Annotated in this window: 50 protein-coding genes (2 of these 50 running past the window's edge); 32 read left to right on the forward strand and 18 right to left on the reverse strand. The window is 65.0% G+C overall.

Annotated features, from left to right (window positions below):
- The 7 genes from HAP47_RS06700 to HAP47_RS06730 form a co-directional block, all read left to right on the forward strand.
- Window positions 1–2239, forward strand: partial view of a putative bifunctional diguanylate cyclase/phosphodiesterase gene (locus HAP47_RS06700; protein ID WP_173638921.1) — the 3' portion only. The gene continues 86 nt to the left of window position 1, outside the view; the window shows 2239 of its 2325 coding nt (coding positions 87–2325); its start codon lies beyond the left edge, outside the window; its stop codon occupies window positions 2237–2239.
- A gap of 173 nt (window positions 2240–2412) precedes the next feature.
- Window positions 2413–3147, forward strand: coding sequence for an N-acyl amino acid synthase FeeM domain-containing protein (locus HAP47_RS06705; RefSeq protein ID WP_173638920.1), 735 nt, complete (start codon window positions 2413–2415; stop codon window positions 3145–3147).
- A gap of 269 nt (window positions 3148–3416) precedes the next feature.
- Window positions 3417–3911, forward strand: coding sequence for a peptidoglycan-associated lipoprotein Pal (pal, locus tag HAP47_RS06710; protein WP_173638919.1), 495 nt, complete (start codon window positions 3417–3419; stop codon window positions 3909–3911).
- 248 nt (window positions 3912–4159) lie between these two features.
- Window positions 4160–5179 (forward strand): tol-pal system protein YbgF, encoded by a 1020-nt coding sequence (ybgF, locus tag HAP47_RS06715; RefSeq protein ID WP_173638918.1) that lies wholly within the window; start codon window positions 4160–4162, stop codon window positions 5177–5179.
- Between the two features lie 51 nt (window positions 5180–5230).
- Window positions 5231–6265: a tRNA lysidine(34) synthetase TilS gene (gene tilS / locus HAP47_RS06720; RefSeq protein ID WP_173638917.1), complete on the forward strand. Its 1035-nt coding sequence runs from the start codon at window positions 5231–5233 to the stop codon at window positions 6263–6265.
- Window positions 6266–6521: 256 nt separating this feature from the next.
- Window positions 6522–8444: an ATP-dependent zinc metalloprotease FtsH gene (gene ftsH / locus HAP47_RS06725; protein ID WP_173638916.1), complete on the forward strand. Its 1923-nt coding sequence runs from the start codon at window positions 6522–6524 to the stop codon at window positions 8442–8444.
- A 21-nt stretch (window positions 8445–8465) separates the two neighbouring features.
- Window positions 8466–8870 carry a DUF3052 domain-containing protein gene (locus HAP47_RS06730; protein WP_173638915.1) on the forward strand — a complete coding sequence of 135 codons (405 nt, stop codon included), beginning with the start codon at window positions 8466–8468 and terminating at the stop codon, window positions 8868–8870.
- 477 nt (window positions 8871–9347) lie between these two features.
- Here HAP47_RS06730 and HAP47_RS06735 read toward each other — a convergent pair whose 3' ends face one another.
- Window positions 9348–10847, reverse strand: a complete 1500-nt coding sequence (locus HAP47_RS06735) for a hypothetical protein (protein ID WP_173638914.1) — start codon at window positions 10845–10847, stop codon at window positions 9348–9350.
- 413 nt (window positions 10848–11260) lie between these two features.
- Between HAP47_RS06735 and HAP47_RS06740 the strand changes: the two genes are divergently transcribed.
- Window positions 11261–11935 (forward strand): TetR/AcrR family transcriptional regulator, encoded by a 675-nt coding sequence (locus tag HAP47_RS06740; RefSeq protein WP_173638913.1) that lies wholly within the window; start codon window positions 11261–11263, stop codon window positions 11933–11935.
- Window positions 11936–12017: 82 nt separating this feature from the next.
- Window positions 12018–12446 carry an OsmC family protein gene (locus HAP47_RS06745; protein WP_173638912.1) on the forward strand — a complete coding sequence of 143 codons (429 nt, stop codon included), beginning with the start codon at window positions 12018–12020 and terminating at the stop codon, window positions 12444–12446.
- Between the two features lie 116 nt (window positions 12447–12562).
- On the opposite strand, the gene pyk is transcribed toward HAP47_RS06745, so the two are convergent.
- Window positions 12563–13999, reverse strand: coding sequence for a pyruvate kinase (gene pyk, locus HAP47_RS06750; RefSeq protein WP_173638911.1), 1437 nt, complete (start codon window positions 13997–13999; stop codon window positions 12563–12565).
- On the reverse strand, window positions 13996–14565 hold the full coding sequence (locus HAP47_RS06755; RefSeq protein ID WP_173638910.1) for a DUF1036 domain-containing protein: 570 nt from the start codon (window positions 14563–14565) through the stop codon (window positions 13996–13998). The genes pyk and HAP47_RS06755 overlap by 4 nt, the downstream gene beginning before the upstream one ends.
- Window positions 14566–14799: 234 nt before the next feature.
- Here HAP47_RS06755 and HAP47_RS06760 point away from each other — a divergent pair, with 234 nt between their 5' ends.
- From HAP47_RS06760 to HAP47_RS06770, 3 genes are all read left to right on the forward strand, one after another.
- On the forward strand, window positions 14800–15102 hold the full coding sequence (locus tag HAP47_RS06760; protein WP_173638909.1) for a DUF1244 domain-containing protein: 303 nt from the start codon (window positions 14800–14802) through the stop codon (window positions 15100–15102).
- A gap of 174 nt (window positions 15103–15276) precedes the next feature.
- Window positions 15277–15549: a DUF2312 domain-containing protein gene (locus HAP47_RS06765; protein WP_029085502.1), complete on the forward strand. Its 273-nt coding sequence runs from the start codon at window positions 15277–15279 to the stop codon at window positions 15547–15549.
- Window positions 15550–15682: 133 nt separating this feature from the next.
- Complete coding sequence (locus HAP47_RS06770) at window positions 15683–17446, forward strand: adenylate/guanylate cyclase domain-containing protein (RefSeq protein WP_173638908.1); 1764 nt, start codon at window positions 15683–15685, stop codon at window positions 17444–17446.
- Between the two features lie 34 nt (window positions 17447–17480).
- Here the strand turns inward: HAP47_RS06770 and HAP47_RS06775 are convergent, their stop codons facing one another.
- From HAP47_RS06775 to HAP47_RS06785, 3 genes are all read right to left on the reverse strand, one after another.
- Window positions 17481–19079 (reverse strand): DUF882 domain-containing protein, encoded by a 1599-nt coding sequence (locus HAP47_RS06775; protein WP_173638907.1) that lies wholly within the window; start codon window positions 19077–19079, stop codon window positions 17481–17483.
- A 264-nt stretch (window positions 19080–19343) separates the two neighbouring features.
- Entirely contained in the window at window positions 19344–21659 is a 2316-nt protein-coding gene (locus tag HAP47_RS06780) for a L,D-transpeptidase family protein (RefSeq protein ID WP_173638906.1), read from the reverse strand.
- A 305-nt stretch (window positions 21660–21964) separates the two neighbouring features.
- Entirely contained in the window at window positions 21965–23455 is a 1491-nt protein-coding gene (locus HAP47_RS06785; RefSeq protein WP_173638905.1) for a sigma-54-dependent transcriptional regulator, read from the reverse strand.
- Between the two features lie 142 nt (window positions 23456–23597).
- Here HAP47_RS06785 and HAP47_RS06790 point away from each other — a divergent pair, with 142 nt between their 5' ends.
- The 10 genes from HAP47_RS06790 to HAP47_RS06835 all read left to right on the forward strand — a co-directional run bounded on the left by HAP47_RS06790 (window position 23598) and on the right by HAP47_RS06835 (window position 32559).
- Window positions 23598–25529 (forward strand): M3 family oligoendopeptidase, encoded by a 1932-nt coding sequence (locus HAP47_RS06790; RefSeq protein ID WP_173638904.1) that lies wholly within the window; start codon window positions 23598–23600, stop codon window positions 25527–25529.
- A 246-nt stretch (window positions 25530–25775) separates the two neighbouring features.
- Entirely contained in the window at window positions 25776–25928 is a 153-nt protein-coding gene (locus HAP47_RS06795) for an aa3-type cytochrome c oxidase subunit IV (RefSeq protein ID WP_097676083.1), read from the forward strand.
- Between the two features lie 142 nt (window positions 25929–26070).
- Window positions 26071–27195, forward strand: a complete 1125-nt coding sequence (locus HAP47_RS06800) for a Re/Si-specific NAD(P)(+) transhydrogenase subunit alpha (protein WP_173638903.1) — start codon at window positions 26071–26073, stop codon at window positions 27193–27195.
- 11 nt (window positions 27196–27206) lie between these two features.
- A complete protein-coding gene (locus HAP47_RS06805; protein WP_016841609.1) occupies window positions 27207–27524 on the forward strand; it encodes a proton-translocating transhydrogenase family protein in 318 nt (105 codons plus the stop codon).
- 43 nt (window positions 27525–27567) lie between these two features.
- A complete protein-coding gene (locus tag HAP47_RS06810; RefSeq protein ID WP_173638198.1) occupies window positions 27568–28965 on the forward strand; it encodes an NAD(P)(+) transhydrogenase (Re/Si-specific) subunit beta in 1398 nt (465 codons plus the stop codon).
- Window positions 28966–28977: 12 nt separating this feature from the next.
- Window positions 28978–29142 (forward strand): hypothetical protein, encoded by a 165-nt coding sequence (locus HAP47_RS06815; RefSeq protein WP_173638902.1) that lies wholly within the window; start codon window positions 28978–28980, stop codon window positions 29140–29142.
- Between the two features lie 14 nt (window positions 29143–29156).
- Entirely contained in the window at window positions 29157–29975 is an 819-nt protein-coding gene (locus HAP47_RS06820) for an alpha/beta hydrolase (RefSeq protein ID WP_173638901.1), read from the forward strand.
- 54 nt (window positions 29976–30029) lie between these two features.
- A complete protein-coding gene (locus HAP47_RS06825; protein WP_173638900.1) occupies window positions 30030–31127 on the forward strand; it encodes a calcium:proton antiporter in 1098 nt (365 codons plus the stop codon).
- 14 nt (window positions 31128–31141) lie between these two features.
- Complete coding sequence (locus tag HAP47_RS06830; protein WP_028340624.1) at window positions 31142–31426, forward strand: cupin domain-containing protein; 285 nt, start codon at window positions 31142–31144, stop codon at window positions 31424–31426.
- 263 nt (window positions 31427–31689) lie between these two features.
- Complete coding sequence (locus tag HAP47_RS06835; RefSeq protein ID WP_173638899.1) at window positions 31690–32559, forward strand: hypothetical protein; 870 nt, start codon at window positions 31690–31692, stop codon at window positions 32557–32559.
- A gap of 173 nt (window positions 32560–32732) precedes the next feature.
- Here the strand turns inward: HAP47_RS06835 and HAP47_RS06840 are convergent, their stop codons facing one another.
- Together HAP47_RS06840 and rpsU are read right to left on the reverse strand one after the other, a co-directional pair.
- Complete coding sequence (locus HAP47_RS06840; RefSeq protein WP_173638898.1) at window positions 32733–33392, reverse strand: tetratricopeptide repeat protein; 660 nt, start codon at window positions 33390–33392, stop codon at window positions 32733–32735.
- 113 nt (window positions 33393–33505) lie between these two features.
- Window positions 33506–33802, reverse strand: coding sequence for a 30S ribosomal protein S21 (gene rpsU, locus HAP47_RS06845; RefSeq protein WP_021078544.1), 297 nt, complete (start codon window positions 33800–33802; stop codon window positions 33506–33508).
- 264 nt (window positions 33803–34066) lie between these two features.
- Between rpsU and aqpZ the strand changes: the two genes are divergently transcribed.
- On the forward strand, window positions 34067–34789 hold the full coding sequence (gene aqpZ / locus HAP47_RS06850; RefSeq protein WP_097677066.1) for an aquaporin Z: 723 nt from the start codon (window positions 34067–34069) through the stop codon (window positions 34787–34789).
- A 268-nt stretch (window positions 34790–35057) separates the two neighbouring features.
- Here aqpZ and HAP47_RS06855 read toward each other — a convergent pair whose 3' ends face one another.
- Window positions 35058–36161 carry a 5-(carboxyamino)imidazole ribonucleotide synthase gene (locus tag HAP47_RS06855; RefSeq protein ID WP_173638897.1) on the reverse strand — a complete coding sequence of 368 codons (1104 nt, stop codon included), beginning with the start codon at window positions 36159–36161 and terminating at the stop codon, window positions 35058–35060.
- A complete protein-coding gene (gene purE / locus HAP47_RS06860; RefSeq protein WP_176396231.1) occupies window positions 36158–36646 on the reverse strand; it encodes a 5-(carboxyamino)imidazole ribonucleotide mutase in 489 nt (162 codons plus the stop codon). The genes HAP47_RS06855 and purE overlap by 4 nt, the downstream gene beginning before the upstream one ends.
- Before the next feature lie 151 nt (window positions 36647–36797).
- On the opposite strand from purE, the gene HAP47_RS06865 reads away from it, so the two are divergent.
- The gene (locus HAP47_RS06865; protein WP_371821744.1) at window positions 36798–37508 is read left to right on the forward strand and encodes a GGDEF domain-containing protein; all 711 of its coding nucleotides are present in this window, start codon (window positions 36798–36800) and stop codon (window positions 37506–37508) included.
- Between the two features lie 3 nt (window positions 37509–37511).
- Here the strand turns inward: HAP47_RS06865 and HAP47_RS06870 are convergent, their stop codons facing one another.
- The 3 genes from HAP47_RS06870 to HAP47_RS06880 form a co-directional block, all read right to left on the reverse strand.
- Entirely contained in the window at window positions 37512–37763 is a 252-nt protein-coding gene (locus HAP47_RS06870; protein ID WP_050422668.1) for a hypothetical protein, read from the reverse strand.
- Between the two features lie 18 nt (window positions 37764–37781).
- Window positions 37782–37991 carry a hypothetical protein gene (locus tag HAP47_RS06875; RefSeq protein WP_092123514.1) on the reverse strand — a complete coding sequence of 70 codons (210 nt, stop codon included), beginning with the start codon at window positions 37989–37991 and terminating at the stop codon, window positions 37782–37784.
- A gap of 186 nt (window positions 37992–38177) precedes the next feature.
- Window positions 38178–38384, reverse strand: coding sequence for a YdcH family protein (locus HAP47_RS06880; protein ID WP_024583705.1), 207 nt, complete (start codon window positions 38382–38384; stop codon window positions 38178–38180).
- 241 nt (window positions 38385–38625) lie between these two features.
- On the opposite strand from HAP47_RS06880, the gene HAP47_RS06885 reads away from it, so the two are divergent.
- Entirely contained in the window at window positions 38626–38811 is a 186-nt protein-coding gene (locus HAP47_RS06885) for a YdcH family protein (protein ID WP_173638895.1), read from the forward strand.
- Between the two features lie 94 nt (window positions 38812–38905).
- On the opposite strand, the gene HAP47_RS06890 is transcribed toward HAP47_RS06885, so the two are convergent.
- A complete protein-coding gene (locus tag HAP47_RS06890; protein ID WP_173638894.1) occupies window positions 38906–40009 on the reverse strand; it encodes an NAD(P)/FAD-dependent oxidoreductase in 1104 nt (367 codons plus the stop codon).
- Window positions 40010–40276: 267 nt separating this feature from the next.
- Here HAP47_RS06890 and HAP47_RS06895 point away from each other — a divergent pair, with 267 nt between their 5' ends.
- From HAP47_RS06895 to HAP47_RS06905, 3 genes are all read left to right on the forward strand, one after another.
- On the forward strand, window positions 40277–42964 hold the full coding sequence (locus tag HAP47_RS06895) for a sensor domain-containing protein (RefSeq protein WP_173638893.1): 2688 nt from the start codon (window positions 40277–40279) through the stop codon (window positions 42962–42964).
- Between the two features lie 298 nt (window positions 42965–43262).
- Window positions 43263–44837 carry an ABC-F family ATP-binding cassette domain-containing protein gene (locus HAP47_RS06900; RefSeq protein ID WP_210285257.1) on the forward strand — a complete coding sequence of 525 codons (1575 nt, stop codon included), beginning with the start codon at window positions 43263–43265 and terminating at the stop codon, window positions 44835–44837.
- Window positions 44838–45172: 335 nt separating this feature from the next.
- Window positions 45173–46639 (forward strand): glycerol-3-phosphate dehydrogenase, encoded by a 1467-nt coding sequence (locus HAP47_RS06905; protein WP_173638892.1) that lies wholly within the window; start codon window positions 45173–45175, stop codon window positions 46637–46639.
- A gap of 158 nt (window positions 46640–46797) precedes the next feature.
- Here the strand turns inward: HAP47_RS06905 and HAP47_RS06910 are convergent, their stop codons facing one another.
- Window positions 46798–48027: a tetratricopeptide repeat protein gene (locus HAP47_RS06910; RefSeq protein WP_173640618.1), complete on the reverse strand. Its 1230-nt coding sequence runs from the start codon at window positions 48025–48027 to the stop codon at window positions 46798–46800.
- Window positions 48028–48389: 362 nt separating this feature from the next.
- Between HAP47_RS06910 and HAP47_RS06915 the strand changes: the two genes are divergently transcribed.
- From HAP47_RS06915 to HAP47_RS06930, 4 genes are all read left to right on the forward strand, one after another.
- Entirely contained in the window at window positions 48390–49781 is a 1392-nt protein-coding gene (locus tag HAP47_RS06915) for a serine hydrolase domain-containing protein (protein WP_173638891.1), read from the forward strand.
- Between the two features lie 306 nt (window positions 49782–50087).
- Complete coding sequence (locus HAP47_RS06920; RefSeq protein ID WP_231168952.1) at window positions 50088–51188, forward strand: ABC transporter ATP-binding protein; 1101 nt, start codon at window positions 50088–50090, stop codon at window positions 51186–51188.
- Complete coding sequence (locus HAP47_RS06925; protein WP_173638890.1) at window positions 51185–52099, forward strand: ABC transporter permease; 915 nt, start codon at window positions 51185–51187, stop codon at window positions 52097–52099. The genes HAP47_RS06920 and HAP47_RS06925 overlap by 4 nt, the downstream gene beginning before the upstream one ends.
- On the forward strand, window positions 52099–52914 hold the full coding sequence (locus tag HAP47_RS06930) for an ABC transporter permease (protein ID WP_173638889.1): 816 nt from the start codon (window positions 52099–52101) through the stop codon (window positions 52912–52914). Before HAP47_RS06925 ends, HAP47_RS06930 begins: the two co-directional genes overlap by 1 nt.
- A 64-nt stretch (window positions 52915–52978) precedes the next feature.
- Here HAP47_RS06930 and HAP47_RS06935 read toward each other — a convergent pair whose 3' ends face one another.
- From HAP47_RS06935 to HAP47_RS06945, 3 genes are all read right to left on the reverse strand, one after another.
- A complete protein-coding gene (locus tag HAP47_RS06935; protein ID WP_092123530.1) occupies window positions 52979–53830 on the reverse strand; it encodes a carbohydrate ABC transporter permease in 852 nt (283 codons plus the stop codon).
- Window positions 53827–54696: a carbohydrate ABC transporter permease gene (locus HAP47_RS06940; protein ID WP_173638888.1), complete on the reverse strand. Its 870-nt coding sequence runs from the start codon at window positions 54694–54696 to the stop codon at window positions 53827–53829. Before HAP47_RS06940 ends, HAP47_RS06935 begins: the two co-directional genes overlap by 4 nt.
- A 179-nt stretch (window positions 54697–54875) precedes the next feature.
- Window positions 54876–56121 carry the 3' portion of an ABC transporter substrate-binding protein gene (locus HAP47_RS06945; RefSeq protein ID WP_173638887.1) on the reverse strand. It continues 140 nt past the right edge of the window, so the window shows 1246 of its 1386 coding nt (coding positions 141–1386); its start codon lies beyond the right edge, outside the window; the stop codon is at window positions 54876–54878.

The raw sequence follows: 56121 nt of genomic DNA on the forward strand, positions 1-56121 counted from the left end.
CCCCGCGCCCATGATCTTCGGCGCCTTCGGCCCCGCCATCGCGGGCGCCGTGATTGCGTTCGTCACCGGCAATCTGCTGTCCTGGCTGTGCGTGCCGCTGTTCATCGTGGTGGGTCTGGCGCGCGCGCTGCAGATGTACCGCTATCAGCAGCGCAGTTCCCGTCTAACCGTCGAAGAATCCGTGACGTGGGAGAAGCGCTACCGGATCGGCAGCCTCGCCTACGGCATCGCGCTTGGTCTGTGGGGTGCAGCCGTGCTGCTCACGACCAGCGATGCCGCCGCCCATATGCTCTGCGTGACCACGGTGGTCGCCTACACCTCAGCGGGGGTAGGGCGGACCTTCGGCCGGCCGCAGATCTTCCACCAGCATCTGCTGATGTCGATCGGTCCCCTGATCGCGGCGTTGATGTATGTCGGCGGTCCCTATCACATCGCCCTTGCGCTGCTGAGCCTGGTGTTCTTCAGCGCTATCCGGCACCTCACCTCCAGCCTGCAGCGCATCTACGTCAACGCATGGATCGCCAAGGAGCGCGAGGCGGCGCTGGCGGGCCAGTTCGATACCGCGCTGAACAACATGCCGCACGGCCTGTGCATGTTCAGCGCCGACGGCCGCCTTGCGGTGATGAACCACCGCTTCATCGAGATGATGCAGCTGTCGGACGATTTCGTGCAGCGCGGCGCCAGCGCGACCGACATCTGCAATGCCTGCGTGCTGTCCGGCGCGATCTCGGCCGCGGCCGCACAACAGATTCTCTACGAGATCGAGAGCTCGCAGCGCGGCGACATCGTCACCAGCGACCCCGATCCGGCCCAGAACCGTTCGCTGGACTGGACGTTCCAGCCGATGGCAGGCGGCGGCACGGTCTTGCTGGTCGAGGACATCACCGAGCGCAAGGACGCCGAGGCCAGGATCAGCCATCTCGCGCGCTACGACGAGCTGACCGCGCTGCCCAATCGCGTCAATTTTCGCGACGAGATCGGCCGGCTGCTCGCCATGCAGCACGGCGACCATCGCTCCGCATTGCTGTTCGTCGACCTCGACCAGTTCAAGCAGGTCAACGATACGCTCGGCCATCCCTGCGGCGACCAGCTGCTCTGCGCGGTCGCCGAACGGTTGCGCGAGATGCTGCGTCCGGAGGATTTCGTGGCCCGGTTCGGCGGCGACGAGTTCGTCGTGTTCCAGCAGAACATCCATTCGCATGAGGACGCCGCCGCGCTAGCGCGGCGGATCGTCGACCGCCTCAGCGAGCGCTACAAGATCGACAACCATCTGGTCGAGATCGGCGCCAGCGTCGGCATCGCGATGACCGCGCCCGGCGTCGGTGCCGATACGCTGTTGAAGAACGCCGACATGGCGCTCTACCGCGCCAAGGCCGACGGCCGCGGCACCTTCTGCTTCTTCCGCGACGAGATGGCGCAAACCGTCGAGGCCCGCCGCATCCTCGAGCTCGATCTGCGCAAGGCGCTCGCCAACGAGGAATTCGAACTGTTCTACCAGCCGCTCATCAACCTGAAGTCCGGCAAGGTCTCGACCTGCGAGGCGCTGCTGCGCTGGAACCATCCGGTGCGCGGCACGGTCTCACCGGTCGACATCATTCCGGTCGCCGAGGACATGGGCCTGATCGTCGACCTCGGCCGCTGGATCCTGCGCAAGGCCTGCATGGAATGCATGAAGTGGCCCGAAGCGGTCAGCGTCGCCGTCAACTTCTCGCCGCAGCAGTTCCATCAGCGCGACGTGCTGAGCGAGGTCCGCTACGCGCTCGAGGTCTCCGGCCTGCCGGCGCAACGCCTCGAGATCGAGATCACCGAATCCTCGCTGCTGCACAACACCGAGCTGACCCACGACGTGCTGTCGCAACTGCGTTCGCTCGGCGTGCGGATATCGCTGGATGATTTCGGCACCGGCTACTCGTCGCTCAGCTACCTGCACAATTTCCCGCTGCAGAAGGTCAAGATCGACCGCTCCTTCCTGGAAGGCATCGACAGCGATCGCCCGTTGACCCTGCTGCGCGGGGTGGCACGGCTGTCGGCGGATCTCGGGATGTCGGTGGTGGTCGAGGGCATCGAGACCAATGAGCAGCTCGAACTGATCAGCGCCGACGGCGCGGTGACCGAAGCACAGGGATACCTGTTCAGCCGGCCGGTTCCCGCGGTGCGCATCCGCCAGCTGCTCAATGCCTCGCACGGCCGCCGCGCCGACGACCCGCTGCACGTGGTTCCCTCGCGCTCGATCGCTTGATCCAGCGCAATATCCTCAATCGATAGTTGTGAAACCTTTCAACTGCACGATTCGAATTGCACCCTTGCGGTCAGAAGTTAACTGTATTGCCGCGATTGCTTTGACGAAAATTAAGAAGCTGTTAATCTTTTGGCACGCGCGTTGAAGTTGTTGGGTTTTGAGGGGATTACCACATGAGGTCCGCGGCCGAAGCCATCAAGCCCGCGACAGGAAGGCTTGCGGACCCTCTCGATCAAGTCGACTATCGCCTCGCTCAGACCCCGGAACAGAAAGACGAGATCTACCGGCTTCGCTACCGCGCCTATCTGCGCGAGGGCGCGATCCGGCCCTCGGCGGACGAGCGCGTCGTCGATCAGTTCGATGATGCGCCGAATGCCTGGGTGTTCGGCGTCTATCTGCACGGCGAACTCTGCAGCTCGATACGCATCACCGTGGCGACGCCGGAGTGGCGCTCCTCGCCGACGATCGACGTATTCGGCGACGTGCTGCTGCCGAAACTCGATCAGGGTCTGGTCTTCATCGATTCGACGCGCTTCGTCGCGGACCCCGAGAAGGCGCGGAACAATCCGGAACTGCCCTATGTCACGGTGCGGCTCGGCTCGACCGCGGGCGTGCATTTCAATGCCGATTATGGCCTGGCGCCGGTCCGGCCGGAGCACATGGCGTTCTACCGGCGCGTGTTCCTGCACGAGACCTGGTCGGAACCGCGCCTCTACCCGGGGCTTGTGAAGCCGGTCGGGTTGATGGCGTCGCATCTGCCGACCGTGCGGGAACGCGTGCTCGCCCGCTATCCGTTCCTGCGCTCGAGTGCCTTCGAGCGGCGGATGCTGTTCGATCGGGAAGGCCAATTGCAGCCCGACGGTATCGTCCGGCCGTTCGAGCGCGCTTCGATCGTGCCGAATCCCTGAGCAAACCGGGGTTCTGATCAATCTGACATCGATCGACTGTTGCACGCAGGCCAAATTGTCCTGCAAAAGCGGCCGGTTCCCGCGAACCTTGCCTTCCCTTCACCATCGCGCCACATTTGCCACCCATTAACCATCGGGGGCGCTTTTCGCCATTGCCTGGCATTTGAACGGGTCCAGCAAGGTCTCGTCAAGGTTGACGGAACGTTCGCTTAACCATCGCCCTGTAGACCCAATGACAGTACGAAGAGCGTGAGCGTGGAGGCTCCGGAATGAAACATCAGATGCGTATCCTCCAGGGTATGAAGCTTGCTGCGGTTCTGGCGGTGGCGTTGTCGATGGGTGCCTGCGCCAACAAGAACGGTCTGGGCGCCGATGGCGCGATGGCGAGCGCCGCGACCCCGGGCAGCCAGCAGGATTTCGTGGTCAATGTCGGCGACCGCGTGTTCTTTGAGAGCGATCAGACCGATCTCAGCCCGCAGGCGACAGCGACCCTCGACAAGCAGGCGCAGTGGCTGCAGACCTACAACCGTTATTCCTTCACCATCGAAGGTCATGCCGACGAGCGCGGCACGCGCGAATACAACATCGCGCTCGGTGCGCGCCGTGCCCAGTCGGTTCGCGCCTATCTCGCTTCGCGCGGCATCGATCCGAGCCGCATGCGCACCATCTCCTACGGCAAGGAGCGCCCGGTCGCGGTCTGTAACGACATCTCCTGCTGGTCGCAGAACCGCCGCGCCGTCACCGTGCTGAACGCCAGCTCCTGACGCGATCCTGGACGCGTTTTTCAAGCCGGCGTCTTCGGGCGCCGGTTTTGTTTTGGCCCCATGAAAGCCTGACCCGGCTTCATCAAGATGAACGAAGCTGCGTGCAATTGGCCGCTTGCTTGTTCCACCGTCCGTACTAAACCGGTATCCGCGACGCTGTCCCGGATTTGAACTGCAAGTCACAATTCTGGCGTACTCCGTCCCTCAAAGTCGCGCGCTTTTCACGTCGATCTCGTCGTCAGGGCAAAATGTCATCCAGGCTACATTTTCTTTCTTCCGCCGCGGCGATCGCGGCGCTGTTCGCCGTTTCCGCACCAGTGTTTGCCCAATCCGACGATTCCGATGCCGAGATGCGGATCGAGCGGCTGGAGAACCAGCTGCGGCAGCTGACCGGGCAGAACGAGGAGCTGCAGTACCGCAACCGCCAGCTCGAGGAGCGCCTGCGCCAGCTCGGCGGTCAGCCGCCCGGCCCGAACGGACAGCCTCCGGCGGCCCAGCCCGGCGTCGCGGCGGTGCCGCAGGCGCAGCCTGGCTACGCGCAGCCGCAGCAGGGGTATGGCCAGCCGCAGCCAGGATACGGCCGGCAGCCGCAGGGCGGCTATGACCAGCAGCAGATCGCGGCGCCCGCGCCGATCGTGCAGGAGCCGGCGCCGGCGGCAGCTCCCGGCCGCCGCGGCCGCGGCGATGCCTTCGATCCGACCCAAAATCCGAATGCCCCCGGCGCTCCGCGCGTGCTCGGTGGCGGCGGCCAGATGCCGATGCAGAACGATGCGGCGGTCGGCGCGCCCGGCGGCCGCGGAGCGGGCGAGCCGCTCGATCTCGGCAGCACGAGCCCGCAGCGGGCGCCCGGCGCGAGCGCGGCCCTGACCACGTTGCCGCCGTCGGCGACGCCGAAGGACGAGTTCGACCTCGGTATCGGCTACATGCAGCGCAAGGACTATGCGCTCGCCGAAGAGACGATGAAGAACTTCGCCACCAAGTATCCGAGCGATCCTTTGGTGGCGGATTCGCAATACTGGCTCGGCGAAAGCTATTTCCAGCGCCAGCAATATCGCGATGCTGCGGAAACCTTCCTCGGTGTGACCACCAAGTTCGACAAGTCCGCGAAAGCGCCCGACGCGCTGCTGCGGCTCGGCCAGTCGCTGGCGGCGCTGAAGGAAAAGGAAGCCGCCTGCGCCGCATTCGGCGAGATCGCGCGGAAGTACCCGCGCGCGTCCGGCGGGGTCAAAGCTGCGGTTGACCGCGAGCAGAAGCGCGTGAAGTGCTAAACCAGCCGGGGTAGGCCGCTTCCGGCCTTTCCGCGACCTGCTGGTTCTGTGATGCCCGACGACCAATCCGCCATCCCGGCAAGCGACGCCAAGCGCCTGTTCGCGGGCCTGGCGCGTGCACCAGCGATCGTGCTCGCGGTGTCGGGCGGTCCCGATTCCGTCGCGCTGATGTGGTTGGCCGCGCGCTGGCGCCGCGCGCTCGCGCAGGGACCGCGGCTGGTGGCGGTCACCGTCGATCACGGCCTGCGTCCTGAAGCGGCCCGCGAGGCGCGCGACGTCAAGCGGCTGGCGCGAAGCCTCGACCTGCCGCATCACACATTGCGCTGGAGCGGGCCCAAGCCCAGCACCGGCCTGCCGGCAGCCGCGCGTGAGGCGCGCTATGGCCTGCTCGCGCAAGTCGCGCGCAAGCACGGCGCGACGCATATCCTGACCGCGCACACCCGTGACGACCAGGCCGAGACGCTGTTGATGCGGATGCTGCGTGGCAGTGGCGTCGCGGGCCTCTCGGCGATGGCGCGCGAGACCGAGCGCGACGGCGTCATGCTGACGCGACCGTTGCTCGATATCTCGAAGGCGCAGTTGGTCGCGACGCTGAAGAAGGCGCGCATCGGTTTTGCCGACGATCCGACCAACCGCGATCCGTCCTTCACGCGACCGCGGCTGCGCGCGCTGATGCCGCTGCTGGCCGAGGAAGGCGGCGACGCACGGAACCTGGCACGGCTCGCCGCGCGGATCGCGCGCGCCAACGCCGCGCTGGAGGTGCTGGTCGACGGCGCCGAGCGCTATCTTGCATTGAAAAGCGAGGGCAACTTCGAGGCTGGCTTCGACGCGGCACTGTTCGCGGTGATGCCGGACGAAATCCGCGTCCGGCTGCTCAAGCGCGCCATCGACCGCGCCGGACATGAGGGGCCGGCCGAACTCGGCAAGGTCGAAACCCTGCTCGCCGCGGTCGATGAGGCCGTCAGCCAGCCCTTGGGACAACGCGAATCCAAGCTGAAACAGACGCTTGCAGGAGCGGTCGTCAGCGTCGTCTCCGACCGCATCAGGATCACCCCGGCGCCGCCTCGCCGGGCCCGTTCCTGCTGAGCCGGGTTCGATTGTTTCAACCGCTGTCATAATCCGGCAAGGAGGCTTAACCACCCCGGAAAAACACCGGATTCCGCGTCATTTTTTGACCGGAAATCGGGCTAGGATGCGGTAAATAGTCGTGCGTGGTTCCCTTGGCATCGACCCCAGCGGCACCTAGATTGTAGCCATCGACGGGATGGATTCCCTGGGGATTCCCACAGAGCCTGCCCAAGGATTAGAGAGGCCGCGATCCGCGCGACCACGAAGGAAGACCATGAACGCCAATCTGCGGAATTTCGCCCTCTGGGTCATTATTGTCCTGCTGTTGCTGGCGTTGTTCACGCTTTTCCAGAATCCTGGTCAGCGGTCGTCGTCCTCGGACATCTCGTTCTCGCAGCTTCTCACTGAGGTCGATCAGGGCCATGTCCGCGACGTCGTGATTCAGGGGCCCGAGATTCACGGCACCTTCAACAACGGCACCAGCTTCCAGACCTACGCACCGAGCGATCCGTCGCTCGTGAAGCGCCTCTATGACGCCAAGGTGCAGATCACCGCGAAGGCGCCCGGCGACAACGTGCCGTGGTTCGTCTCGCTGCTCGTCTCCTGGTTGCCGTTCATCGCGCTGATCGGCGTCTGGATCTTCCTGTCGCGGCAGATGCAGGGCGGCGCCGGCAAGGCGATGGGCTTTGGCAAGTCGCGCGCCAAGATGCTGACCGAGGCGCATGGCCGCGTCACCTTCGAGGACGTCGCGGGTGTCGACGAGGCCAAGCAGGATCTGCAGGAGATCGTCGAGTTCCTCCGCGACCCCGGCAAGTTCCAGCGGCTCGGCGGACGCATTCCGCGCGGCGTGCTGCTGGTCGGCCCTCCCGGCACCGGCAAGACCCTGATCGCGCGCGCGGTGGCGGGTGAAGCCAACGTGCCGTTCTTCACGATCTCCGGTTCTGACTTCGTCGAAATGTTCGTCGGCGTCGGCGCGAGCCGTGTCCGCGACATGTTCGAGCAGGCCAAGAAGAATGCGCCCTGCATCATCTTCATCGACGAGATCGACGCGGTCGGCCGTCATCGCGGCGCCGGCCTCGGCGGCGGCAATGACGAGCGCGAGCAGACCCTGAACCAGCTGCTGGTCGAGATGGACGGCTTCGAGGCCAATGAAGGCGTGATCCTGATCGCGGCGACCAACCGTCCCGACGTGCTCGATCCCGCGCTGCTGCGTCCGGGCCGCTTCGACCGTCAGGTCGTGGTGCCGAATCCGGATGTCGTCGGCCGCGAGCAGATCCTCAAGGTTCACGTCCGCAAGGTGCCGCTGGCGCCGGATATCAACCTCAAGACCATCGCGCGCGGCACCCCGGGCTTCTCGGGCGCCGACTTGATGAACCTCGTCAACGAGGCTGCGCTGACCGCCGCCCGCCGCAACAAGCGGATGGTGACGCAGGCCGAGTTCGAAGAGGCCAAGGACAAGGTGATGATGGGCGCCGAGCGCAAGTCGCTCGTCATGACCGAGGAAGAGAAGTTGCTGACGGCCTATCACGAGGGCGGCCACGCCATCGTCGGTCTCAATGTCGTCGCGACTGATCCGATCCACAAGGCGACCATCATTCCGCGCGGCCGTGCGCTGGGCATGGTGATGCAGTTGCCGGAGCGCGACAAGCTGTCGATGTCGCTGGAGCAGATGACCTCGCGCCTCGCCATCATGATGGGTGGCCGTGTCGCGGAAGAGCTGATCTTCGGCCGCGAGAAGGTGACCTCGGGCGCCGCCTCCGACATCGAGCAGGCGACCCGCCTGGCCCGCATGATGGTGACGCGCTGGGGCCTCTCGGAAGAGCTCGGCACCGTGTCCTATGGCGAGAACCAGGACGAGGTGTTCCTCGGCATGTCGGTCTCGCGCACGCAGAACGCTTCCGAGGCGACCGTCCAGAAGATCGACTCCGAGATCCGGCGTCTGGTCGAGGAAGGCTACAACGAGGCCACCAAGATCCTCACCGAGAAGCGCGCAGACCTCGAGGCACTCGCCAAGGGCCTGCTCGAGTTCGAGACGCTGACCGGCGACGAGATCACCGATCTGCTGAAGGGCAAGAAGCCCAATCGCGAGTCGGTGCTGGAGCCGTCGACGCCGCGTGCATCCGCCGTGCCGCCGGCCGGCAAGCCGCGCCCGCGTCCCGATCCGGACACCGGCATGGAGCCGCAGCCGCAGGCGTAAGCCTTGCCCGCCAAGGCCGGCATGTCCGGCAAACCGATTGTGCAAAAGCTCGGCCTCAAGCCGGGCTTTTGTATTTTTGTCGACGGGTTGTCCGTTCCCTATGGCGACATCGTCGGCGAACTGCCTGCCGATCTACGGATCGCGAAGACCGCGCGGGCGCCGCTCGATGCCGTGCATCTCTTCGCCGCCGAGGCCAAGTGGCTCGCCGCCAAGCTGCAGCGTTACCGCGAAGCGATCGCGCCTGACGGCATGATCTGGGTGTCGTGGCCGAAGAAGAGCTCAGGCGTCGCGACCGACCTTGACGACAGGACGGTGCGCGAGATCGGGCTCGCGTCCGGCCTGGTCGACATCAAGGTCTGCGCCGTCGATGCGGTGTGGTCGGGGCTGAAATTCGTGATCCCGGTCAAAGAGCGCGGCAAGCGCTGAGACCGCCCCGGCGTCGGTCTCCGAGGGCAAAGCGGACGTCGCTCGGCTCGGCCGCTAGATGCCGGCTTTGACCCATTGCGGACCAATGAAAGGTTTGCTCCTGTGACTCGCTGTTGCTTTCGGAGATCAACATGGCGGGTGAGCGAGACAAGTATGGCGATCTGGTCGATCCAGCCGAACGATACCAAGAGTTCATGCTCCAGGTTTATGACCTTTGGTCCCAAGCCGAAGAGTATGGCTATTCGAAAGAAGCTCGGGGTATCCTCAACCAAGCTCGCCTCATGTTTATGGACGAGTTTCAGGCTCGACATCCGGGTTTCGGGAGGGGCCGCGCGACATGGAGGTAAGGCCGCCGCAGTTGGCGGCTTTCTTCGTTCTTATGTCGCCTGTCGGGCCCAAAGCTGGCTTGAACCTATGTCGCCTCCGACGTCGGCTTTCGAGGCAAAAGCCGACGTAACGCATTTTGCGAGTACGCGCCTAATTCGCGCCCTCAGCCGCCGCCGGCACGCCGGCCTTCTCGTCCGACCGCACATGGATGACGGCGATGTCGTCCTTGTAGAGCCGCTTCCAGCCCTTGAGGTGGTCCAGCGCGTTTCCGGCCGGAGAGTCCGAGCTCAACAGCGTGGCGTCGATCCGGTATTTGTCGAGAAGGTCCAGCAGCTGGCCGACGTCGCGGGCATCGAGCGCGGCGTAATAATCGAGCACGAATTGCTCGCCATAAAGCTCGGCGCGGCCGTCGATGAACACCTTCATGTCGCGGCTTACCATGTAGCCGCCGAACGGCGCGGTGCTGAACACGCGTTGCGCCTTGTGTTGCTGGAGAACGTCGACGGCGGCAACGGGCGAGAATTCCGGCAGGAATTTGAACTCGTGCTGTGCGACGAACATCGTCGTCGTCACCCACGCTCCGATCACCATCGCGATAGTCGCCAGGATCGTGACGACGGGGACGGCGCGTCCTTCCTCGAAGCGGACGGCGCGGACGCCTGCCATTCCCCATTGTTCTGATATCGGCTTGGCGAGCACCAGCGGCGCGATGAACGCGAACACCTCGATGTTGCGGATATGGCTCAGCGCCATCCAGATCAGCCCGAGCAGCAACAGGATCCGCGGCACCGACAGGGTCAGCCCGCGATAGCAGATGACGCCGATCAGGCCGAGCAGCGTGGCTTCGAAGAAGCTGGGCTTGCTGAAATCCGCGGGCAGCCATTCGCCGATCAGCGACAGCAGCTTGCCGAGGCTGAGGATCTTGGTCGCACCCAGCAGGCTATTCCAGCCATAGGGCGTCACGCAGCTCGCGGCCAGTGCGGCGACGCCGAACAGTCCCCATCGTACGATGAGCTGACGGCGGCGGCTCGGCTCCGCGCTCCACACCGCCTCCAGTCCGATCGGCCCGATCAGTGCCAGGCCGAGCACGAAGCCGCCATGCAGATTGGCCCACAACACCATCAGCGGCAGCAGCGACCATGACGGATGGGTGCGGCGATCCGCGGCCGACATCAGGCCGCCGACGAACGCCAGCAGCACCGGCAGTGCCAGCACATGCGGCCGCGCGAAGAAGTGGATCGTCGACAGCAACAGCGCCAGCGCCGCGATCAGGAGTGCACGCGCTGGATCGAAATACGGGCTGAGCAGATGCAGAAAGATCGCGACCGACGCGCCGATCGCGACCGACGTCAGGATCACCGGCCCGGCCCAATCGCCGCCGTACACGAGAGCGTACGCCACCTGCGACAGCCACGAGCTCGAGATCCAGGGCTCGCCGAAACGGGTGAACGAGAACACGTCTGATGTCGGCATCGCGCCGTGTTCGAGGATCCACTGTCCGACCTTGATCTGCCACTCCGTGTCGGAATCGCGCAGCAGGATTTCTCCGGCGGAGAGATAGAACAGATAGGCGCCCACGGCGGCGCACAGCGGCAGCAGTCCTCGCACCGCGCTACGGCTGCCCACGCTGCTGGTGATGGAGAGTGACATGCGCTTTCTTGGTTCGGCCGGGGACATCGAAGCAACGCCACAACGTGGCGTTGGGCGCACTCGACCACGGCTTCCGATAAATTCGGGTAAATGCGACCGCGATGTCGTGGGTCCGCGCGAGATCGGATGTCTCGATTTCGAGCATTTATCTTGGCGCGCGATTTACCATCGGAAGCCCCGATCCGGACCTGAGTGCTGTCGGCACCTGGCGCTTCCGTCGGCCGGAGGGCCGCCAGTTCAATCGGAGGTGGCGTGCGGCCGTCGCAAAATCCTTACAATTCCAGCTTGTCATTCAGTCTGAATAGTTGTTCACTTCTTCAAACGGTTGCGGGATCGATCGTTCAAAACATTGAAGACGCGTGTGTTCTGCCGGTGGGCGCCGGCCAGGGCACACGGTGGGGGGACGGAATGCCATGGTCTACCGGCGAACTCATCAGGTTGTGAAACGGCTGGCTGCCCGGCGCAGCGCCATCCTGTCGGCTGCGCGCGACGCGGCGGCGGCGGGCGGCATGGCCGCGGTCCAGATCGCGCCCGTCGCAGTGCGGGCCAATGTCGCGGCCGGCACCGTCTATCGCTATTTCCCGTCGAAGGCCGAGCTGATCTCGGAATTGATCACGGAGGTCTCGCGCGACGAATTGTCCGCGATCCGGCGCGCCGCGGAGGCCGCGCCCGGACCGTCATCGGCGCTGGCCGCCGCGGTGACGACGATTGCGGTCCACGTGCTGTCGCAGCGCAAGCTGGCCTGGGGCATCCTGGCCGAGCCGGTCGATGTCGACGTCACCGCCTCGCGCCTTGCCAGCCGCCGCGACATTTCCGGCGAGCTGGCCATGCGCATCGACGCCGCCGTACGCGCCGGACATCTGCCGGCACAGGACACGGCGCTGGCCGCCACCGCCTTGCTCGGCGCGCTGCACGAAGCTCTGGTCGGCCCGCTGGCGCCGGCCAATCTCGACGATCCGATCAAGCTGCGCGATGCGGTGCAGAGCGTGACGCTGCTCGCGCTACGCGCGGTCGGCGTGATGGACGCGCGCGCCCGTGGCCTTGTGGTGCAGGCGACGACCCCGGCAAAGGCGCTGGTCGGGGCCTGAGATCGCAGCTGCGCGGCGAACACTTCCGTCGCATTGGCGTTGTAGGTTGAGGCTGGGTTCAACCAATCTCACGGAGCAACGCATGACGACGACCCATGGTTCGGCCAAATGGCAGGGGGGCATCAAGGACGGCAAGGGCGCGATCTCGACCAAGAGCGGCGCGCTCTCGGATTACCCTTATGGCTTCGCCAGCCGCTTCGAGGGCAAGCCCGGCTCGAACCCCGAAGAACTGATCGGCGCGGCGCATGCCGCCTGCTTCACGATGGCGCTGTCGTTGATCCTGGGCGAGGCCAAGCTCACGGCCGAGCACATGGAGACCAAGGCCGACGTGACGCTGGAGAAGGTCGCCGACGGCTTTGCCATCACTGCCGTGCACCTGACGCTATCGGCGAAGATCCCGGGCGCCGATAACGCAACGTTCCAGGAACTGGCGGGCAGGGCCAAGGCCGGATGTCCGGTGTCGAAGCTGCTCAACACCAAGATCACGCTCGACGCGGCGTTGCAGGGCTGACGGTCTGGAGCGCAGCCTGGTGGCCACGCTGATGCGTGGCCCGGCGCGACGGGTTAGAGCGTTTTCGAGCGAAGTGGGCACCGGTTCGCGTGAAGAAAGCGCGTCAAGACGAGAATCTACAGCTGCGCGTCGCCGTTCGGCCCGACCGAGGCGATGCGCAGCATGTTGGTGGTGCCGGGCGCGCGGAGCGGCACGCCGGCGACGATGATGACGCGCTGGCCGGCCTTGGCAAAACCGTCCCGGAATGCAATCGAGCCGGCGCGTTCAACCATGTCGTCGAGATCGTGGGCGTCCTCGGCGACCACGCAATGCACGCCCCACACCACCGACAGCTTGCGGCCGGTGACGAGGTTCGGCGTGATCGCGACCACCGGCACCTTCGGGCGCTCGCGCGCCACGCGGATCGCAGTCGAGCCTGACGAGGTCCAGCAGATGATCGCCGACAGATCTAGCGTCTCGGCGATCTGCCGCGCGGCGTCGGCAATGGCATCGCCCACCGTCGCCTCGGGATCGACGCGCTGTGCGTTGATCATGCTGCGATAGGTCGGGTCGCGCTCGACCTCCTCGCCGATGCGGTTCATGGTCGAGACCGCTTCGATCGGGAACTTGCCGGCGGCGGATTCCGCTGACAGCATGATGGCGTCGGCGCCCTCGTAGACGGCGGTGGCGACGTCGGAAACTTCGGCGCGCGTCGGCACCGGCGCCTGGATCATCGATTCCAGCATCTGGGTTGCGACCACCACCGGCCTGCCGGCGCGCCGCGCCATCCGGATCATCTGCTTCTGCAGGCTCGGCACCCGCTCCAGCGGCAGCTCGACGCCTAGATCGCCGCGCGCCACCATCAGCGCATCCGCCACCTCGATGATGTCGGCGAGGCGGTCGATCGCCTGCGGCTTCTCGATCTTGGCCATCACCGCGGCGCGACCGCGGATCATCTTCTTGGCCTCGATCACGTCCTCGGCACGCTGCACGAAGGACAGCGCAACCCAGTCGATCCCTTCCGGGAGCGCGGCTTCCAGATCGGCACGGTCCTTCGGGGTCATCGCGGAGACCGGCAGGTCGGTGTCGGGCAGGCTGACACCCTTGCGGTCCGACATCTTGCCGCCGATCACGACGCGCGTAACCGCGCGGTCGGGCGAGGTTTCCTCGGCGATCAGCCGCACCTTGCCATCGTCGAGCAAAAGCGCGTGGCCGGGCCGGAGCGCGGCAAGGATCTCCGGATGCGGAAGCTGGACGCGGCTGTTGTCGCCCGGCGTCTTGTCGGAATCCAGAATGAAGCTCTGGCCGTTCTTGAGCTGGGTCGACCCTTCCGCGAAGGCGCCGACCCGCAGCTTCGGCCCCTGCAGGTCGACCAGGATGCCGATCGGCCGGCCGTAGCTCGATTCGACGTTGCGGATGGTCTTGACCAGCTCCCGCATCTTGTCGTGCGGGGTATGGCTCATGTTGATGCGGAACACGTCGGCACCCGCCTCGAACAGCTTGCGGATCATCGCGCTGTCTGAGGAGGCCGGGCCGAGCGTTGCAAGGATCTTGATTCGGCGCAGTCGTCTCATTGTTTGTTTCCGGGTGGTGCGGCTGGCGGCAGACCCGACGCGCCCGGCGGCGCTGCGCCCGGCGGCGGGTTGGGCAGGCCCGGCATCGCCCCGGGGCTTCCCGGAGCCACGCCGCCCGGCATTCCCGGTACTTTCTGCGGCTGTTGTTCGTTGGCTTCGGTCAGCTGGACGGTCCATGCACGCTGCTCGCCGGTGTCGACCTCGAAGAAGCCGGTGCGGTCAAAGCCCCGCGCCAGGCAATTCTCGGTGCCCTTGATGGTGAATTCCTTGTCGCGCGAGCACATGAAGGCCTGACCGGACCATTCGCCGCCGCGATCGTAGTCAAGAGCGTAGATGTAGTAGTAGCGCGCCACAAGGTTGCCGCGCAGCAGGGTCTCGCAGGTCCTCGACGACACATTCCACCAGCCTTCTGTGGTCCAGCCCTCGGCATCCTTGTAGCCGAGCGCGATCCCGACCCGGCTCGAGGTGTTGTTGCAGAGCCGGAAATCGGCGGCCGCCGGGCTCGTCCACAGGCATGCCGCGACAAGCGCCAGCACCGGCAGGATGCCGGCCAGGATCAGGCGCATGGTACGGGGAGCTGAGGCGAGAGAATCTGTTGGGCTCATGCAGCGAAGCTATATCAAATCATTGTCGATTTCGCGTGCCCGGCAGGCACTGTCAACGGGCGGGCGCCCGTCTGCCGCGCTGCGGCACCGTGGCCAGCGTGGCCGTAGCTCCGTATTGCGCGTCGATATGGCAAAATCTGTGACAATTCCCACCTGATATCAATATGGTGAGCACATCACACCGGGATCACGATCATGAGCATTGACGACAAAACCAGAACAGAACTTGAGGCCGCGGTGTTCCGGCGCCTCGTCGATCATCTGCGCAACCGGACCGATGTGCAGAACATCGACCTGATGAACCTTGCCGGCTTCTGCCGCAATTGCCTGTCCAACTGGATGAAGGAAGAGGCCGACGCCAAGGGCCTTGCGGTGAGCAAGGACGAGAGCCGCGAGGCGGTCTACGGCATGCCGTATGAGGAGTGGAAGGCGAAGTTTCAGGGCGGCGCGACGCCGGAGCAGCTCGCGGCGATGAAGAAGGCCCAAAGCGGGCACTAATTCCCGATCGATGTGACTCCAGTTCCGTGGCCGTCCGCATCTCCTGTGGGCGCGCTGTGGATGAGCGCGATGTTTCCTTGACGGGACGTGCTCCAAAATCGAGGGTCGCCCGCAACAAGCGGTGCGCGTGGCGCGTATTCGCGCGACATTTCATTGCCATTTCAGGAGTACGCGATGGCCACCACATCTGCCGCCGTTCAGGATGAACCCGCAACGCGATTTGCCAAGGACCAGCTCAAATCCATCATCGAGCGCATCGAGCGGCTGGAAGAGGAAAAGAAGACGATCTCGGACGATATCCGCGACGTCTATGCCGAGGCCAAGGGCAACGGCTTCGACGTCAAGGCGCTGCGCACCATCGTGCGCCTGCGCAAGCAGGATGCCAACGAGCGCCAGGAGCAGGAAACCATCCTGGAGACCTATATGCAGGCGCTCGGGATGCTCTGAGGCGGCGGGCAGGGCCGGTCTGGCGTCGTCAAGGCGCCCCCCCGAGGTAGCTCGCCCAAGCCGCTTGGCGAGGCTTGGGTGAAATCCCGGGATTTGCTACACTGCCGGTGAGGTAACCGGGCAGAGCGTTCAGATGGACGTGCCAGGACCAGAGCGTCGGCTCGCTGCGGTCCTCGCCGCCGACATGGTCGGCTTTAGCCGACTGATGGAGGCTGACGAGACGGGCACCCTTGCGCGCCTCAAGACCCATCGGATCGAACTGATCGATCCGGCCATCACCAAGAATCGCGGCCGCATCATCAAGACCACCGGCGACGGCCTGCTGGTCGAATTCCACAGCGTCGTCGATGCGGTGTTGTGCGCGGCCGAGGTCCAGCGTCGGATGGCCAAACGCAACTCCGACGTCGCGCCGGCGCGGTGGATGCAGTTTCGCATCGGCATCAATCTCGGCGACGTGATCGTCGACGGCGCCGACATCTTCGGCGACGGCGTCAATGTCGCCTCGCGCCTCGAGGTGCTGGCCGAACCCGGCGGCATCTGCATTTCCGGCGCAGTCCGCGATCAGGTCGGCGATCGCCTGGAAGATCTGAGCTTCGAGGATCTCGGCGATCAGACCGTCAAGAACATCGCGCGCCCGATCCGGGTTTTCCGCGTCCATCTCGAATCGGGCGCCAAATCCGCTACGGAGCAGGCAAGCGCGGCGGCCGTCCCTGTCGTCGCCAGGAAGCCCTCCATCGCCGTGCTGCCGCTCATCAATATGAGCGGCGATCCCGAGCAGGAATTCTTCGCCGACGGTCTCACCGAGGACATCATCACCGAGCTGTCGCGTTTCCACGATCTGCTCGTGATCTCGCGCAACTCGACCTTCGTGTACAAGGGCAAGGCCGTGAAGGTGCAGGACGTCGCGAAGGAGTTCGCGGTCGACTATGTGCTGGAAGGCAGCGTGCGCAAGGCGGGCGGCCGTATTCGCGTCACCGTGCAGCTGATCGACGCCGAGGCCGACCGGCACGTCTGGGCCGAACGCTACGACCGCGAGCTCGCCGACATCTTCGCGATCCAGGACGAGATGACGCGCGCGATCGTGTCGACCCTGCCGGGCCGCGTCGAGGCCGCCGCCCATGATCGCGTCAAGCGCAAGCCGACCGACAACATGGCGGCCTATGAGTGCGTGCTGGCCGCCAAGGTGCTGCATCATCGCTCGGCCCGCGACGACAATACGGAGGCGCAGCGTCTGCTCGAGCGGGCCATCGTGCTCGATCCCAACTACGCCCATGCGCACGCCTGGCGGGCCTGCGTGCTCGGCCAGACCTGGGTCTACAATTGGTGCGACGACCGCGACGCGACCTTCGCGCAGGTGGCGACCGAGCTCGAGATCGCGCTCAAGCTCGACGACAACGACAGCGACGTGCACCGGATCCTCGCGGCGCTGAACCTCAACCGCGACGACCACGACAAGGCGGCCTTCCACCAGGAGCGCGCGCTCGCGCTCAATCCCAACTACGATCTGGTCGTCGTGCAGCAGGGCGAGCTCCTGACCTGGCTCGGGCGGCCGGAGGAGGGCATCGACTGGATCAAGCGGGCGATGCGCCTCAATCCGTTCCATCCGGAGCGATTCTGGAGTCACCTCGGCCGGGCCTGCTATTGCGCCGAGAAATACGCCGATGCGGCCGAGGCGTTCTCGCGGATCACGCGGCCCGACCACACCCATCACGCCTTCCTCGCCGCGACATTGGCGCAGATGGGCAACGCGGTGGCGGCCGCAGCCCATGCGACCGAGGTGCTGAAGCGCGAGCCGACCTTCTCGGTCGCCGCACACCTCGCAACGCAGCACTACAAGCGCGCGCCCGACCGGGCGCGCTACGAGGCCGGCTTGCTCAAGGCAGGGCTGCCGGCTTGAACGGTTGATGAAATGATTTTGTCGGCGGAGACTCTCAGCGCAGCGAGGCGGTGCGCAGCACGAACGACTGGGTCGTCAGGAGGGCGGTCGCCGAGCCCGAGAAGCGATCGCAGGTCATGCCCATCATCGGATCTTCCGAGAAGGTCATGGCGACGGCGGCCTGCGGCTTCACGAAATGCTGCCGCATCATGTTCATGTCGGTGTCGCCGAGCACCGTGGTCAGCATGCCGCTGCTCGCGCTCGGCGCCAGCATCACGACGCGCATCCAGATATCGTTGCCCTTGGCGGCCGAGATCCGCGCCGATGTCGTGATCACGCCCTGGCTAGGTGTGCCCTTCGCAACGACGGTGTTGATTTCGGTGGCGGGCGCCGCCGCATTGCGCGCCGGGCGCACATTGCGCGGGATCGGCGCGGTCGCCGCGACGATGTTGGCGCGATCGACCGGTGAGGACGCAGCCGGCGCATAAGCGAGCGCCTTGTTGAAGTTCTCGGTCGTGCTGGCGGTGGTCTGCGGATCGGAGCCGCCGACCGCCTCACGCGCCTTCAGCGCGGCGATCTGCGCGGCCGATGCCTGCTTCGGCGCCGCGGACTCGTCACCCCAGAAACCGCGGGCATTGATGATGTCGGCGGGAGATTGCGGCGCGGTGTTCTCGGCCGTCTGCACCACCTGCACCGCCGGCTTGGCCTTCGGCATCGGGACGAGCTGCGCGTCGGCGGCGGCGAGCTGGATCGCGGCGGCGAACTGCTGCGGCTTGGCGCGCGGCAGCGGAACGGGGTCGGCGGATTTTGCAGGGGCCGCGGCCGCAACCACAGTGGGGGCCGCGGGCTTGTCGTTCACAGCGGTCGCGCCTTCGTCTTCATCGTCGCCCGACTTGCCGGCCCCGAACAGCTTCGCAAACAGGGTCGGCTTGCTGATGGTCGCAGCATCATCGCCATTGCCGCGGCGTTCGATGTCGGCCTTGGCGAGTTCATAGCCCTTCAGCGGTGTGCCGTCGGTCGGGACATGAACAGTGCGGCCGTCCGGGAACACCCGGACCAGCTGCTCACGGGTCATCCGCGGCCAGTGGCGAATGCCGCCGGTGTCGAGATGCACGAAGGGCGAGCCCGAGGTCGGATAGAAGCCGACGCCGCCGCGCTGCAGGCGCAGGCCGGCGAAGCGGATCTGCTCCAGCGGCACGCCCGGAATGAAGAAGTCCATCGCATGGCCCAGCATGTGCTGGCTGTGGCGCGCAACGCCCGAGGAGCGGCGGCGGAGCATGGCGTTGGTGGCAGGGGCGCGATAGGCGGAGATGATCTGGATCGGCTGCTTGCCGCCGACGTCGTTATAGACTTCCCAGAGGATGTCGAAGAGGTGACGGTCCATCACCGTCTCATCCTGGGAGCGCCAGTCGCGCAGGAAGTGATTGAGCTGCTTCAGCGCGGCTTCGTCGTAGCGGCCATCGCGTTTGAAGGTGATGTTGAGGTCTTCGCCGGAATGGGTGTGGTGGAAGGAGAGGGTGCGGGTCTGGTTCAGCGCAGTCGCATCGTGCACCGAGCCGGCGCCCGCCAACAGCAATAGCGCGGTCAGGCCGACTTGGTATCCGGCCTTAGGCAGCGACAGCGGATTGTAGCGGCGTGCGAAAACAGCCAGCACTATGAGCCCACCCAGTCGACGAGCGTTCGGTCGGCATCCTCGCAGACCCCCTGCGGAAGACGGTGAACGCTTTCTTAAAGCGGGAGGGTTAACCGAGGTTTACCGACCCGCCCCCAAGTTGGGCTTAACTAACTGGGCGAGTGTGGCAAAAAATAGCCCTGTTTCCCGGACCCCATCCCAAATGGTTAACGTAAACGATCTCGCTCTTTGAGCGAGATCGTTGATTTTGCTTCAAAATTTATCCCAATCGGGCGGAGATGCAGATTAGCGGGTGATAACTCGGCGCTGCTGCTGGGCCTGACCGCGGCGGACCTGCTGCGGCTCCGGCTGGCCGAATCCACCGAACAGGCGCTCGAAGAAGTTCGGTCCGGAGGAGCCAAAGCCGCTGTTGTCGCCGGCGACGTTGACGCCAGGCGGCAGGCTGCTGCTCGGCGGCCGCGCGTAGCTCGGCTGGGCGTGCGCAACGACCGTCTCGAGATCCTTGCCGCGGCTGTTCTTGAGCAGTGACAGCATGGTGGCGTCGCGGCCGTAGATGTCCCTGCGGATTTGCAACTTGCCGGCGTCGTCCACGAACGCGGTCTGGTAGGTGATGTTGACCGGGATCGGCGTCGGGAATTTCAGATCGACTTCGCTCGAGCCGTACATGCTGCGGATCCGCTCCGGCGTGTAGTGCTGGTTCGGCTCGGTGATGTTGAGCAGCACGGACGCGTACTGATCCGGATTCTGCACGCGCATGCAGCCGTGGCTGAAGGCGCGCTCATCCTTCGCGAATAGATACTTGTCCGGCGTGTCGTGCTGATAGACCAGAAACTTGTTCGGGAAATTGAAGCGGATGCGGCCGAGCGCGTTGGCTTCACCGGGCGGCTGCGAGATGTGGATCGAGCCGTCGCGGTTGCGCTCGAGCTTGAGGCCCATGCGCTGCAGCACCGTCGGATCCTGCTGCAGGGCCGGCAGATACTCATTGTAGATGATCGACGGCGGCACGTTCCAGGTCGGGTTGACCGTGATGTACTTCATCGTCTCGGTCAGAAGCGGCGTGGCGTGCTGGCCGGGCTTGCCGGTGACGACGCGCGTGGTCCAGACCTGCGCGCCGTTCTGCATCACCTTCAGCGTATAGTCGGGGATGTTGAGGATCACATAGGCATTGCCGACATTGGCAGCGCCGAGCTGGCGCGGCAGCCAGCGCCAGCGTTCCATGTTGACGATCACGGTGTCGACCTGGCGATCGCGCTTCGGATTGTTCAGCGCCTTGACGGTGCGCTCGTCGAGGACGCCGGTCGGCTTGAGATCGACGCTGCTCTGGAATTTCTCCACCGCCCGCGCGACAACGGCGTCATATTTGGTGCTGTCGGCATCCTCGGTGATGCCGAGCTTGTTGCGCAGGTCCGGCACGCGCGGATCGTCCATCTCGACCGCAGCCTGCTTCTTGCGGGCGGGGACGTATTTCAGCGCGGGGCCATCGGCGATCGTGATCACCGGACCGTCGCCCTGGCCACGCAGCTCGGCAAGCTTCTTCTTCAGTTCCTTGTAGAGCTTCTGCGGCGGGTTGTAGCCGTCGAGCGCGGCAGAGGCGTCCTTGGCCGAGGTCACATTCGCAAACACCTCAGCCGGATCGATCGGGTGTTCCGGATAGAGGATGTCCGCCGACACCTGCGACCAGTGCATGCGACCGCTCTGGGCCTGGCGCGCATAGTCCAGCATGCTGGCCGCGAGCTTCAGCTCGGCGTCGGCCAGCGTATCCGGCGTCGTCGCCGCGGCGAAATCCGGCACCGGATAGTCGGCGGCATCGAGGCCGTCGGCGGCCGCATCCTTCAGGCGCGCGATGACGCCCTTGCCGGCATCGGTCAGCTTGCCGGCCTTGGTGAAGACGGGTGCGTATTCGCGGGCCGAATAGAACTTCTCGGCCGCGGCGCGCTCGTTCTTGCGATCGAAGGTGCGCAGCGACTTGCTGGCGAGCAGCTCGCGCAGCTTGTCGGCGACCGGCTGATCCTCGGCGGCAACGTTGCTCGCAGCCTTCGCGGGCTCAGTCGCCGGAGCTGCTGCCGTCGCGGGAGCCGGAGTTGCGGCGGGCGCCGTGGCCGTTGCCGGCGCGGGGCTTGCGGAAGGTGCCGTTGCGGTTGCAGGGGCGGGTGTGGCCGCAGCCGGTGCGACCGCGGTATCGGTCTTCGGTGCATCGCTCTTGGGCGCATCGGCAGCCTTGGTCGCCGGCGCGGTGACGACATCGGCGGGCTTCGGCTCGACGGCCTTTGCGGTCGCGCTCGGTTCTGCCGGCTTTGCATCGACAGGCTTGGCATCGAGGGGCTTGGCTTCGGTGGCCTGTATCTCGGCGGGCTTCACGTCCGCCGGCTTGGCTGCATCGGGCAGCGCGGCGGTGGTGTCGGCCTTGAAATCGCTTGCGGTGGGCGGCGGCACATTGGCCGGTTCGGGGCGCGGGATCGCGGCGTCGATCGCCAGTTCCGAGGCGCTTGAGCGAGGCGTGTCCTGCGCGAAGGCCGAGCTCGCGGACACCGTGAGGAAGGTCGCCGCGACGGCCATCAATACGCGGTCAAATCCTCGACGGCTGTTCGAACAGTCACGCATTTTCGCACCCCCTGGGTGGAACTGCCCCTCAGATTCTGGAACAGTTCAAATCGGTATTCGGTTTCATAGCTTGCGCGAAAGCGCCGGCTTCTCAAACGACTCGTATGCCTGCACGCAATTAACGCAGACGATACATTTGCCCCTCTTATGCAGCCAGCGCCTTGCGGGGCAACTCACGACAAACTGACCTCGAAGCAGCTGATTTCGCTCGGGCCGTGCGTTTTTGCCACGCGGCACAGCCTTTGTCTGTCACCGACGGGACACGGTTCAAAAGGTTCCCCGGTATGGCCCTGTCGGCCTCAGGTTTAGGTGGCGTCGCTTGTGCGCGTGCCCGCCGCGGCTTCGTCGAGCTTGCGGTAGAGGGTCGAGCGGCCGATCTTGAGGCGACGTGCGACCTCCGACATCTGTCCGCGATAATGTGAAATCGCGAACCGGATGATCTCGTTCTCGAGATCTTCTAGCGGACGCACCTCGCCCACAGCATTCAGCATCGAGAGGCCGCCCGCTGTCGGCAGGACAGCGGTTGCCGGTATTTCATTACCCGAGATCATGGCGGGCGCCGTGGACGGCGACACCACCAGTGGCTCGCCCTGGAGCGATTTGCCTTCCGGCCCCGGATGCGCCGCTCCTTGCGGGAAGTCGGCGAGCCCGAGTTGGTCCCCGTCGCTCATCACCACGGCGCGATACACCGTGTTCTCGAGCTGACGGATGTTGCCGGGCCAATCGAGCTGCGCGAGATGCGCCATCGCCTCGCCGCTGATGCCGGTGATGTTGCGGTTCTCCTCTGCGCAGAACCGCGCCAGGAAATGCCGCAGCAGATGCGGAATGTCTTCGCGCCGTTGCCGCAGCGCCGGAATGGTCAGTGGCAGCACGTGCAGGCGATAGAACAGGTCCTCGCGGAACTGGCCGGCCTTCACGAGATCGAGCAGCTTGCGGTTGGTCGCCGAGATGATGCGGACATCGACCTTGACCGGCTTGCGGCCGCCGACCGCCTCGACGGTGCCTTCCTGCAGGGCGCGCAACAGTTTCACCTGCGTGGCCAGCGGCAATTCGCCGACCTCGTCGAGGAACAGCGTGCCGCCATGGGCCTCGACGAACTTGCCCTGATGGCGCTCGGTGGCGCCGGTGAAGGCGCCCTTCTCGTGGCCGAACAGGATCGATTCGACGAGATTTTCCGGGATCGCGCCGCAGTTCACCGCGACGAACGGCTTGGCCTTGCGCTCGCTGCTGCCGTGGATGGCGCGCGCGAACAGCTCCTTGCCGACGCCGGACTCGCCCTCGATCAGCACCGGGATGGTCGAGGATGCCGCTTTCTGCGCCGTGCGCAGCACGCCGGCCATTTCCTCGCTGCGGGTGATGATGTCGGAGAAGGTCAGCCGGCCCTCGCGGCTGTGGCGGATGCGCTGCAATTCGCCTTTGAGCGCCGACGCGTTGAGGGCGTTGCGCAGGGATACCTGGAGCCGCTCGAAGCCGACCGGCTTGACGACGAAATCCTGGGCACCGGCGCGCATCGCCGACACCACATTGTCGATGCCGCCATGCGCGGTCTGCACGATGACCGGGACGTTCAAACCAGCTTCACGAATTTTTGCGAGGACTCCAAGGCCGTCGAGGCCCGGCATCACGAGGTCGAGCACGACGGCATCGATCGCCTGCGTCTCGGATGCGGTCAGGGCCGCTATCGCCGCGTCGCCACTGTCCACGACGAGGGGCTCATAGCCGCACTTCTGCACCATGTTTTCAACCAAACGACGCTGTACGGCGTCATCATCGGCGATCAAAATGGTGGCAGCCATGGTTTTCCCCGCACGCTACGTTTATCTGTCTCGAATCGGGGCACTGTCGCCGATGCCGATTAACGCACTCTTAAACCTTGCAAGCCCGCTTTCATTCCGCCGCCGCCGACATCTTTCCGACTGAAGTAAGGTTACGAACAAGATGACCTCGCGCTCCAAAACTGCCTCCCCCAAGTCTGCTCTCAGCAAGCCTGCTCTCAGCAACGCCGCTCTCCGCAAGGAAGCTGCGCTGCGCAAGACGGCCGCGCAACGCAAACCGGCCGCAGCCAGCCCGGCGGCGAAACAGGCGGCCAGCAAGACTGGCAAGCTTCCGGAATGGAATCTGGCAGATCTCTACTCCGGTATCGACGCGCCGGAAGTCGTACGCGATCTGCAGAAAATGGATGCAGATTGCGTCGCGTTTGAGACCGACTACAAGGGCAAGCTTGCCGAAAATACCGGCAAGGAAGGCGGCGGAAAGTGGCTGGCCGAGGCGATCAGGCGCTATGAGGCGATCGACGATCTGGCTGGCCGTCTCGGCTCTTATGCCGGCCTGGTCCATGCCGGCGACAGCGTCGATCCGGCAATCTCGAAATTCTACGGCGACGTCTCCGAGCGGCTGACGGCCGCGTCGGTGCATCTCCTGTTCTTCTCGCTCGAACTCAATCGGGTTGACGATGATGTGATCGAGCGCGCGATGGCCGAACCCACGCTCGGGCACTACCGGCCGTGGATCGAGGATCTGCGCAAGGACAAGCCGTACCAGCTCGAGGATCGCGTCGAGCAGCTCTTCCACGAAAAGGCGCAGAGCGGCTACGCGGCCTGGAACCGGCTGTTCGACCAGACCATCTCCGGCCTGCGCTTCAAGGTCGCGGGCAAGGAGCTCGCGATCGAGCCGACGCTGAACCTGTTGCAGGACAAGGCCGGCGACAAGCGCAAGTCGGCCGCGCAGGCGCTGGCCAAGACCTTCAAGGACAATGAGCGCACCTTCGCGCTGATCACCAACACGCTGGCCAAGGACAAGGAAATCTCCGACCGCTGGCGCGGCTTCCAGGATGTCGCGGATTCCCGCCATCTCAACAACCGCGTCGAGCGCGAGGTGGTCGATGCGCTGGTCGCCTCGGTACGCGCGGCCTATCCGAAGCTGTCGCACCGCTACTACGCGTTGAAGGCCGGCTGGTTCAAAAAGAAGAAGCTGCCGCACTGGGATCGCAACGCGCCGCTGCCGTTCGCGGCGACCGGCACCATCGCCTGGCCCGAAGCGCGCAACATGGTGCTGTCGGCCTATAATGGCTTCTCGCCCAAGATGGCCGAGATCGCGGAACGCTTCTTCAGCGATCGCTGGATCGATGCGCCGGTGCGTCCCGGCAAGGCGCCCGGTGCGTTCTCGCATCCGACCACGCCGTCGGCGCATCCCTATGTGCTGATGAACTATCAGGGCAAGCCGCGCGACGTGATGACCCTGGCGCATGAGCTCGGCCATGGCGTCCACCAGGTGCTGGCGGCGAAGAACGGCGCGCTGATGGCGCCGACGCCTTTGACGTTGGCGGAAACCGCGAGCGTGTTCGGCGAGATGCTGACCTTCAAGCGGCTGTTGTCGCAGACCAAGAACGCAAAGCAGCGCCAGGCACTGCTCGCGGGCAAGGTCGAGGACATGATCAACACCGTGGTGCGGCAGATCGCGTTCTACTCGTTCGAGCGTGCGGTTCATACCGAGCGCAAGAATGGCGAGCTCACGGCCGCGCGAATCGGCGAGCTGTGGCTCAGCGTGCAGGGCGAGAGCCTCGGGCCCGCGATCGAGATCAAGCCGGGCTACGAGACGTTCTGGATGTACATCCCGCACTTCATCCACTCGCCGTTCTACGTCTACGCCTATGCGTTCGGCGATTGCCTGGTGAACTCGCTCTATGCGGTCTACGAGCACGCATCCGAAGGTTTCGCCGAGCGCTATCTCGACATGCTCGCCGCCGGCGGCACCAAGCATTACTCCGAGCTGCTGCGGCCGTTCGGGCTCGACGCCAAGGACCCGAAATTCTGGGATGGCGGCCTGTCCGTCATCGCCGGCATGATCGACGAACTGGAGACGATGGGCTGACCATCGGCTTTCCGGTCGGTCCGGGTCAGATTCGTTCGGTGTTTTTGCGCCTCACGACATGGTCGTCCCGTGACGCCCGCGCTTGGGAGATCAATCCTGCTCGAGGGGCGGCCGCAGGGCCGTCGCTCGAGGGGTGAATCGGGGACGATTTGCGGTTCAAATCGCCCGATCGGGACCACGCCGTTGCCCTGTCATCCTGTTTGCGGTAATGGCTCGCAGAACGCGAATTTCTGACTGGGGACAGCGATGGCAGACCATAGCGAAGTGGCCTATACGACCGCCGACGGCAACGATTACGTGGCGCATGAGCAGACCTATGAAGGGTTTCTCGTGCTGGTCAAATACGGCACCATCAGCGTCGCCATTCTCCTCGCCTTGATGGCCTATTTCCTGGTCTGATCCCTGATCGGCTAGCGGCATCGCCGTCCCGCGGCGGTGCCGGAATTCCTGTCGAAACCCGGATGGAAAAACCGGGTATCCAATCTGGCGAAAATAACGCTAGTTTGAAGATGCGTGCGCCGCTCGCGCCGCCGGAGGGCCCATGAAGATCGCCGTTGCCAAGGAAATCGATGCGTCCGAGCCGCGGGTTGCGGTTTCGCCCGATACCATCAAGAAGTTCAAGGCGCTGGGCGCCGAGGTCGCGGTCGAGCCCGGTGCGGGCGTCAAGTCGGGGCTGCCCGATTCGGAGCTTGTCGCGGCCGGCGCCACCGTCAGCGCCGACGCGCTCAGGGACGCCGACATCATCATCAAGGTGAAGCGGCCCGAAGCCTCCGAGCTGTCGAAGTACAAGCGCGGCGCGCTCGTCATCGCGATCATGGACCCCTACGGCAACGAGGCCGCGCTGAAGGCGATGGCCGATGCCGGCGTGTCCGCCTTTGCGATGGAATTGATGCCGCGCATCACCCGCGCCCAGGTGATGGATGTGCTGTCCTCGCAGGCTAACCTTGCCGGCTACCGGGCGGTGATCGAGGGCGCCGAAGCCTTTGGCCGCGCCTTCCCGATGATGATGACCGCCGCCGGCACCATTCCGGCCGCGAAAGTGTTCGTGATGGGCGTCGGCGTCGCCGGCCTGCAGGCGATCGCGACCGCGCGGCGGCTCGGCGCCGTCGTCACCGCGACCGACGTGCGGCCCGCCACCAAGGAGCAGGTGGAGAGCTTGGGCGCGAAATTCCTCGCCGTCGAGGACGAGGAGTTCAAGAACGCGCAGACCGCCGGCGGCTACGCCAAGGAGATGTCCAGGGAGTACCAGGCCAAGCAGGCCGCGCTGACCGCCGAGCACATCAAGAAGCAGGACATCGTGATCACGACCGCGCTGATCCCGGGCCGTCCGGCGCCGAAGCTGGTCTCGGGCGAGATGGTGAAGTCGATGAAGCCCGGTTCGGTGCTGGTCGATCTCGCGGTCGAGCGTGGCGGCAATGTCGAGGGCGCGAGGCCCGGCGAGGTGGTCGAGACCGACGGCATCAAGATCGTCGGCTACACCAACGTCGCCGGCCGGGTCGCCGCCTCGGCCTCGAGCCTGTATGCGCGCAATCTGTTCTCGTTCATCGAGACGATGGTCGACAAGGCCAGCAAGGCGCTCGCGGTCAATTGGGACGACGAGCTGGTGAAGGCCACCGCGCTGACCAGGGACGGCGCCGTCATCCATCCCAACTTCCAGCCGAAGTAAGGAGAGAAGCCATGGAGCATCTCGCGCAGGCCGTCGATCCGTTCGTGTTCCGGCTGTCGATCTTCGTTCTTGCCGTGTTCGTCGGCTATTTCGTGGTGTGGTCGGTGACCCCCGCGCTGCATACCCCGCTGATGAGCGTGACCAACGCGATCTCCTCGGTGATCGTGGTCGGCGCGCTGCTCGCGGTCGGCGTCGGCATGGTGTCGAGCGGCTCGGGCTGGGCCCGCGGCTTCGGCTTCGTGGCGCTGATCTTCGCCTGCGTGAACATCTTCGGCGGCTTCCTGGTCACCCAGCGCATGCTGGCGATGTACAAGAAAAAAGCCAAGTGAGCGGCGTGCACCTCGGGGTGACGAAGACAAAGGGGGACCTGAGATGAACGCCAATCTGGCTGCTGTTCTGTACCTCGTGGCGGGGGTGCTGTTCATCCTGTCGCTGCGCGGCCTGTCGAGCCCGGCATCGTCGCGCCAGGGCAATTTCTTCGGCATGATCGGCATGGCGATCGCGGTCGCCACCACGCTGGCGAGCCATCCGCCGGCCGACGGCGTCGCCTGGCTCCTGGTCATCGTCGCGATCGCGATCGGCGGCAGCATCGGCGCTGTCATCGCGCGCCGGGTGCCGATGACCTCGATGCCCGAGCTGGTCGCCGCGTTCCACTCGCTGGTCGGCATGGCCGCGGTGCTGGTCGCCGCCGGCGCGTTCTATGCCCCCGAGGCGTTCGATATCGGCACGCCCGGCAACATCCATCCGCAGAGCCTGGTCGAGATGTCGCTCGGGGTCGCGATCGGCGCCCTGACCTTCACCGGCTCGGTGATCGCGTTCCTGAAGCTGTCGGCGCGGATGAGCGGCGCGCCGATCATCCTGCCGTTCCGCCACGTCATCAACATCGTGCTGGCCTTGGCGCTGGTGTTCTTCATCGTCGGCCTGGTGATGTCGGGCAGCGCGCTCGACTTCTGGCTGATCACCATCATCGCGCTGGCGCTCGGCGTCTTGATGATCATCCCGATCGGCGGCGCCGACATGCCGGTCGTGATCTCGATGCTGAACTCGTACTCCGGCTGGGCCGCGGCCGGCATCGGCTTCACGCTCGGCAACTCGGCGCTGATCATCACCGGCGCGCTGGTCGGCTCGTCGGGCGCGATCCTGTCCTACATCATGTGCCACGCGATGAACCGCTCGTTCATCTCGGTGATCCTCGGCGGCTTCGGCGGCGAGACCGCGGCGGCCGGCGGCGGCTCGGGCGAGCAGAAACCCGCCAAGCTCGGCTCGGCGGATGATGCGGCCTTCATCATGAAGAACGCCTCCAAGGTCATCATCGTGCCCGGCTACGGCATGGCGGTGGCGCAGGCCCAGCACGCGCTGCGCGAGATGGCCGACCTCCTGAAGAAGGAAGGCGTCGAGGTGAAGTACGCCATTCACCCGGTTGCGGGCCGCATGCCCGGCCACATGAACGTGCTGCTGGCCGAAGCCAACGTGCCCTATGACGAGGTGTTCGAGCTCGAGGACATCAACTCGGAGTTCGCCCAGGCCGACATCGCCTTCGTGATCGGCGCCAACGACGTCACCAACCCGGCGGCGGAAGAGGACAAGACCTCGCCGATCTACGGCATGCCGGTGCTGCAGGTCTGGAAGGCCGGCACCGTGATGTTCATCAAGCGCTCGCTGGCCTCAGGCTATGCCGGCATCGACAATCCGCTGTTCTACCGCGACAACACCATGATGCTGCTCGGCGACGCCAAGAAGGTCACCGAGAACATCGTCAAGGCAATGTAGGGCGGCCGGCGAATGGCGCTGAACCGGGAGTGGCAGCATCGCATGCCGCCCCGGGCCAGCCGCGAGCAGCGCATCAAATGGCATGTCGCGCATGCGGTGGCGTGCGCGTGCCGGCTGATCCCCGACAGCATCAAGGTTGACGTCGAGAAGCTGCTCAAGCTCCGCGGCAAGACATAGCTGCGGCACCGGTGATGGCGCTGGCACTCGCAATCCTGAAATGGCTCATGATCGCCGCGGCCGTCGTCTATCTCGGCGGACTCGCGGTGCTGTACGTCAAGCAGCGCGAATTGCTGTTTCCGATCCCGCCGGTCGGGCGGACGGCACCCGCAGCCGCCGGCCTGCCCGAAGCGGAGGAGCATGTCCTCACCACGGCCGACGACGAGGAGGTCATCGTCTGGCACGTGCCGGCGAAGCCGGGCCGGCCGGTCGTGCTGTTCTTTCCCGGCAATGGCGATTTCCTCGCCGGCCGCGTGGCGCGCTTCAAGGCCATCACGGCCGACGGCACCGGGCTGGTGGCGCTGTCCTACCGGGGCTACGCGGGCTCGAGCGGATCTCCGAGCGAGCAGGGGCTGCTGCAGGACGCCGCGGCCGCTTACGCGTTCACCACCGCGCGCTACCGCGCCGAGCAGATCGTGGCCTGGGGATTCTCCCTCGGCACCGGCGTTGCGGTCGCGCTCGCCGCCGGCCATTCGGTCGGCAGGCTGATCCTGGAGGCACCCTATACCTCAACGGTCGACGTTGCCGGCGTGCACTTCTGGTTTGCGCCGGTCAGCCTGCTGATGCGCGATCAATTCCACTCCGACCGGCGAATCACCGGCGTCACGGTGCCGCTTCTGATCATGCACGGCACCAACGATCCGATGATCCCGATCGGCTTGGGCGAGCGGCTGTTCGGCCTCGCCCATGAGCCCAAGCAGTTCGTGCGCCTGCCCGGTGGCGGGCACGACGATCTCGATAATTTCGGTGCGATGGATGCCGCGCGGCGGTTTATCGACGCCGCAAGAGGCTGACGGCGGCGATTGTCTGTCGCATAATCGGGGCCAATGATGTGAGGGGACCCCACGATGAGCGCACACGGACCGATGCCACGCTCGGCCTGGCTGTATCCCGTTCTGGCGGTGCTGTTGTTTGCCGCGGTCTCGGCCTCCGGCTACAGCTTCGCGCCATCGGCGGGGGGCTGGGTGTTCGCGGCCGTGCTGCTGGTGATTCTGTTCGGCACCGTGTTTGCGGCTGTCCACCATGCCGAGATGATTGCCGAGCGCATCGGCGAGCCGTTCGGCACGCTGCTCCTGACGCTGGCGGTGACGGTCATCGAGGTGGCGCTGATCTCGACCATCATGCTGGGCGATACCCCGGCGCCGACCCTGGCGCGCGATACCGTGTTTGCGGTGGTGATGATCGTCTGCAACGGCCTAGTCGGGCTCTGCATCTTCATCGGCGGCATCCGCTACCGCGAGCAGGACTTTCAGATCACCGGCGCCAACCTCTACCTCAGCGTGCTGTTCGTGCTCGCGACCATCACGCTGGACATGCCGAATTTCACGCTCACCGCGCCGGGTCCGATCTACTCCACGGCCCAGCTCGCCGTGATCAGCGTCGTGACCTTGCTGCTTTATGCGGTGTTCCTCTACACCCAGACCATCCGCCACCGCGATTATTTCGTCAGCGGCGCCAATGAGGCGGCGGCGCATGGCGAGGTGATGTCGGACCGCGAGACGGCGATCAGCGTCGCCCTGCTGCTGGTGTCGCTGCTGGCGGTGGTGCTGCTGGCCAAGAAATTCTCGCTGGTGGTCGATGTCGTCACCGTCAAGATCGGCGCGCCGCCGGCCTTTGCCGGTCTGGTGGTGGCGGCCCTGATCCTGCTGCCGGAGAGCGTTGCCGCGGTGTCGGCGGCGCGCAAGAACGACCTGCAGAAGAGCATCAACCTCGCGCTCGGCTCCTCGATCGCCACCATCGGGCTCACGATTCCCGCGGTGGCGGTTGCCGCCTATGCGCTGGACAAGCAGCTGGTGCTCGGGCTCAGCAACCAGGATATGCTGATCCTGCTGCTCACCTTCATGGTCAGCATGCTCACCTTCGGAACCGGCCGCACCAACATCCTGTTCGGGCTCGTTCACATGGTGGTGTTCGCCGTGTTCGTGTTCATGGTTTTCGTGCCCTAATTGGAGAAGTGACGATGCTCAGCGCCAAATCGGATGTTCAGGTGGACACGGCGGAGGTCCGCGTGACCGAATGGCGGCTCGCGCCGGGCAGCGCCACCGGCCACCACACCCACGAGATGGACTACGTCATCGTTCCGATCACGGCAGGCGAGATGACGATCGTGGCGCCGAACGGCGAACGCTCGAAGGCGCAACTCGGGGCCGGCAAGTCCTATTTCCGCAAGGCCGGGGTGCAGCACGACGTGCTTAACGAGACGGCCAGCGAGATCGTATTCCTCGAGGTCGAACTCAAGCCCTGACGCGGTGCAAGAACTCTGCAAGGAACCCTGCGCGCGCCGAATGGCAGGTCCGAGTCCGCGCGGCTGTGGAAATTCATAAGCCGTTAACGGCTGCACGATGATCTAGAAGGCGGATGCGGCCTACGCAGGGGGAGCCTCCGCTGAAACCAAGGTGACACCAAAGGTGACGTCGGAACGGGGGTTTGCCACCGATCCGTCGCAGTTGATCCCTGAATGTGCCTCAAAGTTCCAGCATGAAATAACGGGGTGGGGAGTGGCAGGTCATGCTGAGTTACGTGAAGAAATTCGTGATGGACATCTTACCCTCGGTGGCAGCGACCATCATCGGGGCGTACATCGTCAATCACTACATCGTGGCCAAGCCGCAAACGCCGGAAGCCGCAGCGATGACCGGCGCCGTGGATCCCAAGGCGGATCCGAAAGCCGCCGCCAAGCCCCCCGAAAAGTCCACCGTGGTCAGCAGCCTCCCGGAAGCCGGCGTGAAGGCCAAGGGCATGTCCGAGCGCACCCTGATCGAGCGGTCGGCGTCGGAGAAGGCCACCGTCACCGAGAAGCCCGCCGATCCCAAATCGGCTGATACCAAATCTGCCGACGCCAAAGCTGATGCGCCGGCCGAGACGGCCAGCATCCCGGCCGACTCGCGCCATCATCCGGCGGTGCCGAAGGCGGTCGCGAAGGCTGCTCCCGCCGCGGCGCCGGTCGAGTCCGCCGTCACGCCGGAGGAAGCCCGCGATGCCAACGATCTTGCGCGTGCCGCGATCGAGCGGCTGCGCAAGGAGCGTCCGCAGGACGCTGCGCGGTCCCAGGACGCCCGCACCACCGATCTCGCCCGCCTGCCTGACCAGCAGCGTCCGGCTGCAGCTCCGGCGATCCGGCCGTTGCCGCCGCCGATCATGGTGTCGAACCCGTCCGGCGACAATGCCGATCAAGCCTCGCAGCCGCGTCCGCCCTACGCCGCCAATATCCAGGATTCGAATCGGCTGACGCCGCCGGCCGACATTCCGGTCCCGGTGCTGCAGGCTCCGCTCGACCTGCGCGCCGACGCCGCGATGCCGAAGAACGAGCGCACGTCGGTGACCGACGACATGTTCTCCGGCATGAAGTCGATGTTCCACGCCGTCCTGCCGAAGTAACGCGCAGCACGGATTTATCGCTCTCGACGCATCTGCTTCGAGCGAAGCGCTAACCGCTTCGCTCGAAGCGCGCTAAAGCGCGATGAGATTAGGTTGAATCGTCATCGCGCATTGGCTCTTTGTTTGAGCATGATCTTTTCGGAAAACCGCTTCGCACTTTTCCGGATCATGCTTTAGCCGCCGGTGCGCGCCAGTCCGCTCCGCGCGCTTCCGTCATTTGGCCGCAGCGCGAGCGCGCGAGTGTAGGACGCCGCTGCCTTGGCCCTGTCGCCGAGCCGCTCATAGGCCTGGCCGCGCGCGCTCCACGCCGCAACATTGCTGGGGTCGGCCTGCACCGCCTCGTCGAGGTCGGAGGCGGCCTGCTTGGCCTTGTCGAGCGCGAGGTAGCTGGTGGCACGGCCGACCAGCGGCTCCGCCTTTTGCGGCGACAGCCCGCTCGCCGCCGTGAAATCGTCGATCGCCTGCTGATGTTGGCCGCGGCCCTGATAGATCAGGCCACGGCCGTACAGCGCCTGGATGTTGTAGGGGTCGGCGGTCAGCGCCTGCTCGAATTCCGCCTGTGCCTCATCGACCTTGCCGGAATGCGCCAGCACCTGGCCGCGCGTGGCGTGATCCTTGGCGCCGCTGATGTCCTGTGGGGTGATGGTGTCGGCAGCAGGCTTGTCGGCAGCGGCAGCCTGTTTCGGCTTGTCGTCCGAGCCCCATGATCCCAGGTCGAAGGAGCAGCCCCCGAGCGGCAGACCGAGAACCACGGCCATGATGACGAGGTGCGCCGCACGACGGCGGTGCGCAGCTTCTGGGAGCGGGGAGCGGGGCGCCGGAACGGCCATCATGCAAAGTGCTCCCGCCGGTCGTTTTGCATGGGCACCCCGGAACACGGCTGGCTTCAAAACAACAACGCGGGCCCGTGGCCCGCGCTGTTAGACTTCCATATCGGCAAAACGGTTCAGCGCGGTCCGCGACCAGCGCCTGCGCCACCGGGACGGCCGCCACGGTCGCCACCGGGACCAGCGCCGAACACCGGCTTCGGCTTCATCGGCAGCAGGCCTTCGCGCTGCAGCTTCTTGCGCGCCAGCTTGCGTGCGCGGCGCACGGCTTCGGCCTTTTCGCGAGCCTTCTTCTCAGAGGGCTTTTCGTAGTGACCGCGGAGCTTCATCTCGCGGAAAATGCCCTCGCGCTGCATCTTCTTCTTCAGCGCCTTCAGGGCTTGGTCGACATTGTTATCGCGGACGAGAACCTGCACGCGGCATCCTCTTTTGAATTGATCGGTTCGGAATTCTGGCGAGGTAAAGCGGCGGCAAAAGGCCTGCCTCTTAACCCTAGGCGCGCGCATGTATCAGACAAACGCGCAGATGTCCACCGGTCGAGTGACTTTCGGGCCTAGTAAAGCCACGAAATGGGGCGAAAATGCCCTTGTGCGGCCCTGATTTGGGTGATTTAGCGCCGGTATCGAGGCCGCTCCCGGAGTTTTCGATAACCCGGACATTGGAAATAGGGGAGATGCCACATGGACATGAAGAAATACGCGGCCGAACTGATCGGTACGTTCTGGCTCACATTCGCTGGTTGCGGCAGCGCGGTGATCGCGGCCGGCTTTCCGCAGGTCGGGATCGGCCTGGTCGGCGTGTCATTGGCCTTCGGGCTCAGTGTGGTGACCATGGCCTATGCGATCGGCCATATCTCGGGTTGCCACCTCAACCCGGCCGTGACGGTCGGGCTCGCAGCGGGCGGGCGTTTCCCCGGCGGCCAGGTGCTGCCCTACATCATCGCGCAGGTCGCCGGCGCGATCATCGCGGCCTGGCTGCTCTATGTGATCGCCAGCGGCGCGCCCGGCTTCGATGTCACCAAGGGCTTCGCCTCCAACGGCTATGACGCGCACTCACCGGGCCATTACAGCATGGTGGTGTGCTTCATCACCGAAGTGGTGATGACCATGATGTTCCTGTTCATCATCATGGGATCGACCCACGGCAAGGCGCCCGCCGGCTTCGCGCCGCTCGCCATCGGCCTCGCGCTGGTGATGATCCATCTCGTCAGCATTCCCGTCACCAACACCTCGGTGAACCCGGCACGCAGCACCGGGCCGGCTCTGTTCGTCGGCGGCTGGGCGCTGGGGCAGCTCTGGATGTTCTGGGTCGCGCCCCTGATCGGCGGCGCGCTCGGCGGCGTGATCTATCGCTGGCTCAGCGACGAGCCGACCGGCGTCGTCGCCGGCGTGAAGACGGCGTGATCGGCTAAAGCATGATCCGGAAAAGTGCGAAGCGGTTTTCCGAAAAGATCATGCTCAAACAAGGAGCTAAAGCGCGATGACGATTCAACCTGATCTCATCGCGCTTTAGAGCGAGGTGGACGCCGGTTCGCGTGACGAAAACGCGTCAAAGCGCAAAGCGAGAGCGTCGGTTCTGATTGAATCAGAACCGATGCTCCAATGGGATCGTGGTTGCCACGATCCCATTTCCATCGATGGCGCGAAGGCGGCCGCGGCTGCCGGTGTGGAGTTACGGCTTGCGGGGCGGCGTCACTTCGGTGACGTGCCCCATCTTGCGGCCGGGGCGCGGTGCGCCCTTGCCGTACAGATGCACGGTGGCGCCGGGAACGGTGAGCCACTGCTCGTAGCTCAGGATGTCGTCGCCGATCAGGTTGGTCATGGTGACGTCGCCGTGGCGCACCGGCTTGCCCAGCGGCCAGCCGGCGATCGCACGGATGTGCTGCTCGAACTGTGAGATCGAGGCGCCGTCGAGCGTCCAGTGGCCGGAGTTATGCACGCGCGGCGCGATCTCGTTGACCAGCACCGTCGCTGCGCCGTTACCAGGCACCACGAACATCTCCACCGCGAGCACGCCGACATAGTCGAGCGCCGCGGCGATCTTTTCGGCGATCGCCCGCGCCTGTACTGCAAGCTCCTCGGGGATCGCGGCCGGCGCGCGGGAAATTTTCAGAATATGGTCGCGGTGCTCGTTCTCGGTGACGTCGAAGCACTCGACCTCGCCGGAAGCCGAGCGGGCCGCGATCACCGAGATCTCGCGCTCGAACGGCACGAAGGCCTCGATGATGGCCGACTTGGTGCCGAGGTCCTGCCAGACCTGCTCGAGGTCGTCGCCGGCGCGGATGATGGCCTGGCCCTTGCCGTCATAGCCGAAGCGGCGGGTCTTGATCACGGCGGGCAGGCCGATCCGTTCGATCGCTGCGCGAAGCGTGGCGACCGATGAGACGTCGGCATAATCGGCGGTGCCGATCCCGAGCTTGCTGACGAAATCCTTCTCGATCAGCCGGTCCTGCGTGGTCTCGAGGATCTTCTGTGCGGGCAGGACCGGACGGCGCGCGGCGAGCACCATCGCGGTCGCAGCCGGGACATTCTCGAATTCATAGGTGACGACGTCGACGTCGTTGGCGAACAGTTCGAGCGCCTCGACGTCGGCATATTCCGCGCAGGTCGCGTTCTGCACCACGTCGAAAGCCGGCGAGTCCGGATCCGGCGAAAACACCTGGCAGCGGAGCCCGAGGCGCGCGGCTGCAAGCACCAGCATCCGGCCCAATTGTCCGCCGCCGAGGATTCCAATGGTGTCGCCCGGCTTCAGCTTCACAAGGTTCGAAGCCGTCACGCCGCGCCCTCCGGATGCTCCTTGACCGCATCGGTCTGCTGCTTGCGCCAGGCCGCAAGGCGGCCCGACAGTGCAGGATCGTTGAGCGCGAGCACGCTCGCCGCGAGCAACGCGGCATTGATCGCTCCGGCCTTGCCGATCGCCAGCGTTCCGACCGGGATGCCGGCCGGCATCTGCACGATCGAGTACAGCGAATCGACGCCGGACAGCGCCTTCGACTCGACGGGAACCCCGAACACCGGAAGCTCCGTCAGCGCGGCCGTCATGCCCGGCAGATGCGCGGCACCGCCGGCACCGGCAATGATCACCTTGTGGCCAGACGCCTTGGCGCCCTTGGCGAAGGCATAAAGCCGGTCGGGCGTGCGGTGCGCCGAAACGATGCGCGTTTCGCAGGCAACGCCCAGCGCGGCCAGGGTCTCGGCGGCATGGCGCATGGTCTCCCAGTCGGACTGGCTTCCCATGATGATGGCGATCGGAGCGGTCATCTCTTCAATTCTGTGCAGGAATCCAAAAGCATAGGCCAATTATAGGGGCGGCCCGGGCGTCATCCAAGGCGTGGCAAGGGAGTTAGAATGGACTATCCTGTCTTGGTGAATCCCGGCAAGCCTTCATAAGCAGGCCTCAACAAGGATGCGCATGAAGAAGAAGACGACGGCGGTGGCCTCCGGGGCGGCAAAACGACGAAAAGGCGCGCCCGCCGCGCGCAAATCCGCACCCGGCAGGACTGGAACAAAGGGGACCGGAACCAAAGGGACGGGAACCGAAGCTTCCACGCGGCGCGCGGTCGTGTCCGGCGACAAATCGACCATCCGCAGGTTGCGGGCGCAGCTGGCGCAGGCCCAGGCCCGGATCGATGAGCTGCAAGCCTCCGCCGAGACCGACTTTCTGCTCGATATTCTGAATCGGCGCGGCTTCGAGCGCGAGCTCGTCCGTTCGCTCTCCTTCATCAAGCGCTATCAGGCCTCCGGCGCGCTGATCGTGCTCGACGTCGACCGCCTCAAGCCGATCAACGATGCCTTCGGGCACGCGGCAGGTGACGAGGTGCTGAAGACGATCGTCACCGCGATATCGGACCAGGTGCGAGCCTCCGACGTGATCGGCCGTCTCGGTGGCGACGAGTTTGCGGTGCTGCTGTGGAACCTCAACGAGACCGATGCCCGCGCCAAGGCGGCTGCGCTGGAAGAGGCGATCGACCGCCTGACTTTCGTGTTCCGTGGCAGCCGGGTCTCCGCGGGCGCCTCCGCGGGCGTTGCGATCCTCACCGCGCATTCGGATGCCGATCGCGTTCTCGATGAGGCCGATCGTGCGATGTACGTGCGCAAGGTGCAGCGGCGCCATGAATCCTGAAAATTACAGCGCGCTCAGATCCTCCGGCACATTGCCGTAGGCCCGCAGCAGCTTGGCATCGCCGAATTCGCCGATCGCGGGATCGCCGGTTCGGCTGAACGCGACGGCGCCGATGCTGCCGGGCATCCGCGACATCGTCTCGGCCCGGCGCAGCGCGATCGCCGAACTCTGGCATTCCTCGGCACTGCCGGCAACCGGCGTGCCGTCGTCGTCCTGCATGAAGGGCAGCGCCACATAGTAGGTCACGTCAGCCATTGCTGTGCTCCCTGAAGATCAGGCGGCGTCGCTCGCCGCATGGGTTCGCGCCGGCACGCAGCCGGCCGCGATCGCGGCCTGCAATTCCTCGAGCTCGGCTTCCAGATATTCGTTGGCCATGATCAACGCCTTGATGGTACTGCGCAGGTTGCCGTCGCACATCGCGATCGCCTGATCGCAGGCCTGCTCGTAGCGGCTGTTGTCGGGCAGGGAAGGCGGTGCGGACATGGTGAAACTCCCTCTGATGGCTGGCGGCTGGATCGGCATGTTCTTATTTTGTTCTTTTGGAGTCAAGCGCCCAAAGGCACACCTGTGTCCGTTGCCGCGAACGTGAAGCCAGTGAGGCGCTGTGGATGACGGGGAAAACCGCCACCGGACCTGAACCAACGGGCCGCCGAACTGCAGAGACGGGCGTCAGGCGATGATGTCTGGCGTGATCTGATCTTCGATGAAGGCGATGCGGTCGCGCAATTGCAGTTTCCGCTTCTTCAAGCGTTGCAGCATCAAGAGATCCGGCGCCGGCGATTGATGCAGCGCGTCGATCGCGGCATCGAGGTCGCGGTGCTCTTGTTGCAGACGCGCAAGCTCTGCGAGGAGTTCGCGCTCATCCTGATCGTTCATGGTTGTGTATTGACTGATAAGCACGACGAGGTTGTTGCGGCCGAAGCAGCCGCCCACCGGAATATCCTCCCTGAGCGCGCGCGGCGCAAGCCGAACCGGTTCCATAGTCACGATTAGTTACAGATAAACCGAAATGAGTGCGTGCGGCATTTCGCGTCCCCCTATCGACAGCACCGCCCACTCGTGTAGACTTATTGGTCCGGATCGAACCTGAGGTTTAACGCACCGAGGAGTGTTCGCAATGGCAATACAGGCCCATCTCGTTGAGCTGGAGCGTAAGCACAAAATACTCGAGAACGAACTGCACGAAGCACTCGTTCACCCCTCCGTAGACGATCTCCACATTTGCGAGCTCAAGCGCCGCAAGTTGATGGTCAAGGACCAAATCGAGCGGTTGAGACTTTCCGCCGATGAGACGGTCCACTAAGCCGGTTCCTCCGCAAATTAGCAAATAATCTGGCCTTTCACCGAGGGATGAGCGCCGCGGCGCGCATCCCTCGGTGAGGCTATGCTGCATTTGCTCAGAGCTCCGCCAGCTCGCCGACATGGTCGGCGACCGCGAGCGATGACGTGAGTCCAGGCGATTCAATCCCGAACAGGTTGATCAGGCCGGCGACGCCGTGATCGGCCGGTCCCTGGATCAGGAAATCCTGGGTCGCGACCGCCGGCGGCACGATCTTGGGCCGGATTCCGGAATAGCTCGGCATCAGCGCCCCGTCCGGCAGGGTCGGCCAGTATTTCCGGATCGCCGGATAGAACCGCTCGGCCCGATCAGGGTCGACGGCGTAATCGATGTGATCGATCCATTCGACGTCGGGGCCGAACCTCGCCTGTCCGGCCATGTCGAGCGTCAGGTGCACGCCGAGCCCGCCGGGCTCCGGCACCGGATAGATCAGGTGCGAGAACGGCGCCCTGGCGCTGCAGCTGAAGTAATTGCCCTTGGCCAGATAGGCCGTTGGAATCAACTCGATCGGCATGCCCTCGACGTTGCGCGCGACGGCCGTTGCGCCGAGGCCGGCGGCATTGACCAGGAGGTTGCAGGCCAGCGTCATGGGTGCCGCGCCGCCGGCCTCGATCTCGAACCCGCTGGCCGTGGCCCTGGCGTGGAGCAGCGGCGTATGGAAGGCGAATGCCGCTCCGGCCGCCTCGGCGTCGCCGCGCAGCGCCAGCATGTAGGCATGGCTGTCGATGATCCCGGTGGAGGGCGACAGCAGCGCCGCGTCGCAGTTCAGCGCCGGCTCCAGCGCGCGCGCCGCCTCGCCCGAGAGGAGCTGCATGTCGTCGACGCCGTTGGCCTCGGCATGGGCCCGGATCGACTGCAGTTTTTCGGTCTCTTTGGCCGTGGTGGCGACGATCAGCTTGCCACAATTCCTGTGCGGGATGCCGTGCTCGGCGCTGTAGCGATAAAGTGCCCGCTTGCCGCTGACGCACATCCGCGCCATCAGGCTGCCGGCCCGGTAGTAGATGCCGGCGTGGATCACCTCGCTGTTTCGCGACGAAGTCACCGTGCCGATCCCTTCGGCCTCCTCGATCACAATCACTTCGCGGCCGGCCTGTGCCAGCCGGCGCGCCACCGCGAGGCCGATCACCCCCGCACCGACGACCACACAATCAACCCTGTCCATCTCGTCCTTCACGTCCGAACATTTCCGCGCAGCCACGCCGTTGCCGCCAACATCGTTCAGCCGATCCCATCGTTTTGGGCAAGTGCTTATTAGGCAAGTGCTTGGGCCATCTCAAATAGTTGGGGAGCCATGCCCTGTTAGGGCAGCATTAATCATGTCAGGGCAATTGCCGTACATTAAGTGGCATTTCCCGGTTGCATCCCTACGCGTTTACTCGATCCAAACCGCCGGAGCCGGACACTCGCCCCGGTAATCCGCGGGTGATTGATGGCTGGCAGGAAGTGGCAGGCGGGCGGGAAGAATTCGATTCCGGCAAGGGCCGTCCTTTGCCTGACCGCCGCCGTCGTGCCGGTCGGTGCAGCCCGGGCCGCCTCCGCCGCCTTCGCACCGTCGACCTATCTTGGTGACCTCGATCCCGGCGTGGTCTGGGAGCTCCTGATTAGCAGCGTGGTGGTTGCCTCCTTCCTCGGCGCGGTCGGGCTGTGGATCCTTTCGGCCCTGCGCAAGGCCAAGCGCGCGCAACTGCGGCGCAACGCCTTCGTGTCGTCCGCCCTCAACCATCTGAACCAGGGCGTGGTGATCACCGATGCGCGTGAGCGCATCGTGTTCTGCAACGACCGCTATCTCGAGATCTACGGTCTGTCGCGTGCCGATATCAGGCGCAACATGACCGGCACCGAGCTATTGGAGCTGCGCCGCGACCGCGGCGTGCTCGACATCAGCGCCGAGGATTTCTTCGCCAGGGCCGCCGCGACCGATGGGCTGGTCACCGAACTGCCCGGCGGCCGGTCGGTGCTGGTGAAATATTTTCCACTGCCGAACGGCGGCTCGGTCGCGACCCATCTCGATTGCACCGACCAGCGCAAGCTGTCGCGCAAGCTCGCCTCGACCACGCAATTCCTCGAATCCGTGCTCGACAACGTCCCGGTCTGCGTCGCGGCCAAGAACATCGAGGACGGCCGCTACATCTTCGCCAACCGCGCGTTCGAGCGCTTCTCGCGCTTCTCGCGCGATCACATCGTAGGCAAGCGCGCCGACGAGATATTCCGCCCCGAGACCGCCGTCAGCATCGACGCCGCCGACCGCGCGGCGCTGGACGCGCCGGAAGGCTATCATCGCAGCGAATTCTTCGTCGAACGCGGTTCGGAGAAGCGCATCCTGGCGTCGAACCGCGTGATCGCGCGCAACGAGGCCGGCGATCCGGAATTCCTGATCGCGCTGTTCGAAGACGTCACCGACCGCCGTTCGCTGTCGCGGGAGCTCGAGAACAACAAGAAATTCCTCGAGCTTGTGGTCGACAACATCCCGGTCTCGCTGATCGTGCAGCGCGTCAGCGACGGCCGCTATCTGCTGGCCAACCGCAGCGCCGAGACGATCCTCAACCGCCGCCGCGAGGACGCCGTCGGCCTCGCCGCTTCCGACATCTTCAATGCGCGCGAGGCCAAGCTGATCGTCGCCCGCGACGAGGCTGCGATCCGGAAGCGCAGCATGATCGCCGAGGAGCACCCGATCTCGACCAAGGACGGCCTGCGGTTGTTCCTGACCCGCCGCATGACCGTGCTCGACGACCATGGCGAGCCGCAATATCTGATCAAGACCCATGAGGACGTCACCGACCGGCGCCAGACCGAGTCGCGCATGGCGCACATGGCCTATCACGACGGCCTGACCGATCTGCCGAACCGCGCCGCCTTCCTGCAGGCGCTGACCCAGATGATCGAGGCCTGCGACGGCACCGACGAGGAGTTCGCCGTGCTCTGCGTCGACCTCGACGGGCTGAAGGAGATCAACGACGTCTACGGCCATGCGATGGGCGACAAGGTGCTGATCGAAGTCGCGCAGCGCTTGCAGACCGTGGCGCGCGGCGGCGTGGTCGCGCGGCTGTCCGGCGACGAATTCGGCCTAATCATCGACGGCCAGCAGCCGGCCGCCGGCATTGCGCTGGCCGAGCAGGCCGCCGAGGCGTTGGGTGAGGATTTCGCGATCGACGGCAAATCGGTGCGCACCGGCCTCACCGCAGGGATCGCGGTGTTCCCGCACAACGGATCCGACGCGGCCTCGCTGCTGGCCAATTCGGGCGCGGCGCTGTTCCGCGCCAAGGCCAAGTCGCGCGGCACTATCTCGATCTTCGAGCCGGAGATGGACCAGCAGATCCGCGATCGCCGCGTGCTGCATCAGGAGCTGTCGGTCGCGATCAAGAACGGCGAATTGTCACTCTACTACCAGCCGCAGGCGGCCACGGGCGCGAGTGTTGCGGACAGCCAGATCATCGGTTTCGAGGCGCTGGCGCGCTGGCACCATCCGGTACGCGGCTTCGTGCCGCCCAGTGACTTCATTCCGCTCGCGGAGGAAAGCGGCCTGATCGTCGAGATGGGTGAATGGATTTTACGCGAAGCCTGCCGTGAGGCCGCCTCCTGGGCGGTGCCGATGCAGGTCGCCGTGAACCTGTCGCCGGCGCAGTTCACCCATGGCGACCTCGTCGGCCTCGTGCATTCGATCCTGCTCGAGACCGGGCTGACGCCCGATCGCCTCGAGCTTGAAATCACCGAGGGCGTGCTGATCGAGGATTTCGACCGCGGCCTGTCGCTGCTACGGCGGCTGAAGACGCTCGGCGTGCGCATCTCGATGGATGATTTCGGCAGCGGCTATTCCTCGCTGAGCTACCTGCAGGCGTTTCCGTTCGACAAGATCAAGATCGACCGCGCTTTCGTCATCAATCTCGGCCGCAATCCGCAATCGGCCGCGATCGTCCGTGCGGTCATAGATCTCGGCCACGGCCTCGAAATGTCGATCGTCGCCGAAGGCGTCGAGACCGAAGCGCAGCTCAGCTTCCTCTCCGAGGAAGGTTGCGACGCGGTGCAGGGCTATCTGATCGGCCGGCCCGCCCCGATCGGTCAATTTGCCGCGTTGGTCGGCGGCGACCGGCTCGCCGAAACCGTGCGCAAAGCCGGATAAATCGGCCCGAACCACCGGACTCGCCCGGCCGGCTGCGCTTGCCATCCGTGGCGCGTCCGGTTAAATCTCGGCTCACCACAACATTCTTGCCGAGAAAGGAGGGCTGCGTCGTGGCGACATTCATCGATCATCACTCCAGGCGTGGCCCCGTCAACGCCCTGCAAATGCGTTTGCAGGGCTGACCGGAAACTCGGACAAAATCTCTTCCTGGTCTGCCCTTCGTGGCCGTGCGGCGTTGAACGTTTGAGCGTTCGCGCCTGCATTTGAATCCCTCGCCGCGCTTCGACACGCACATCCGATGTTAGTGGATGATGGTGTCGTGATTGCCGGCAAGACCAGAGAACTGATCGTGACCCTCATCAATGTACGCAATCTCGGCGTGACGCTGAACGCGCCGCTGTTTTCCGAACTGAATTTTGTCGTCAATGCCGGCGATCGGATCGGCCTCGTCGCCGCCAACGGCCGCGGCAAATCCACGCTGCTGCGCTGCATCGCAGGCAGCATGGACCCCAATGAAGGCGACGTTACCCGCGCGCGTGGCCTGACCGTCGGCCATGTCGAGCAGGATGCACCGCCGAGGCTGCTCGATACCCCGTTCCATGCCGCCGTGCTTGAGGCGCTACCCGGCGAGCAGCGCGCCAGCGAAAGCTGGCGGGTCGACGTCGCCTTGCAATCGCTTGAGGTGCCGGAGGAACTTTGGGCGCGACCGCTCAAGCAACTGAGCGGCGGCTGGCTGCGCCTTGCGCTGCTCGCCCGCGTGCTGGTGACCGAGCCCGACGTGCTGCTGCTCGACGAGCCGACCAACCATCTCGACCTCGCCAAGATCGGCCGGCTTGAGGGGTGGCTGAATACGCTGCCGCGCGAAATGCCGGTGGTGATCGCAAGCCACGACCGCGCCTTCCTCGATGCGACCACCAATCGGACGCTGTTCCTGCGCCCGGAACGGTTGCAGCTGTTCTCGTTGCCCTACACCGCGGCGCGCGCGGCGCTCGACGAATTCGATGCCTCGGACGAGCGGCGCTATCAGCGCGGCATGAAGGCCGTCCGGCAACTCCGGCAGCAGGCCGCCAAGCTCAACAACCTCGGCATCAATTCCGGCAGCGACCTTCTGTTGTCGAAGACCAGGCAATTGAAGCAACGTGCCGAGAGACTGGAGGAGACCGCGAAACCTGCGCATCTGGAACGCTCGGCCGGCACGATCCGGCTCGCCAATCGCGACACCCATGCCAAGGTTCTGATCAGGCTGAACAACGCCGCGATCGGCACCCCCGACGGCAGGCCGTTGTTCAGGACCGGCCAGCAGTTCATCTGCAAGGGCGACCGGATTGCGCTGCTCGGGCCGAATGGTGCGGGCAAGACCCGGTTCGTCGCGGCGCTGCGGCTGGCGATCATGGACGCGGAGGCGACGGCCGCCGAGATCAAGGCCACCGAGTCGCTGGTGCTTGGCTATTGCGACCAGGCGCTGGCCGGCCTCGCCGATGGCGACACGCCGATGCGCGTGCTGACGCAGCGTTTCGAGGTCGGCGACCAGCGTGCGCGCGGCCTGCTCGCCGGTGCCGGGCTCTCGATCGAGATGCAGGGCCGTCCAATCGGGCGGCTATCGGGCGGGCAGAAGGCCCGTCTCGGCATGCTGGTGCTGCGGCTCACCCAGCCGAACTTCTATCTGCTCGACGAGCCGACCAACCACCTCGACATCGAGGGCCAGGAAACGCTGGAGGAGGAACTGATGGAGCAGCAGGCCAGCTGCCTGTTGGTGTCGCACGACCGCCAGTTTGTGCGGACGGTGGCCAACCGGTTCTGGGTGATCGAAGGCAAGAAGCTGATCGAGGTCGATGGCCCCGAACAGTTCTTTGCCTCGGTCGGTGCGGACTAGCGCGTGATGGAGTCGGATTGGATAGCCGTCGCGAAGACGGTGTGCCTCTCCCGCTTGCGAGGCCGTCGGAGGAGGAGCGCTGCCAAAATATCGAAAACAACCCCATGCAAAGTAGCCCGTGGCGGCCGGCGTTCGAGCAGGCTACTTGACAGGTCGGGCAACTCAGGGGCATTATTCTAATATTCCGAAATCATGCAAACGTACGCTGGCCCCGCGAGCGGGAGAGGTGGAGTGTGCCGCTTCACCCAGGCATCATGTCGTTGAGCGCCGCGCCTTGACGCATTTTTCGTGCGAACAAATATTCCGTTCGCACGGAAATGCGATAGGCGTTGCGGATGGCGGACTATGACGTCGCGATCATCGGCGGTGGCCTGAACGGCACGAGCGTTGCTCGCGACGCGGCCGGCCGCGGCCTGCGCGTGATCCTGCTGGAGCAGGGGGATCTCGGCTCCGGCGCGTCGCAGGCCTCGCCGCGGCTGGTCCATGGCGATCTGGCCGGGCTGGAACGGCGCGAGTTGTTCCGCGTCCGCAGGGCGCTCAGGGAACGCGATGTGTTGCTGCGCATCGCGCCGCATCTGGTGCGGCCGGCGCGCTTTGCGATCCCGGCATATGCCGAGGAACGGCCGCCGTGGCAATTGCGGTCGTTGCTGCTGCTCTACGAACGATTGGCCTCGCGCAGCGGCCTGCCGCGCTCGACGACGCTGGATGTCACCCACCATCCGGTCGGCAATGCGCTGAAGCGGCCGTTCGGAACCGCGTTCGAATATTCCGACTGCGTCGTCGACGATTCCCGGCTCGTCGTGCTCAACGCCGTCGATGCTGCGGCGCGCGGCGCCGATATTCGCACCGGCGCGCGCGTGACCCGGGCCGAGCGCAGCGACACCTGGCGGCTGGTCGTGATCGACCGTGGCAATCGGCGGGTGATCACGGCGCGGTCGCTGGTCAACGCGACCGGTGCATGGACCGCCTCCGTCGCCGACACCGTGTTGCGCGTGCCGGCGCCACCGCTCGCGACCGTGCAGATCAGCCAGATCGTGGTGCGCCGCCTGTTCGACTGCAACAACGTCTATGCGTTCCAGAACTCCGCCGGACAATTGATTTTCGCCAGTCCCTATGAGCGCGACTTCACCCTGATCGGCAGTGTCAGTCATGCCTTCAAGGGCGATCCCGCCATTGTCGCGATGGGTGTGCGTGAGGTGGCCTATCTCTGCGACGCAGCCAATCGCTATTTTCGCGAGCAGATCACCCCGGCCGATGTGCTGCGAACGATTTCCGGCGCCAATTCCGTCGTCGCTCCCGGGCGCCGGCGCATCAGCGATGGTGCCGCATCGCTCGATTATCGCCGCGGCAAGGCGCTGCTGCTCACGATCTTTGGCGGCGACGTCACCCCGGCGCGGCGCCGCGCCGAGCGGGCGGTCTCGGAGTTCACGCGGTTCTATCCGATGACGCCGCGCTGGACCGCAACCGTGCCGTTGCCGGGCGGCGAGTTCGCGTGGCAGCGCTTCGAGACCGAGGTCGACATCGCGTGCGACCGCTGGCGCTTCCTGGGCGAGGCCCAGGCGCGGCGGCTGGTGGCCGCCTATGGGTTGAACGTGAAGGATATCCTGGGCGACGCGAAGCAGAAAGCCGATCTCGGCCCGGCCTTCGGCCCGGAGCTGACAGGAGCTGAGGTGCGCTACCTCATGCGCAAGGAATGGGCGCGCTTTCCCGACGATATCCTGTGGCGCCGCTCCAAGCTCGGGCCGATCATGCCGCAAGCCGATCAGGATGCGCTCGCGGCGTTCATGGCGAAGGGCGATTGAGCGCACTCTCAAACCTCCCCTTGCGAAGGGGAGGTCGCTTTGCTCGCCAGAGCAAAGCGGGCGGGGATCCTGCCACCATGACAATCGGTGTCGCTTGCGGCCGACCCCCATCCCGACCCTCCCCCTTTCAGGGGGAAGGAGAGCAGGTCCAACAGCGGCTATTGCCTCGCCGCCTCCTGCGACCAGGCGAGGTCACGCTTGGATGGACGGCGATGCAGCCGATCCGAGATCAGGTTCGTCGCTTGCCGGCCCTGGCCGGCGCGGAGGCAGGCGACGATGAAGGTATCCTCCCACAATTCGCGCTGGGCATGGCTGCCGCCGATCCGCACCAGCTCGGGCATCAGCGGCGCCAGGATGCGCACGGCGCGCTCATGGTCGCCGGCGGCGAAGGCCGCGACGCCCCGGCCGAGCCCGATCGCGGCGGGGCCGGGTGCCAGTTTGCCGTCGGCGTTGCGCGCCGCCATCTCGGCCAGCCGCGCCTCCAGCGCATCGTTGTTGGTCGTGGCTGCGACCAGCGCGTGGTGCACGTCGGCGAAATGCGCGCCGGCCTTGGGGAAGTAGCCGTCGCCATAGGCGGCGACATCCTTCCAGTGCGACTCGAGGCCGGTCTTGCCGGCGACCGACAGCCGCCACAGCAGCGAGGCCGTGTCGGTATAGATATTGAGCGGCGGATAGGGCCGGTTCGCCGGCTTGATGTGCTGCTCGTAAATGTCGAGCGCGCTGTCGGCGTCGCCTTCCTCGATCGCGATCAAGGCGAGGTGCCAGGCGAGATGTCCCTGCAGGAAGCTGGTGCGATCATTCGCCGGCAGCCATGCCGAGAGGAAGCTGCGGCCTTCCGCCGCGTCGCCTTGCTCGAACAGCGCATGCGCCACCGCGTGCGCGGCGCCGGCGTTCTCCGGCTTCAACGCATAGCCGCGCTCGGTGATGGCCCGGCCCGAGACGACGTCGCCGGCCTCGGTCTTGGACCAGCCGAGATAGGTGAGGAACCACCAATCGTCGCCATAGTCGCTGGCGTAACGTTCGGAGATCGCGAGCCGCGCTGCGTCATGGTCGGGCCGGCCGGAGAAGGCGTAGAGGCCGAAGGCGCCGAGCAACAGCGAGAGCACCTGCGCATCGCGCGGATATTCGGTGAGATGCTGTTCGGCTGCCGTCATCGCCTTCTTGCCCTGGCCCTCGATCACGGACGCGATGATCTCGATGTGCTGGCGCTCGCGCGGGCTCGCGGCCGCCGCCAGCTGCCTCGCATCGTCTGCCTTGGCGCGGGCCGCGGCCACTTCCATGTTGAGCTGGTGGACGCGGGCACGGCCGAGATGGGCCAACGCGAAATCGGGGTCCTCGGCGATCGCCGCTTCGAACGCGGCATCGGCGCCGTGCAGCGCCGCCAGCATGCGATCGACGCCGTCGACATAATATGCGGCGGCGCGGTCCGAGGTGGTGGTCAGCGGCAGGCCGTAGCGGTCGCAAATCATCGGTTGTCCTCCCGAGTTTGGCCGCGAAGTCTAGGGCATATACTCATAAAGGCAACGAGCCTCGTCGGGGCTTACGTCTGCTTAGCCTTCAACAACATCGCAAGAGCGGAAATAACCGGAGGTTCGAGTTGGGCCAACAAGAGACGTCGCTATGAGAACGCGTTGGCGGGAATCAAAAGAAAATACTGCAATACACGTTCTGCAATAAGCGTTCTGCATAGTTTCGTTAATGAGTGTTGTGCTGCGATCAGGTCAAGCTCGCCGCGTGTGGGGACCATCCAATGCATATTCGCCAGATTATTTTCGCCGTCGTGCTACTCGGCACTTTGCTTCGGTTCGGGCCTGCGGCAGCAGAAGATGGCTTCCCGGCAGCGGAGTGGGAGCGCGTCACCCCTGCAGAATTGGGCTGGTCAGAAACCGAGTTGGCCCAAGCGCGATCCTTTTCGGATCAGATTCGCTCAAGTGCGGTTGTGATCGTTCAGCACGGAAAGGTAGTGGCCGAGTGGGGCAATACGACGAAGCCAATGGAACTCGCTTCGATCCGCAAGAGCCTGCTCAGCGCCCTGACCGGCATCGCAGTGTCGGATCACCTGATCAACCCCGACAGCACGCTTGGTGAACTCGGCATCGACGATAATCCGCCTGGCTTGACCGGGATCGAGAAGGGCGCGACGGTGCGCGAACTCCTCGAAGCGCGTTCCGGGGTCTACCACGCGGCGCTCTACGAGACGCCGGACATGGCTAAGATGAGACCGCCGCGCGGCAGCCACCCGCCCGGCACCTTCTGGTACTACAACAATTGGGACTTCAACGCGCTAGGCACGATCTACGAACACGCAACTGGCACCGGCATCTTCGAGGCGCTCGACCAAAAGATCGCAAAGCCAATCGGCATGCAGGACTACCGGCCACAGGATGGCAGCTACGTCCGCGGCGAAGCGTCCATCCATCCCGCCTATGCGATCCGCATGAGCGCACGGGACTTGGCGCGTTTTGCACTTCTCTATCTGCACAAAGGCAATTGGGCCGGATACCAGATCGTGCCGCGGGAGTGGGTGGAAGAGAGCACGCGCAGCTATTCGAGAGCTGCGTCCGGGCTCGGCTATGGCTATCTCTGGTGGATCGGTTTTCTGGGCGGTGCGGTTGCGCCTACGGTGACTTTACCGGAGGGCAGCTTTTTGGCCGAAGGGTTCGGCGGCCAGTACGCTTTGGTCGTGCCCGCACTCGACCTCGTCGTGGTGCATCGTGTCGACCAAGACACGCCCTTCACCGAACCTTCTATGCGTAGTGTTGGCAGGCTCTTCTGGCTGATCCTGAAGGCCGAGGGCTATGATCCGGGGCCCGATGCCTCGCTCGCCGCGGCGACCGGCGAACGACCGACAGGTGAGACCCTGGCCGCAAAATTCCAGGGCAAGACGATCAGCTTCGGTACAAAGCTCAGGGATGGTCCGCGTACAATGCGATTCGAGCCCGACGGCCGGATGACCTATACGCACCGGGACGAGGCCCTTGGACCTACAGCCGGGACATGGACGGTCGCGGAGGATAAGCTCTGTATCTTGATCTTGGGTGCCAGACGTCGCTGCTACATTCCGGTGCTGAACGGTGAACAGATTGAGTTGTTCGACGAGCTTGGCGTCATGCAAATCGCCGGGGTGGCGCTGCCTCGGTGATCTGCATGCAGCAATCGGCTCGCGACGTCCGTTCAGGGTCCAAAGCGTAAGGTTCAGACCGAGCAGTGCCTTCCGGTTTGTACCTCAAAGCCGACGCAACGCGTTGATAAAAGTACACGCCCTGGCAGAGGAACGGAGACCGACAATATTGCGGGAGATGTCCGTGAGCCGGTTGAGCCGCTGGCGATCCGCCGCTAGCTTGCCGCCAGGATTGGACCTTGCAGGGAATCGGGGCTTCTTGACGTGACATCGGACGAAGCGAGTGCGGAGGCGGCAAAGCCGTTGCCTGAACCGGCCGTCTCGGACATGCCGCTGCTGCGGATCGAGGGCGTCGCCAAGTCGTTCGGCAATTTCCGCGCGGTCGACCGGCTCTCGCTTGACGTCCGCGCCGGCGAGTTCTTCGCGCTGCTCGGCCCGAGCGGCTGCGGCAAGACCACGCTGCTGCGTATGCTCGCAGGCTTCGAGACCCCGGACGAGGGCCGCATCCTGCTCGGCGGCAGCGACATCGCCCAGGTGCTGCCGCATGAGCGGCCCGTCAACATGATGTTCCAGAACTACGCGCTGTTCCCGCATCTGTCGGTGCGCGACAACATCGCCTTCGGCCTCAGGCGCGCGGGCATGGCGCGTCGCGATATCGCGACCCGCGTTGCCGAGATGGTGGCGCTCGTCAAGCTCGAGGGGCTCGAGAAGCGCAAGCCAGACCAGCTCTCCGGCGGACAGCGGCAACGCGTGGCGTTGGCGCGCTCGCTGGCGCGCCGCCCGCAGGTGCTGCTGCTTGATGAGCCGCTCGCCGCGCTCGACAAGAAATTGCGCGAGAGCACGCAAGGCGAGCTGATGGAGCTGCAACGCCGGCTCGGGATGACCTTCATCATCGTCACTCACGATCAGGAGGAGGCGATGACGATGGCCGGACGGATCGGGGTGATGGATGCCGGCCGTCTGGTCCAGGTCGCCACCCCGCGCAACCTCTATGAGGCGCCGGCCTCGCGCTGGATCGCCGGGTTCGTCGGTGACATCAACCTGTTCAACGGCCAGGTCGCCGCCCGTGAGAATGGACGGTTGACGGTCTCGACCGCGGAAGCAGGCACGCTCGCGGTCAGCGAGCTGTGGCCGCCGGTGATCAAGGAGGTCGTCAGCGTCGCGATCCGCCCCGAGAAGGTGAGGCTGTCGCGCCGCGCGCCGGCGTCGGACGCGGGTGCGTCGCAGATGATCAACCGGCTGGAGGGCGTCGTCACCGACGTCAATTATCTCGGCGGCGTGACGAGCTACCGCGTGAAGCTGGAGACGGGCGCGGTGGTGCGCTCGTCGATGGCCAACACCGCGCGGCTCGATGTCGACGCCTATCTTGCCGGCCAGCGCGTGGTGGCGTGGTTCACCGCCGACGACTGCCTGGTGCTCGAGCAATGAGCGCGCGCCGCATCTTCGCCCGGCCGGCGCGGCTCGCCGCGATCGCGCCCTACCTCTGGATGGTGCTGTTCTTCCTGGTGCCGTTCGGCTTCGTGTTGAAGATCAGCCTGTCGCAGACCGCGATCGCGCAGCCGCCCTATACGCCGGTGTTCGATTTCACCGAAGGCCGCGCGGCGCTGGCCGCTGCGTTTGCGCAATTGTCGTTCGATAATTTCCGCCTACTGCTGCAGGACAATCTGTACATCCTGTCCTATTTGCGCAGCCTCGTCGTCGCGGTGACCTCGACCCTGATCCTGCTGCTGATCGGCTATCCCATTGCCTACGGCATGGCGCGGCTGCCGCAGCGCTGGCAGGGCGTGGCGATGATGCTGGTCATCGTGCCGTTCTGGACCTCGTTCCTGATCCGCATCTATGCCTGGATCAACATCCTGCAGCATGACGGCCTGTTCAACCAGATCCTGCTGGCGCTGCATGTCGTGTCCGCGCCGGTGGTCTGGCTGTCGACCGACAGCGCGATGTATCTCGGCATCGTCTACTCCTATCTGCCGTTCATGATCCTGCCGCTCTATGCGACGCTCTCGAAGATGGATGCGTCGCTCCTGGAAGCGGCGGGCGATCTGGGCGCCTCGCCGCTGCAGGCGTTCTGGCTGGTGACGTTCCCGCTATCGCTGCCGGGCGTCGGCGCCGGCGCGCTGCTCTGCTTCATTCCGATCGTCGGCGAATTCGTGATTCCCGATCTGCTCGCCGGGTCCAATTCGCTGATGATCGGGCAGACGCTGTGGCTCGAGTTCTTCACCAACAAGGACTGGCCGGTGGCGTCAGCCGCGGCGGTCGCGCTGCTGCTGCTGCTGGTGCCTTCGCTCGTGCTCTACGACCGCCTGCAGCGCCGCCAGCTCGAGGCCAATCGCTGATGGCGCCCAGTGTCACCAGGCTCACGCGCTTCAACATGACGTCGCTGGCGCTCGGGCTGGCGTTCCTCTATCTGCCGATCGTCATCCTCGTGATCTATTCCTTCAACGCCTCGCGGCTGGTGACGGTGTGGGGCGGCTGGTCGCTGCGCTGGTACCACGAGTTCTTCAGCGATCGCGCCATGCTGGAGGCGGCGTGGATGAGCCTGTCGGTCGCCGCGGTGTCGGCGACGTTGGCCACCCTGCTGGGCACGCTGGCGGCGGTCGGGCTGGCGCGGGGCGAACGGTTCCGGGGGCGGGCGCTGTTCTCCGGCATGCTGTATTCGCCGCTGGTGATGCCGGAGGTGATCTCCGGCCTGTCGCTGCTGCTGCTGTTCGTGGCGCTGAATGCCGAGCGCGGCTTCTGGACGGTGACGATCGCCCACACCACGCTGACGATGTGCTTCGTCACCGTCGTGGTGCAGTCGCGTCTGGCCACGCTCGACCGCAGCATGGAGGAGGCCGCGATGGACCTCGGCTGCGATCCGGTGCGCGCGTTCCTTCTGGTGACGCTGCCGCTGATCGTGCCGGCGATCATAGCCGGCTGGATGCTGGCCTTCACGCTGTCGCTCGACGACGTCGTGATTGCGAGCTTCACCACCGGTCCCGGCTCGGCGACGCTGCCGATCCGGATCTATTCCGAAGTTCGGCTCGGCGTGAAGCCCGAGATCAACGCGATCTGCACGCTGGTGATCGCGCTGATCGCCGTGATCATCGTGGTCGCCTCATTTGCCTCGAAACTGTCGAGCTCGCAGGGCGAGAGCGCCGCGCCGCTGTAGATTCTTGTTTGACGCGTTTTCTTCACGCGAACCGGTGTCCACTTCGCTCGAAAATGCTCTGGCCTCACGACTTGACGGCGCCGGCGGTCAGCCCGCCGACCATGTAACGCTTGAAGGCGTAATAGACCGCGGCCGGCGGCAGCGCGTAGATGAAGCCGGTGGTCATCAAGAGCTCCCACGGCGAGTCGTCGGCGGCGAGGAAGTTGCCGAGCGCGACCGGCAGCGTGATGTCGGTGTCCTTCGACAGCAGCAGGAACGCGTAGAGATATTCGTTCCAGGCGAGCAGGATCGCGTAGGTGCCGACCGCGACCAGCGAGGGCATCATCAACGGCACATAGACCAGGCGGAACAGCTGCAGCGTGGTGGCGCCGTCCATCGTCGCGGCCTCGTCGAGCTCGACCGGCAGCTTGTCGGAGGCCTGCTTCAGCACCCAGATCGCGTAGGGCGCGGCGATCGTCACCATCGCCAGGATCAGCGACCAGTGATTGTTGAGCAGGCCGTAGGTGCCCATGGTGCGGTACATCGGCACGGCGAGGAACGCCGCCGGGATGAAATAGGTGAACAGCGCCAGGTTCATCACCGCCCGGCCGCCCGGCACGCGCAGCCGCGAGATCGAGAATGCCGCGGCGGTGGCGACGAACAGCGTCAGCGCGCCGACGGCCACCGCGATCACGGCCGAATTCCAGAACTGGATCCAGAAGTCGCGCAGGAAGTAATGCTGCTGGTGGAACACGATCGAGAAATTATGCAGCGTCGGATGCGTCGGCCACAGCTTGCCGGTGAACGCGTCCTCCTTCGGCGAGATCGCAAACACGAACATGTGGTAGATCGGGATCATGGTCCAGATGAAGACCGGGATGCCGATCAGCAGCAGCTTGGCTTCGGTGCCGACTTCGCGGAGGGTGGGCAGCTTCATCGCGACAACCGTTTCATCATGTAATAGACCAGCGGCAGCACGAACGGCATCGCGCAGACGATCGAGGCCATCGCCAGCGACAGCTGGTCGAGCCTGAGATAGCGGATGCCGAGGGTCGACAGCACGTGGGTGAGGTCGGCGGGCCCGCCGCCGGTGAGCAGATAGACGCTGTTGAAATCGCCCAGCGTCCAGATCATCGAGAGCAGCGTGCAGGTGATGTAGAGCGTCTGCATCGACGGCCAGGTGATGTAGCGGAACTTCTGCCACCAATTGGCGCCGTCGACGTCGGATGCCTCGTACAGATCCTGCGGGATGGCGAGCCGTCCGGTCAGCAGGATCAGCGTCCAGAACGGCAGCGATTTCCAGATGTGCACGCCGATCGCCATCGCGAGCGCGACCGCCGGATCGTTCAGCCAGTTCGGGCCGTCGTCGCCGGTGAACTTGAAGATCAGCTGGTTGACCACGCCCCATTCGGGGTTGAGCATGAAGCGCACGGAAAGAATCGTCGGGATCGACGGCACCGCCCAGGGCAGAATGAAGATCACCGACAGCCACCTGATCCAGGGCCGTTGCTGGGCGAAGAAGCCGGACAGGAACAGCGCGATCAGCATCTTGATGTTGATGCCGATGACCAGGAAGATCAGCGTGTTGACGGCCGCGCGCGCGAAGATCGGGTCATTATAGAGCGCGACATAGCTTGACGGATGACGCGCCAGCCACAGGCCGTAGCCGACCGGATAGACCACGAAGGCGAGGAAGACGAGCAGATAGGGCACGAGCAGCACGATGCCCCAGACCTGCGGCGGCGACAGCCGCGCCGACAGTGGCGGCGAGGGGACATCGGATGCGGAGAGCGTGATCGCCATATGCGTTACCCTACACGCCGCTGTCGTCCCTGCGAAAGCAGGGACCCATAACCACCGGCCTTCGTTGTTGCGCGAAAGCCGTCGACCAGTATTCTCGAAAACGACTGCCGCGGCGTATGGGTCTCTGCTTTCGCAGGGACGACCAGAGAAATGCGCCGCGGCAGTTGGTCTCGCAACTTTTACCCCGCCACTTGCTTGATGCGGGCGATCAGTTCGTCGACGGCCTTGTCCACCGGCACCTTCTCGCTGACGACGCGGTTCATGGCCTTGGCCCAGACGTTCTCGTTGTTCAGGATGGTGAACTTCCAGTTCTTGGTAAAGTCGAACGGCGCGGTGCCGCCGGTGAACTGATTCCAGACCGCCTTGCGATGCCGGTCGGCCTGCCAGAACGGGCTCGCCTGGCTGGCCTTGGTCACCGGGAACCAGCGGCCGAGCGCACCTTCGATATAGGGCCGGACGTTGTCTTCCTGCATCAGGAAGCTGATGAACTGCTTGCCTTCCGCCTTGTTCTTGGCGTTGGCGAAGATCAGCCCGGTCTTGACGTCGGAGCGGTACCGGATCGTCGAGCCGTCCGGCGCCTTCGGGAACGACGCCGTGATGATGTCGTGCTCATAGGCCTGCTTGCCGGCGGCGCGTTGCGCGTCGGTCAGCGCCGGGTTGGTCGAATCCTCGAACCACTTCGCCGCGATCGAGATGGTGAAATTGTGGGTCATCACGATCGTCTTGTTGTGGAAGGCGACGTTGTTGTCCGGATCCTTCCAGGTCGTCGAGGAGGGCGGCGTGCAGCCCTTGATGTAGGTGTCGGTATAGTCCTTCAGCGCGTGGATCAGGCCGTCGCGCACCTTGGGATCGTCGACCAGGAGCTTGCCGTCGTCGTCGACCAGTTTGACGTGGTAGGCGTCCATGAAGGTGTAGAACGACTGGAACGAGTCGGTGGATTCCACGCCCATCGGCTGGCCGACGCCGTAGATGCGCTGGCCGGTCGCCTTGCGGATCCCAGGCTGCACTTTGTCGCACCAGAACGTCCAGTAATCCTCCCACTTGGTCGGGATGTCGGCGGCCTTGAAGCCGGCCTTCTCCAGCATGTCGCCCCAGATCTGGACGTGCATGCTCTGCTGCTTCAGCGGGAAGCCGTAATAGGACTTCTTCTTGGTGACGTCATTGTAGAGCAGGGCCGCTTCCAGCGTGTTCGGCGCGAAGGCGTCCTTCATCGGCAGCATGATGTCGGACAGGTCTTCGAGCTTGCCCTCGAATGCCCACTTGCCCTGCGCCTGCACATCGTAGGTGTCGGAATAGGCGACGTCGGGCACGGTGCCGGAATCCAGCGCGGCGACCGTCTTCGGAATCATGTCCTGGATCGCGTATTGCGACAGTTCGACCTTGATGCCGGTCTTGGCTTCGAATTTCTTGATCGTATCGAGCAGC

It is taken from the genome of Bradyrhizobium sp. 41S5 (genome assembly GCF_011516665.3).
Taxonomy (GTDB): Bacteria; Pseudomonadota; Alphaproteobacteria; order Rhizobiales; family Xanthobacteraceae; genus Bradyrhizobium; species Bradyrhizobium quebecense.

What these genes read in the sequence shown, in the direction of transcription:
- HAP47_RS06705 (WP_173638920.1), top strand. Translation starts at nt 2,413, where the DNA reads ATGAGGTCCGCGGCCGAAGCCATCAAGCCCGCGACAGGAAGGCTTGCG.
- pal (WP_173638919.1), top strand. Translation starts at nt 3,417, where the DNA reads ATGAAACATCAGATGCGTATCCTCCAGGGTATGAAGCTTGCTGCGGTT.
- ybgF (WP_173638918.1), top strand. Translation starts at nt 4,160, where the DNA reads ATGTCATCCAGGCTACATTTTCTTTCTTCCGCCGCGGCGATCGCGGCG.
- tilS (WP_173638917.1), top strand. Translation starts at nt 5,231, where the DNA reads ATGCCCGACGACCAATCCGCCATCCCGGCAAGCGACGCCAAGCGCCTG.
- ftsH (WP_173638916.1), top strand. Translation starts at nt 6,522, where the DNA reads ATGAACGCCAATCTGCGGAATTTCGCCCTCTGGGTCATTATTGTCCTG.
- HAP47_RS06730 (WP_173638915.1), top strand. Translation starts at nt 8,466, where the DNA reads ATGTCCGGCAAACCGATTGTGCAAAAGCTCGGCCTCAAGCCGGGCTTT.
- HAP47_RS06735 (WP_173638914.1), bottom strand. Translation starts at nt 10,847, where the DNA reads ATGTCACTCTCCATCACCAGCAGCGTGGGCAGCCGTAGCGCGGTGCGA.
- HAP47_RS06740 (WP_173638913.1), top strand. Translation starts at nt 11,261, where the DNA reads ATGGTCTACCGGCGAACTCATCAGGTTGTGAAACGGCTGGCTGCCCGG.
- HAP47_RS06745 (WP_173638912.1), top strand. Translation starts at nt 12,018, where the DNA reads ATGACGACGACCCATGGTTCGGCCAAATGGCAGGGGGGCATCAAGGAC.
- pyk (WP_173638911.1), bottom strand. Translation starts at nt 13,999, where the DNA reads ATGAGACGACTGCGCCGAATCAAGATCCTTGCAACGCTCGGCCCGGCC.
- HAP47_RS06755 (WP_173638910.1), bottom strand. Translation starts at nt 14,565, where the DNA reads ATGCGCCTGATCCTGGCCGGCATCCTGCCGGTGCTGGCGCTTGTCGCG.
- HAP47_RS06760 (WP_173638909.1), top strand. Translation starts at nt 14,800, where the DNA reads ATGAGCATTGACGACAAAACCAGAACAGAACTTGAGGCCGCGGTGTTC.
- HAP47_RS06765 (WP_029085502.1), top strand. Translation starts at nt 15,277, where the DNA reads ATGGCCACCACATCTGCCGCCGTTCAGGATGAACCCGCAACGCGATTT.
- HAP47_RS06770 (WP_173638908.1), top strand. Translation starts at nt 15,683, where the DNA reads ATGGACGTGCCAGGACCAGAGCGTCGGCTCGCTGCGGTCCTCGCCGCC.
- HAP47_RS06780 (WP_173638906.1), bottom strand. Translation starts at nt 21,659, where the DNA reads ATGCGTGACTGTTCGAACAGCCGTCGAGGATTTGACCGCGTATTGATG.
- HAP47_RS06785 (WP_173638905.1), bottom strand. Translation starts at nt 23,455, where the DNA reads ATGGCTGCCACCATTTTGATCGCCGATGATGACGCCGTACAGCGTCGT.
- HAP47_RS06790 (WP_173638904.1), top strand. Translation starts at nt 23,598, where the DNA reads ATGACCTCGCGCTCCAAAACTGCCTCCCCCAAGTCTGCTCTCAGCAAG.
- HAP47_RS06795 (WP_097676083.1), top strand. Translation starts at nt 25,776, where the DNA reads ATGGCAGACCATAGCGAAGTGGCCTATACGACCGCCGACGGCAACGAT.
- HAP47_RS06800 (WP_173638903.1), top strand. Translation starts at nt 26,071, where the DNA reads ATGAAGATCGCCGTTGCCAAGGAAATCGATGCGTCCGAGCCGCGGGTT.
- HAP47_RS06805 (WP_016841609.1), top strand. Translation starts at nt 27,207, where the DNA reads ATGGAGCATCTCGCGCAGGCCGTCGATCCGTTCGTGTTCCGGCTGTCG.
- HAP47_RS06810 (WP_173638198.1), top strand. Translation starts at nt 27,568, where the DNA reads ATGAACGCCAATCTGGCTGCTGTTCTGTACCTCGTGGCGGGGGTGCTG.
- HAP47_RS06815 (WP_173638902.1), top strand. Translation starts at nt 28,978, where the DNA reads ATGGCGCTGAACCGGGAGTGGCAGCATCGCATGCCGCCCCGGGCCAGC.
- HAP47_RS06820 (WP_173638901.1), top strand. Translation starts at nt 29,157, where the DNA reads ATGGCGCTGGCACTCGCAATCCTGAAATGGCTCATGATCGCCGCGGCC.
- HAP47_RS06825 (WP_173638900.1), top strand. Translation starts at nt 30,030, where the DNA reads ATGAGCGCACACGGACCGATGCCACGCTCGGCCTGGCTGTATCCCGTT.
- HAP47_RS06830 (WP_028340624.1), top strand. Translation starts at nt 31,142, where the DNA reads ATGCTCAGCGCCAAATCGGATGTTCAGGTGGACACGGCGGAGGTCCGC.
- HAP47_RS06835 (WP_173638899.1), top strand. Translation starts at nt 31,690, where the DNA reads ATGCTGAGTTACGTGAAGAAATTCGTGATGGACATCTTACCCTCGGTG.
- HAP47_RS06840 (WP_173638898.1), bottom strand. Translation starts at nt 33,392, where the DNA reads ATGATGGCCGTTCCGGCGCCCCGCTCCCCGCTCCCAGAAGCTGCGCAC.
- aqpZ (WP_097677066.1), top strand. Translation starts at nt 34,067, where the DNA reads ATGGACATGAAGAAATACGCGGCCGAACTGATCGGTACGTTCTGGCTC.
- purE (WP_176396231.1), bottom strand. Translation starts at nt 36,646, where the DNA reads ATGACCGCTCCGATCGCCATCATCATGGGAAGCCAGTCCGACTGGGAG.
- HAP47_RS06865 (WP_371821744.1), top strand. Translation starts at nt 36,798, where the DNA reads ATGAAGAAGAAGACGACGGCGGTGGCCTCCGGGGCGGCAAAACGACGA.
- HAP47_RS06870 (WP_050422668.1), bottom strand. Translation starts at nt 37,763, where the DNA reads ATGGCTGACGTGACCTACTATGTGGCGCTGCCCTTCATGCAGGACGAC.
- HAP47_RS06875 (WP_092123514.1), bottom strand. Translation starts at nt 37,991, where the DNA reads ATGTCCGCACCGCCTTCCCTGCCCGACAACAGCCGCTACGAGCAGGCC.
- HAP47_RS06880 (WP_024583705.1), bottom strand. Translation starts at nt 38,384, where the DNA reads ATGAACGATCAGGATGAGCGCGAACTCCTCGCAGAGCTTGCGCGTCTG.
- HAP47_RS06885 (WP_173638895.1), top strand. Translation starts at nt 38,626, where the DNA reads ATGGCAATACAGGCCCATCTCGTTGAGCTGGAGCGTAAGCACAAAATA.
- HAP47_RS06890 (WP_173638894.1), bottom strand. Translation starts at nt 40,009, where the DNA reads ATGGACAGGGTTGATTGTGTGGTCGTCGGTGCGGGGGTGATCGGCCTC.
- HAP47_RS06895 (WP_173638893.1), top strand. Translation starts at nt 40,277, where the DNA reads ATGGCTGGCAGGAAGTGGCAGGCGGGCGGGAAGAATTCGATTCCGGCA.
- HAP47_RS06900 (WP_210285257.1), top strand. Translation starts at nt 43,263, where the DNA reads ATGTTAGTGGATGATGGTGTCGTGATTGCCGGCAAGACCAGAGAACTG.
- HAP47_RS06905 (WP_173638892.1), top strand. Translation starts at nt 45,173, where the DNA reads ATGGCGGACTATGACGTCGCGATCATCGGCGGTGGCCTGAACGGCACG.
- HAP47_RS06910 (WP_173640618.1), bottom strand. Translation starts at nt 48,027, where the DNA reads ATGCTGGCGGCGCTGCACGGCGCCGATGCCGCGTTCGAAGCGGCGATC.
- HAP47_RS06915 (WP_173638891.1), top strand. Translation starts at nt 48,390, where the DNA reads ATGCATATTCGCCAGATTATTTTCGCCGTCGTGCTACTCGGCACTTTG.
- HAP47_RS06920 (WP_231168952.1), top strand. Translation starts at nt 50,088, where the DNA reads ATGCCGCTGCTGCGGATCGAGGGCGTCGCCAAGTCGTTCGGCAATTTC.
- HAP47_RS06925 (WP_173638890.1), top strand. Translation starts at nt 51,185, where the DNA reads ATGAGCGCGCGCCGCATCTTCGCCCGGCCGGCGCGGCTCGCCGCGATC.
- HAP47_RS06930 (WP_173638889.1), top strand. Translation starts at nt 52,099, where the DNA reads ATGGCGCCCAGTGTCACCAGGCTCACGCGCTTCAACATGACGTCGCTG.
- HAP47_RS06935 (WP_092123530.1), bottom strand. Translation starts at nt 53,830, where the DNA reads ATGAAGCTGCCCACCCTCCGCGAAGTCGGCACCGAAGCCAAGCTGCTG.
- HAP47_RS06940 (WP_173638888.1), bottom strand. Translation starts at nt 54,696, where the DNA reads ATGGCGATCACGCTCTCCGCATCCGATGTCCCCTCGCCGCCACTGTCG.